The 56841-nt window shown below is 40.9% G+C and carries 64 protein-coding genes and 1 tRNA gene (2 of these 65 only partly in view); 17 read left to right on the forward strand and 48 right to left on the reverse strand.

The annotated features are described in order from the left end of the window. Positions 1 to 513 carry the 3' portion of an SDR family oxidoreductase gene (locus tag AC2SLT_RS02605; RefSeq protein WP_486545946.1) on the forward strand. 366 nt of this gene lie to the left of the window's left edge, so the window shows 513 of its 879 coding nt (coding positions 367–879); the start codon falls outside the window, past its left edge; the stop codon is at positions 511 to 513. A 348-nt stretch (positions 514 to 861) separates the two neighbouring features. On the opposite strand, the gene AC2SLT_RS02610 is transcribed toward AC2SLT_RS02605, so the two are convergent. Beyond that, positions 862 to 1998: a cell division protein ZipA C-terminal FtsZ-binding domain-containing protein gene (locus tag AC2SLT_RS02610; protein WP_486545947.1), complete on the reverse strand. Its 1137-nt coding sequence runs from the start codon at positions 1996 to 1998 to the stop codon at positions 862 to 864. Between the two features lie 531 nt (positions 1999 to 2529). Beyond that, positions 2530 to 6618 (reverse strand): AAA family ATPase, encoded by a 4089-nt coding sequence (locus AC2SLT_RS02615; protein WP_486545948.1) that lies wholly within the window; start codon positions 6616 to 6618, stop codon positions 2530 to 2532. A 265-nt stretch (positions 6619 to 6883) separates the two neighbouring features. Between AC2SLT_RS02615 and AC2SLT_RS02620 the strand changes: the two genes are divergently transcribed. Continuing rightward, the gene (locus tag AC2SLT_RS02620) at positions 6884 to 7219 is read left to right on the forward strand and encodes a DUF4298 domain-containing protein (RefSeq protein WP_486545949.1); all 336 of its coding nucleotides are present in this window, start codon (positions 6884 to 6886) and stop codon (positions 7217 to 7219) included. A 217-nt stretch (positions 7220 to 7436) separates the two neighbouring features. Next, on the forward strand, positions 7437 to 8573 hold the full coding sequence (locus tag AC2SLT_RS02625; RefSeq protein ID WP_486545951.1) for a biotin--[acetyl-CoA-carboxylase] ligase: 1137 nt from the start codon (positions 7437 to 7439) through the stop codon (positions 8571 to 8573). A gap of 46 nt (positions 8574 to 8619) precedes the next feature. Here the strand turns inward: AC2SLT_RS02625 and AC2SLT_RS02630 are convergent, their stop codons facing one another. After that, complete coding sequence (locus AC2SLT_RS02630) at positions 8620 to 9480, reverse strand: NUDIX hydrolase (protein ID WP_486545953.1); 861 nt, start codon at positions 9478 to 9480, stop codon at positions 8620 to 8622. A gap of 308 nt (positions 9481 to 9788) precedes the next feature. Between AC2SLT_RS02630 and AC2SLT_RS02635 the strand changes: the two genes are divergently transcribed. Then, positions 9789 to 10352, forward strand: coding sequence for an NUDIX hydrolase (locus AC2SLT_RS02635; protein WP_486545954.1), 564 nt, complete (start codon positions 9789 to 9791; stop codon positions 10350 to 10352). Between the two features lie 164 nt (positions 10353 to 10516). On the opposite strand, the gene AC2SLT_RS02640 is transcribed toward AC2SLT_RS02635, so the two are convergent. Further along, positions 10517 to 12202 (reverse strand): NAD(P)H-hydrate dehydratase, encoded by a 1686-nt coding sequence (locus tag AC2SLT_RS02640; protein WP_486545956.1) that lies wholly within the window; start codon positions 12200 to 12202, stop codon positions 10517 to 10519. A 216-nt stretch (positions 12203 to 12418) separates the two neighbouring features. Between AC2SLT_RS02640 and queG the strand changes: the two genes are divergently transcribed. After that, positions 12419 to 13582: a tRNA epoxyqueuosine(34) reductase QueG gene (gene queG, locus AC2SLT_RS02645; RefSeq protein WP_486545957.1), complete on the forward strand. Its 1164-nt coding sequence runs from the start codon at positions 12419 to 12421 to the stop codon at positions 13580 to 13582. Positions 13583 to 14032: 450 nt separating this feature from the next. Here the strand turns inward: queG and lysM are convergent, their stop codons facing one another. The 6 genes from lysM to AC2SLT_RS02675 all read right to left on the reverse strand — a co-directional run bounded on the left by lysM (position 14033) and on the right by AC2SLT_RS02675 (position 18288). Beyond that, positions 14033 to 14536 carry a peptidoglycan-binding protein LysM gene (gene lysM / locus AC2SLT_RS02650; protein WP_486545959.1) on the reverse strand — a complete coding sequence of 168 codons (504 nt, stop codon included), beginning with the start codon at positions 14534 to 14536 and terminating at the stop codon, positions 14033 to 14035. A 349-nt stretch (positions 14537 to 14885) separates the two neighbouring features. Further along, positions 14886 to 15128 (reverse strand): acyl carrier protein, encoded by a 243-nt coding sequence (gene acpP, locus AC2SLT_RS02655; protein WP_486545961.1) that lies wholly within the window; start codon positions 15126 to 15128, stop codon positions 14886 to 14888. Positions 15129 to 15355: 227 nt separating this feature from the next. Continuing rightward, positions 15356 to 16084 (reverse strand): 3-oxoacyl-ACP reductase FabG, encoded by a 729-nt coding sequence (fabG, locus tag AC2SLT_RS02660; protein WP_486545962.1) that lies wholly within the window; start codon positions 16082 to 16084, stop codon positions 15356 to 15358. Then, positions 16081 to 17079 (reverse strand): ACP S-malonyltransferase, encoded by a 999-nt coding sequence (gene fabD, locus AC2SLT_RS02665; protein WP_486545963.1) that lies wholly within the window; start codon positions 17077 to 17079, stop codon positions 16081 to 16083. The genes fabG and fabD overlap by 4 nt, the downstream gene beginning before the upstream one ends. Before the next feature lie 131 nt (positions 17080 to 17210). Then, positions 17211 to 17393, reverse strand: a complete 183-nt coding sequence (rpmF, locus tag AC2SLT_RS02670; RefSeq protein WP_486545964.1) for a 50S ribosomal protein L32 — start codon at positions 17391 to 17393, stop codon at positions 17211 to 17213. 280 nt (positions 17394 to 17673) lie between these two features. Further along, positions 17674 to 18288, reverse strand: a complete 615-nt coding sequence (locus AC2SLT_RS02675) for a YceD family protein (protein WP_486545965.1) — start codon at positions 18286 to 18288, stop codon at positions 17674 to 17676. 669 nt (positions 18289 to 18957) lie between these two features. Here AC2SLT_RS02675 and AC2SLT_RS02680 point away from each other — a divergent pair. Together AC2SLT_RS02680 and AC2SLT_RS02685 are read left to right on the forward strand one after the other, a co-directional pair. Continuing rightward, positions 18958 to 19761: an elongation factor P hydroxylase gene (locus AC2SLT_RS02680; RefSeq protein WP_486545967.1), complete on the forward strand. Its 804-nt coding sequence runs from the start codon at positions 18958 to 18960 to the stop codon at positions 19759 to 19761. A 120-nt stretch (positions 19762 to 19881) separates the two neighbouring features. Next, positions 19882 to 20502 (forward strand): L-threonylcarbamoyladenylate synthase, encoded by a 621-nt coding sequence (locus AC2SLT_RS02685; protein WP_486545968.1) that lies wholly within the window; start codon positions 19882 to 19884, stop codon positions 20500 to 20502. 273 nt (positions 20503 to 20775) lie between these two features. Here AC2SLT_RS02685 and rplQ read toward each other — a convergent pair whose 3' ends face one another. The 33 genes from rplQ to AC2SLT_RS02850 all read right to left on the reverse strand — a co-directional run bounded on the left by rplQ (position 20776) and on the right by AC2SLT_RS02850 (position 41156). Further along, positions 20776 to 21135, reverse strand: a complete 360-nt coding sequence (gene rplQ, locus AC2SLT_RS02690; protein ID WP_486545970.1) for a 50S ribosomal protein L17 — start codon at positions 21133 to 21135, stop codon at positions 20776 to 20778. A 20-nt stretch (positions 21136 to 21155) separates the two neighbouring features. Next, the gene (locus AC2SLT_RS02695; protein WP_486545972.1) at positions 21156 to 22163 is read right to left on the reverse strand and encodes a DNA-directed RNA polymerase subunit alpha; all 1008 of its coding nucleotides are present in this window, start codon (positions 22161 to 22163) and stop codon (positions 21156 to 21158) included. Between the two features lie 39 nt (positions 22164 to 22202). Beyond that, positions 22203 to 22844 carry a 30S ribosomal protein S4 gene (rpsD, locus tag AC2SLT_RS02700; protein ID WP_486545974.1) on the reverse strand — a complete coding sequence of 214 codons (642 nt, stop codon included), beginning with the start codon at positions 22842 to 22844 and terminating at the stop codon, positions 22203 to 22205. 118 nt (positions 22845 to 22962) lie between these two features. Continuing rightward, positions 22963 to 23352, reverse strand: coding sequence for a 30S ribosomal protein S11 (gene rpsK / locus AC2SLT_RS02705; RefSeq protein WP_486545975.1), 390 nt, complete (start codon positions 23350 to 23352; stop codon positions 22963 to 22965). 20 nt (positions 23353 to 23372) lie between these two features. Further along, on the reverse strand, positions 23373 to 23729 hold the full coding sequence (gene rpsM, locus AC2SLT_RS02710) for a 30S ribosomal protein S13 (RefSeq protein ID WP_486545976.1): 357 nt from the start codon (positions 23727 to 23729) through the stop codon (positions 23373 to 23375). Positions 23730 to 23962: 233 nt separating this feature from the next. Continuing rightward, positions 23963 to 24079: a 50S ribosomal protein L36 gene (gene rpmJ / locus AC2SLT_RS02715; protein WP_007394227.1), complete on the reverse strand. Its 117-nt coding sequence runs from the start codon at positions 24077 to 24079 to the stop codon at positions 23963 to 23965. A 49-nt stretch (positions 24080 to 24128) separates the two neighbouring features. After that, positions 24129 to 25460 (reverse strand): preprotein translocase subunit SecY, encoded by a 1332-nt coding sequence (gene secY, locus AC2SLT_RS02720; protein ID WP_486545978.1) that lies wholly within the window; start codon positions 25458 to 25460, stop codon positions 24129 to 24131. A gap of 5 nt (positions 25461 to 25465) precedes the next feature. Continuing rightward, entirely contained in the window at positions 25466 to 25915 is a 450-nt protein-coding gene (gene rplO, locus AC2SLT_RS02725) for a 50S ribosomal protein L15 (protein WP_486545979.1), read from the reverse strand. Next, positions 25915 to 26094 carry a 50S ribosomal protein L30 gene (rpmD, locus tag AC2SLT_RS02730; RefSeq protein ID WP_486531042.1) on the reverse strand — a complete coding sequence of 60 codons (180 nt, stop codon included), beginning with the start codon at positions 26092 to 26094 and terminating at the stop codon, positions 25915 to 25917. Before rpmD ends, rplO begins: the two co-directional genes overlap by 1 nt. 33 nt (positions 26095 to 26127) lie before the next feature. Continuing rightward, a complete protein-coding gene (gene rpsE, locus AC2SLT_RS02735; RefSeq protein WP_486545981.1) occupies positions 26128 to 26625 on the reverse strand; it encodes a 30S ribosomal protein S5 in 498 nt (165 codons plus the stop codon). A 2-nt stretch (positions 26626 to 26627) separates the two neighbouring features. Then, positions 26628 to 26978 (reverse strand): 50S ribosomal protein L18, encoded by a 351-nt coding sequence (gene rplR / locus AC2SLT_RS02740; RefSeq protein ID WP_486545983.1) that lies wholly within the window; start codon positions 26976 to 26978, stop codon positions 26628 to 26630. 11 nt (positions 26979 to 26989) lie between these two features. After that, positions 26990 to 27523: a 50S ribosomal protein L6 gene (gene rplF / locus AC2SLT_RS02745; protein ID WP_486545984.1), complete on the reverse strand. Its 534-nt coding sequence runs from the start codon at positions 27521 to 27523 to the stop codon at positions 26990 to 26992. 192 nt (positions 27524 to 27715) lie between these two features. Next, positions 27716 to 28114, reverse strand: coding sequence for a 30S ribosomal protein S8 (gene rpsH / locus AC2SLT_RS02750; RefSeq protein ID WP_486545985.1), 399 nt, complete (start codon positions 28112 to 28114; stop codon positions 27716 to 27718). A 12-nt stretch (positions 28115 to 28126) separates the two neighbouring features. Continuing rightward, positions 28127 to 28432, reverse strand: a complete 306-nt coding sequence (gene rpsN, locus AC2SLT_RS02755; protein ID WP_486545987.1) for a 30S ribosomal protein S14 — start codon at positions 28430 to 28432, stop codon at positions 28127 to 28129. A 12-nt stretch (positions 28433 to 28444) separates the two neighbouring features. Beyond that, positions 28445 to 28981: a 50S ribosomal protein L5 gene (gene rplE / locus AC2SLT_RS02760; RefSeq protein ID WP_486545989.1), complete on the reverse strand. Its 537-nt coding sequence runs from the start codon at positions 28979 to 28981 to the stop codon at positions 28445 to 28447. Positions 28982 to 29002: 21 nt separating this feature from the next. Beyond that, a complete protein-coding gene (gene rplX, locus AC2SLT_RS02765) occupies positions 29003 to 29320 on the reverse strand; it encodes a 50S ribosomal protein L24 (protein ID WP_486545991.1) in 318 nt (105 codons plus the stop codon). Positions 29321 to 29329: 9 nt separating this feature from the next. Beyond that, a complete protein-coding gene (gene rplN, locus AC2SLT_RS02770) occupies positions 29330 to 29698 on the reverse strand; it encodes a 50S ribosomal protein L14 (protein ID WP_007394238.1) in 369 nt (122 codons plus the stop codon). A 141-nt stretch (positions 29699 to 29839) separates the two neighbouring features. Further along, on the reverse strand, positions 29840 to 30127 hold the full coding sequence (gene rpsQ / locus AC2SLT_RS02775; protein WP_486545992.1) for a 30S ribosomal protein S17: 288 nt from the start codon (positions 30125 to 30127) through the stop codon (positions 29840 to 29842). Beyond that, a complete protein-coding gene (gene rpmC / locus AC2SLT_RS02780) occupies positions 30127 to 30321 on the reverse strand; it encodes a 50S ribosomal protein L29 (protein ID WP_486545994.1) in 195 nt (64 codons plus the stop codon). Before rpmC ends, rpsQ begins: the two co-directional genes overlap by 1 nt. After that, positions 30321 to 30734: a 50S ribosomal protein L16 gene (rplP, locus tag AC2SLT_RS02785; protein ID WP_486545995.1), complete on the reverse strand. Its 414-nt coding sequence runs from the start codon at positions 30732 to 30734 to the stop codon at positions 30321 to 30323. The genes rpmC and rplP overlap by 1 nt, the downstream gene beginning before the upstream one ends. Before the next feature lie 3 nt (positions 30735 to 30737). Continuing rightward, entirely contained in the window at positions 30738 to 31475 is a 738-nt protein-coding gene (rpsC, locus tag AC2SLT_RS02790) for a 30S ribosomal protein S3 (RefSeq protein WP_486545996.1), read from the reverse strand. Between the two features lie 3 nt (positions 31476 to 31478). Next, positions 31479 to 31808 carry a 50S ribosomal protein L22 gene (gene rplV, locus AC2SLT_RS02795; protein WP_011959717.1) on the reverse strand — a complete coding sequence of 110 codons (330 nt, stop codon included), beginning with the start codon at positions 31806 to 31808 and terminating at the stop codon, positions 31479 to 31481. A 10-nt stretch (positions 31809 to 31818) separates the two neighbouring features. Beyond that, entirely contained in the window at positions 31819 to 32094 is a 276-nt protein-coding gene (gene rpsS, locus AC2SLT_RS02800) for a 30S ribosomal protein S19 (protein WP_486545998.1), read from the reverse strand. Between the two features lie 12 nt (positions 32095 to 32106). Further along, positions 32107 to 32937, reverse strand: a complete 831-nt coding sequence (gene rplB / locus AC2SLT_RS02805) for a 50S ribosomal protein L2 (protein WP_486545999.1) — start codon at positions 32935 to 32937, stop codon at positions 32107 to 32109. Between the two features lie 11 nt (positions 32938 to 32948). Continuing rightward, entirely contained in the window at positions 32949 to 33311 is a 363-nt protein-coding gene (gene rplW, locus AC2SLT_RS02810; protein WP_486546001.1) for a 50S ribosomal protein L23, read from the reverse strand. Then, positions 33308 to 33910, reverse strand: a complete 603-nt coding sequence (gene rplD / locus AC2SLT_RS02815; protein ID WP_486546003.1) for a 50S ribosomal protein L4 — start codon at positions 33908 to 33910, stop codon at positions 33308 to 33310. Before rplD ends, rplW begins: the two co-directional genes overlap by 4 nt. A gap of 14 nt (positions 33911 to 33924) precedes the next feature. Next, positions 33925 to 34563 carry a 50S ribosomal protein L3 gene (gene rplC, locus AC2SLT_RS02820; protein WP_486546004.1) on the reverse strand — a complete coding sequence of 213 codons (639 nt, stop codon included), beginning with the start codon at positions 34561 to 34563 and terminating at the stop codon, positions 33925 to 33927. A gap of 96 nt (positions 34564 to 34659) precedes the next feature. After that, positions 34660 to 34971, reverse strand: coding sequence for a 30S ribosomal protein S10 (gene rpsJ, locus AC2SLT_RS02825; RefSeq protein ID WP_007394248.1), 312 nt, complete (start codon positions 34969 to 34971; stop codon positions 34660 to 34662). Positions 34972 to 35377: 406 nt separating this feature from the next. Beyond that, the gene (locus AC2SLT_RS02830) at positions 35378 to 37369 is read right to left on the reverse strand and encodes an Rne/Rng family ribonuclease (RefSeq protein ID WP_486546005.1); all 1992 of its coding nucleotides are present in this window, start codon (positions 37367 to 37369) and stop codon (positions 35378 to 35380) included. A gap of 275 nt (positions 37370 to 37644) precedes the next feature. After that, the gene (locus AC2SLT_RS02835; protein WP_486546006.1) at positions 37645 to 38316 is read right to left on the reverse strand and encodes a Maf family protein; all 672 of its coding nucleotides are present in this window, start codon (positions 38314 to 38316) and stop codon (positions 37645 to 37647) included. A 249-nt stretch (positions 38317 to 38565) separates the two neighbouring features. After that, a complete protein-coding gene (gene mreD, locus AC2SLT_RS02840; RefSeq protein WP_486546007.1) occupies positions 38566 to 39042 on the reverse strand; it encodes a rod shape-determining protein MreD in 477 nt (158 codons plus the stop codon). 148 nt (positions 39043 to 39190) lie between these two features. Continuing rightward, on the reverse strand, positions 39191 to 40105 hold the full coding sequence (mreC, locus tag AC2SLT_RS02845) for a rod shape-determining protein MreC (protein WP_486546008.1): 915 nt from the start codon (positions 40103 to 40105) through the stop codon (positions 39191 to 39193). Positions 40106 to 40127: 22 nt separating this feature from the next. After that, positions 40128 to 41156, reverse strand: a complete 1029-nt coding sequence (locus tag AC2SLT_RS02850; RefSeq protein ID WP_486546009.1) for a rod shape-determining protein — start codon at positions 41154 to 41156, stop codon at positions 40128 to 40130. An 829-nt stretch (positions 41157 to 41985) separates the two neighbouring features. Between AC2SLT_RS02850 and gatC the strand changes: the two genes are divergently transcribed. From gatC to AC2SLT_RS02870, 4 genes are all read left to right on the forward strand, one after another. Then, positions 41986 to 42327 carry an Asp-tRNA(Asn)/Glu-tRNA(Gln) amidotransferase subunit GatC gene (gene gatC / locus AC2SLT_RS02855; RefSeq protein ID WP_486546011.1) on the forward strand — a complete coding sequence of 114 codons (342 nt, stop codon included), beginning with the start codon at positions 41986 to 41988 and terminating at the stop codon, positions 42325 to 42327. Between the two features lie 177 nt (positions 42328 to 42504). Next, positions 42505 to 44016 (forward strand): Asp-tRNA(Asn)/Glu-tRNA(Gln) amidotransferase subunit GatA, encoded by a 1512-nt coding sequence (gene gatA / locus AC2SLT_RS02860; protein WP_486546013.1) that lies wholly within the window; start codon positions 42505 to 42507, stop codon positions 44014 to 44016. 618 nt (positions 44017 to 44634) lie between these two features. After that, entirely contained in the window at positions 44635 to 46140 is a 1506-nt protein-coding gene (gatB, locus tag AC2SLT_RS02865) for an Asp-tRNA(Asn)/Glu-tRNA(Gln) amidotransferase subunit GatB (protein ID WP_486546014.1), read from the forward strand. A gap of 67 nt (positions 46141 to 46207) precedes the next feature. Then, a tRNA-Pro gene (locus tag AC2SLT_RS02870) sits at positions 46208 to 46284 on the forward strand. Between the two features lie 211 nt (positions 46285 to 46495). Here AC2SLT_RS02870 and AC2SLT_RS02875 read toward each other — a convergent pair. From AC2SLT_RS02875 to AC2SLT_RS02885, 3 genes are all read right to left on the reverse strand, one after another. Then, positions 46496 to 47212, reverse strand: a complete 717-nt coding sequence (locus AC2SLT_RS02875; protein WP_486546016.1) for a response regulator — start codon at positions 47210 to 47212, stop codon at positions 46496 to 46498. A 24-nt stretch (positions 47213 to 47236) separates the two neighbouring features. Then, positions 47237 to 48841 carry an ATP-binding protein gene (locus AC2SLT_RS02880; RefSeq protein ID WP_486546017.1) on the reverse strand — a complete coding sequence of 535 codons (1605 nt, stop codon included), beginning with the start codon at positions 48839 to 48841 and terminating at the stop codon, positions 47237 to 47239. A 228-nt stretch (positions 48842 to 49069) separates the two neighbouring features. Then, a complete protein-coding gene (locus AC2SLT_RS02885) occupies positions 49070 to 49579 on the reverse strand; it encodes an EF-hand domain-containing protein (RefSeq protein ID WP_486546019.1) in 510 nt (169 codons plus the stop codon). Positions 49580 to 49932: 353 nt separating this feature from the next. Between AC2SLT_RS02885 and fic the strand changes: the two genes are divergently transcribed. The 6 genes from fic to AC2SLT_RS02915 all read left to right on the forward strand — a co-directional run bounded on the left by fic (position 49933) and on the right by AC2SLT_RS02915 (position 55384). Continuing rightward, entirely contained in the window at positions 49933 to 51033 is a 1101-nt protein-coding gene (fic, locus tag AC2SLT_RS02890; RefSeq protein WP_486546021.1) for a protein adenylyltransferase Fic, read from the forward strand. Positions 51034 to 51161: 128 nt separating this feature from the next. Continuing rightward, the gene (locus AC2SLT_RS02895) at positions 51162 to 51434 is read left to right on the forward strand and encodes a type ISP restriction/modification enzyme (RefSeq protein ID WP_486546023.1); all 273 of its coding nucleotides are present in this window, start codon (positions 51162 to 51164) and stop codon (positions 51432 to 51434) included. Positions 51435 to 51554: 120 nt separating this feature from the next. After that, positions 51555 to 52580 (forward strand): hypothetical protein, encoded by a 1026-nt coding sequence (locus AC2SLT_RS02900; protein ID WP_486546024.1) that lies wholly within the window; start codon positions 51555 to 51557, stop codon positions 52578 to 52580. 156 nt (positions 52581 to 52736) lie between these two features. Further along, positions 52737 to 52907 (forward strand): hypothetical protein, encoded by a 171-nt coding sequence (locus tag AC2SLT_RS02905; protein WP_486546026.1) that lies wholly within the window; start codon positions 52737 to 52739, stop codon positions 52905 to 52907. A 200-nt stretch (positions 52908 to 53107) separates the two neighbouring features. After that, positions 53108 to 54016, forward strand: coding sequence for a formyltetrahydrofolate deformylase (gene purU, locus AC2SLT_RS02910; RefSeq protein WP_486546027.1), 909 nt, complete (start codon positions 53108 to 53110; stop codon positions 54014 to 54016). A gap of 36 nt (positions 54017 to 54052) precedes the next feature. Next, positions 54053 to 55384 carry an APC family permease gene (locus AC2SLT_RS02915; protein WP_486546029.1) on the forward strand — a complete coding sequence of 444 codons (1332 nt, stop codon included), beginning with the start codon at positions 54053 to 54055 and terminating at the stop codon, positions 55382 to 55384. Positions 55385 to 55597: 213 nt separating this feature from the next. Here the strand turns inward: AC2SLT_RS02915 and AC2SLT_RS02920 are convergent, their stop codons facing one another. After that, positions 55598 to 56431: an inositol monophosphatase family protein gene (locus AC2SLT_RS02920; protein WP_486546030.1), complete on the reverse strand. Its 834-nt coding sequence runs from the start codon at positions 56429 to 56431 to the stop codon at positions 55598 to 55600. 222 nt (positions 56432 to 56653) lie between these two features. Beyond that, positions 56654 to 56841, reverse strand: partial view of a 1-deoxy-D-xylulose-5-phosphate synthase gene (locus AC2SLT_RS02925; RefSeq protein WP_486546032.1) — the 3' end only. 2116 nt of this gene lie beyond the right edge of the window; only the last 188 of its 2304 coding nucleotides appear in the window; its start codon lies off the right edge, out of view; its stop codon occupies positions 56654 to 56656.

Here is a 56841-nt window from a genome sequence, read left to right on the forward strand (position 1 = left end):
ACGATAGATCGAGTTATAGTCAATGCAGGGGTGGGTGAAGGGCGACGAGTGGGTACAGGACGCTTTCATATTAATAAGCGTACGGCAGAGATCAATTTTATCTCTGCCTTAGCTCAGTGTGAAGCTGCTATGCAGATCTTCCGTGAACAAAACTTTGGCCATCTTGTCGTAATATCGAGTATGTCTGCTATGCGTGGTATGCCAAAGCATTTAACCGTTTATGCGGCCAGTAAAGCAGCTCTCGCCCATCTTGCCGAAGGCATACGAGCCGAGATGATCGCTGACAATCTGCCTATACAAGTAACAACTATTTATCCCGGTTATATTCGTACGGAAATCAATGAAGGCGCGCCAAAGCTGCCTTTTGAGGTTGATGAAGAAACGGGAAGTAATGCGTTGGTTGCTGCTATTGAAACTGGCGTGGATGAGGCATGTGTCCCTGCCATACCTTGGTTAGCAGTCGGTAAAGCAATGAAAATATTACCTCTACACTTGGTTAATAAGTTGGGATAAGTCAACTGTGTTAATCATTGGACTGTATAGTGATAGTGTCAATAAAAAACCGTGTCATAAACCGACACGGTTATTTAATTATATCTTATTCGTTTTAAACAACTAACCTGGATTCGGGATAAACAATTCATAAAAGTTAAGGTTATAGGCACTCCTTTGTTGCAAAGCAATGCATCTCACCTTTTAAAGAAACGGTCATTCATCTCTTTTTGACTTTAGAAAATTTAGCTCCCTTCCTTTTCCAAAGGAAGGGTTGGGGATGGATTTTTTAACTCAAATAAAAACAATGGCTTACAAAAGTTCTTATCCCAGACTCAGGTTAATGATTAATCCTCTGAAACGGATAAGTTAGAAATTACTCGCCTGATACTCTTGAACTTGTGTTCGAAGTTGCTGTCGTCGTTCACGGGTTAATATCTCATTATTTTCATCATAGACATTCATATTAAGATCATTTGAAATAAGATTGACCACACTCATCATGCTATCAAACCCTTGAGTTGCTTTCGGATGAGGAAGTGATAAGAAGAAGACTAAGCCATTATAGTGTGACGTTGGTAACATATTTAAGTCAAAGGGCGTAATCCCGTCCTCAGTCACACCCATCATACTAAACCATAAGATACCTGAGCCATCTTTATTCTCATAACGATGGAACATATTCATTGCACCATATTTAAGACCATATTGTGACACCAGTGACAAAATCTTTTTACCATCAACATTGCCATATTCTTCTCTTGGTACCAACGTAATATTGATGTTTTCCTGAGCATGATTAAGCGGACTATTTTGATCTTGATCTGCCTCTGCTAGTAGATGTTGATCAAGCATTGGGCTATTGTTTATAAACTCAGGTTCTTCCGCAGTTTGAATGACTGGCATCAACTTCTCAGTGGCGGATACTAAATTTGAAAATAAGTCATCCTCAGCATCGTCTTCATGAATCGCATTTAAATGTGAGTCAGGTGAATTTGAGCCTACTGGTTTTGTTGCTGCATATCTTTGACGAGTATCTGATTGATAGTTGAGTGATTGATGGCTGTGTGATTGATCAGCAGTATCCGGCTGAGTATTTAACCCAGTATCGACAGGATGACTCTCTAAAATTTTAGTCGTGTTAGAATAGCTAGCTTCAGAAAAATCTGTTTCCTTGAAGTCGCCCCTTTCCTCAGAGACAGTCGCAGCGTTCTGATTGGCATTATCATAGGCGTTCGCATCGTCGTGCATCTCGTCATTTATGACGGGCTGCAGATGCTTACGATCTGGTGAAATAATGGTTTCACCTGACTCTAATTGCTCATCTGCATCTTCAACCAGTTTACGCTCATGACGAGGGATAATTGGGATACCGTTTTTATCACGAATAATGCCTTGAGAGTCTGCACTCTTTTTTTGTTTGACAATTCCACGAATAATCATATACAGACCTACTACCATAATGACAACTGCAATGATAATTAGAATAAATTGTACGGTGGTCATGATATTCGTGTCCCAAAGTTAAAATGATTTAAACGGTATTAGGGGCTGTGTAGAATTGATTCATGTCACTGGCGGTCGCTATTTTTTAGACAATACGTAGTGAAATTTTTGACGCTTAGTCATTCTAAGTGAGACAATTTCGCAATGTATGGGCAAAAAATAGCTCCGCCCCTTCGGGCTGAAGCTAAAAATGACCTATACCGTGTTGCAAACCTAGCTAAGGTCTAGACATTAGCATCGTTTTGCGCCTTGTCTAGGTCTATTTTAGCTATCAGCAGTCCTAATTAATCAATTCTATACAGCCCCTAGTCTAGCACGCTTTACTCACATCGTCATCAAACGGTGACCGCGTATGTCAACTTTTTATAAAGGCGTATTTAGCAGGTGTTTATTTTACTATACCTGACTTGTTTTACAGCAACATTTCTTAACGGCACCGCACTTTTTTATAGCTGAAATTTTATATCTTAAAGCTTGGGCCTAATCTAAAAAACGGGCAATGAGTCTTTTAAAGTTGGTATAAACGACGCCTTATGCACTAGTCTCTAAGTAGTGTTCAGCCTCTTCTAAACTGACACTGACCAGGGTTGAGATACCTGCCTGCGGCATAGTCACTCCCTTTAACTCATCCGCAATTTGCATTGCCAGCTTATTATGACTGATAAAGATAAATTGTACGTCATCTGCAAGCTCAGTGATTAAGTTAGTAAATCGACCGACATTGGCATCATCTAACGGCGCATCGACCTCATCGAGTACACAGAACGGAGCAGGATGTTGTTTGAATATGGCAAAAATGAGGCTCAAAGCAGTCAGTGTTTTTTCACCGCCAGACAATACAGCCAATCGGCTGTTCTTTTTACCCTTGGGCTGTGCCATCAGCTCAAGCCCCGCTCGCCACTGTTCACTTGAGTCAAGCGCTTCCTCTTTTATTAAAGTCAGGCTTGCCTGACCGCCTCCAAATACCTTGGTAAACAAGTGAGTCAACGACTCATTGACGGAATCTAAGGTCTGTAAGAATAACGTTTTAGTTTTGGCATCAATGGAGGTAATCGCATCGGTTAAGGTATCCATACTAGCAGTAATATCGATAATTTGTTGTTCTAAAGGTAATAGGCGCTCATCAACGTCAGCAAGCTCAGCTGCGGCCGCTAAATTAACTGGCCCCATACTCTCAAGCTTAGCGGTTACTTGACTTTCTTGCTGTTGCAAACTCTGCAGCTTATCCTCTGACATACGACGTCCATGCGCAATAAAATCCGTCAATAAACGGCTGGTATTTATCTGGCTATTTAACCGCTGTAAAGAGTGACTGGCCTCATTAATACGCTCATTAGCAAGGGCTACTTGCGTGGTGGTCTGCGCCAGTTGCTGTTGCGACTGCTTTAGCTGTTGCTCCGTTTGATCTCGCTGCTGTTGCAATTGACGGCTCTCAGCTTGCAACGTGCCAATGATACCATTACGCTCCTCCAAGTCTATTTTTAGTGCATGGTACTGGGTATTGGCAACCTGCAATTGGCCGTCAATATTAGGAAACTGTAGACTGGCTTTTTCGATCTCAATGCCTAATTGGTCTTGAGTGCATTTTAGAGAGTCAAGCTCCGACTGTCGCTTATTAAGTGCCTCTTTATGGTGTTCTGCCGCTATTTTAGCTTGGTTTAATTCTAGTTGCAGTTGCCGAAGTTGTTCGCTCTCTTCACGCTCTTGCTGACTAATGACTAGCCTTTGTTGTTCAATCTGTTGCTGTGATTGTCTTGCCGTGTCTAATTCAGGAGTCAGTGCGTTAAGAGAAACTTCTGCTGAACTAATACTGTTCTCAAGCTCATCACGCTCAACAAGCAGTCCCTGTTTTTCTGTATCAAGCTCGTCACGCAGCTGTTGCAATCGCTGTTGTTCGTGCTGCTGTCTGTCTCGCTTAGATTTTAATTCAACATAAGACTGTTTAATCTCAGTGATTTGATGACTTAGAAAGGTAAGTTGTGCAGACAGCTCTTGCGTATAGATGGATGCCTGATCATACTGGGTCTTGTCTGCCTTAATCGACTGAGACAGCGTATCAATCTCATCTTCTAGTGTATCTAGCGCCTCTTCTAATTCCGCTAAGCGTGCCTGTTGCTGTACACGCTGTGTTAAAAATTGCGCATTATTAGCAGTACCTGTCAGCTTACTAATGTGCAGTGCCCCCACACGACTAATGAGCCATCCTGCTTGAGTCAGAATAAGGCTTCCTTGCGGTAGCTCATTTATCAATGTGGCGATCTTTTCAACTTTTGCTATTTCACTATTTTGAGCATCTTGAAGGTCGGGTTTGACATCTTTATCGTTATCTACATTGTCGTTATCATCATTGTCAGTATTATCAATATACAGATAACATTGTTGCCATACTTTTAAATGTGGTGCAGCGATTAAGCGACTTAATGGCTCAAGTTGACTATCTATACTGTCCCATAATTGCGTTACGCCTTCGTCAATAGATGACTCAGAGCTGCTTTCAATCGTTAACAAAACACTATTGGCGCTAGACGTTGTCTTAGCATTAAGTTTAGTCTTAACGTCACCCTTATTAGCATTAGGCTTCTGCTTTGCGTCATCCGATAGACCCACAGTGGTATCAGTAACTGTTAATAGTTCTGCTAATAACCCCTGCCATGATGACATATTAGTGTTAGGTTCATTATCCGATTCATACTGGACGTCATAGATTCGGGCATCCAGCCAAAACCCAAGCCACATATCTAGCGACTCTGCATATTGCTCGCCTGCCTTCGTCAGTTTGATGTGTCGATGCAGCTCTGGTAATAAATTTAAAAGCTGTACGGGTCGTTGCTTTTGCTTCTTAGCTTTATTTACCGACGCATTTGACTGAGAAGTTGCTGTTGCCTTGACAGACCCATTACTCATCAGAGACGACTGGTCTTGTGAATTTTGGGTATGTAACGCTTTTGGCGGATGAACGATAGCATGCAACGTATCATACTCAGCAATGAGACTGGCATGGTGTTTTTCAAGCTTAACCCGTTTAGTCTGCTTGTCCTCTAACGCTTGATGTAAATTACTTAATACCGGCTTTTCAATATCCAGTCTATCAGAGAGAGTCTCTTGTTGATTGGTTAAGCTTTTAAGATTGGCTTCGTTTTGCTTTAGCGCCTCTTCAAGCTCAGTTAGACTGCTAAAACGAGCGCTCTGATTGAGTGTATCCTGCTCATTCTGTTCATCAAACAGACTCTGGCCAATCTGGCTTTGTCGATGACTATCGCTTGGCTGCTCTTTATGAGTTGAAATATCGTCATGAGAAGTCTCAATCTCAGGGAGTAATATACCCCACTTAAGCGCTTCGTCATGCCAGTTTTTATTTTTAGTTTGCCACTTTGCAAGATCATTTTGCAGTCGGGTATGGGCTTGCTGATTAAGCGCAAGTGCCTGTTCAAGTTGGGACTTCTCTGATTCAAGCTTGGCTACGTGATCGCGACTTTGCTCCCACTGAGTTTGTAAGGGGGCAAATTTAGCCTGAGTGTGTTGCGTCTGCTTCTCAAGATCCGACACCTTAGGGGCTAAGCTCTCTAAAGTCGCTTTATGAGATTGGCTTTGCTGTTTAGCGTCTTGAATACTGTCTTTGACTTGCTGCTGTCGATCTAAGTTACCTTGAAGACGCCGCTCTAGCTGATCGAGTGATGATTGAAGAGTGTCACGCTTATGGGTAAGGTGTTGCTTTTCGATATCTTGTGTGTGAAGCTTGTCTCGTGCCTCATCTTTTAACCATTGCTCCTCAGCCAAACGCTCACTGACCTTCGCTAACTTCTTTTTTAATTGTTCATGGCTAGCCTGTAGCTCAGTGACCGCTTTATTCAAAGATTGTTGCTCGGACTTATACTGCATTTGTGCCGCTTTGGCCCGATATAACTGTTCAATAGCCAACTGCTCTTTCACTTGGCTTAATTGCTCTTTTAAAGCTTGGTATTGATTGGCACTTTCTGCCTGCTTAACCAGCTTTTTTTTCTGGCGGGTCAGTTCAGCTTCGATGTCTGTCAGGCGCTCAAGGTTTTCACGAGTCTTTAGCAGTTTTTTCTGAGTTTCCTCACGCCTTGCTTGGTAACGAGAGACCCCCGCCGCCTCTTCAATATACTCTCGCAATTGCAACGGACTTGAGTCAACAATGCGCCCTATCATGCCTTGCTGAATGACTGAATAACTGCGTGGACCAAGCCCCGTACCTAAGAATACATCCACCACATCACGGCGTCGGCACCGGGTACCATTTATAAAATAATCCGATTTGCCTTCTACATTTACCTGACGGCGTACGGAGAGCTCATGGTATAGGTTTAACTCGTGGCGAATACCCGTCTGCTCATCTTGAGTATGCTCAAATGTTAGCTCTACACTGGCAAGGCTTTTAGCCGCTTTATTTTGAGTACCGGCAAAAATAACATCACTCATCGCACCGCCACGTAATTGCTTGGCTGACGACTCACCTAGTACCCAGCGTATGGCATCGATCACATTCGATTTGCCACAGCCATTCGGCCCAACAATGGCAGTAATACCATGACGAAAAGTGAAGGTAGTGGGATTGGCAAAGGATTTAAAGCCTGCCAGTTTGAGTGACTTTAGACGCATGGATCTCGCAAGTATAGGTTAATAAACGGTAACAATATGACGTAAAAGAGGCTCATTTTACCTGAAATCTAACTATTTTTCAGGCTTTAGAATCGGCGACAATTTTTACTGGCAATTTAAGGCGACATTGCCATTTTTAACTCAAGTAGGGTTCTGTTTTATTAGCAGAATGTGCCCTAGTCAGATTGACTTAATTAGTCAGATTGACTTTAACCCTGATACTGCCTAATATTTGAAGGAACTTCCCGAGTTAATTGAGACTCTCATGACACAACAAAGCTTTGAAAACAGCCCACAACCTATCTCTCAATATAGCCCTCAACAGCTGCAACAGAAATTCGAACGCTGGCAAGAAATACACCGCGAGCAAGTTCAGGCGCAACAACGCTGGGTTGAAGCCGAAGCCTTGTTTGCAGAACTCACCGAGTATTATCAAAGTCCACAGTGGGTAGAGGATCGCGAAGCGGATAGTGAGCTTGAGTATTCTGGCACTGCTCATTCTATCTTTAGTGAAGATGGGCTGTGGAATATGATTAGTGATCGAAACGATCTGGCAATACAGTGGATGCGTTTGGGTTTAGATGCGTTAGATCAGAAGTAAAACCACTATCTAAGAGTAACCTATTATTTGAAGCTATGGTCATTTCAAGGTTGGTATCAGTGTCAGTGAGCCTATTAGCTGTAGCGATTGCACTCGCCTTGCTCCATAGTTTAATGTCTAGATTTGGTATAAGCTATTAGTAAATCAAAAGCCCATCTTTAAACTATCGGTAATACAATAATCTAGTGCTCATCTAAGTCCAAAAATAGGCGAATGTATGCCCAGTTATTCAAATTCCAATTCCAAGCAACTGCTGTTACACCATCATGTACCCGTCAGCCCATCGACGAATAGTGAACTTCTACAGGCACTAGAATCCGGTACAGTGGATAAAAGCCAACCCTACCTGTTAACGGCCGGTATGCAAACGGAGGGACGCGGTCAACGCAGTCGCAGTTGGCACTCTCCGATTGGCAATATTTATTTGTCGCTTTACCACCCTTTAATAACCCCTTTATCAGGACTACTGTCTTTAGTGATTGGCTATCATCTGACCCAGCTACCGATTATTCAAAAGCTAAATCGTCAACGCATAGCTTATGGTGCGCCTATCATTGGGGTTAAATGGGCCAATGATATTGGGTATTACCATACCCCACCACATGCCCCATTAGCTCAGTCTGATAAGTTGCATTTTAAAAAACTGGCGGGCATTCTCATTGAGCCGGTATTAACAGACAATCAAATTACCGGCGTGGTTGTAGGAGTGGGGATGAATATTCATGCTGCGCCTGAATTGACTACTGAGACCCAAGAGAAAATGGCGTATCAAGCAGTGAGTTTAAGCCAGATTATTCAACAAACTCAAGGGGATGTGAGGGCCCATAAAGCAGGGAACTGGCAAGAAGGAAACAGGCAAGAAGACAATCATAACGGCAACAAACGCAATTCAGCGCGATATAATAACCAGCACTGCCCTCAACAATCAACGATAGACACCGCTTCCAATGCCACTTCAAACAATGTTTTAAAGGATGCTTTATATGACGCTTCGAATGATTCGTCAAGCTTGCCACGTGCGGAAGACCTTTACTTCTCTGTAAGTGCTACTATTCTTCGTGCGATTGAACAATACACTAGCTTTCATCACTCCGCTTACGCAGTGACTAGGTTTTTAAATGATTATAATAACGTGAATATACTGGTAGGACGTCATGTTCATATTCAACAACAGCTCATTGATCATCCAGTAGAATCCAAGGAAGGGACACAACAGTCACAACAAACTTATCTAGACGGCGTGGTCGTCGGTATCAATCCCGACGGTAGCTTAAAAATACGTCATGAGAATGAAAATAGCACACAAACCACTGATGTCTATACGGGAACGATTCGTATTAGTGATAATGGCTAATACGTTGTTAGGGCTTTGTTTCATTTACCCTCTTATCAAAACGAGCTTAAGGCGAATCAACTGACTCATAATACCAGTCAACGTCTCGGTCAAAGGCAATTTTTAGAAGGCTTGCAAGTATCCGCCCTGTCAGCCCCCATACTACCTCACCATCCACCTGCCAGCTCGGTGTCTTAATCATCATCGACTCATCTCCCATGCGCAAAGGTATAATATGATCCGTAGTAGGCTGGGTCATTAAACTTTCAAAATCAGCCCAAAAAATACGGGCAATCTCACCCAGCTCTGGTACGTAAGTGACAGGGGGCTCAACTAAAGCAACGATAGGACGGACTATCAACCCTTTTTTAGAGACTTGTGTCGGTAATTGACCGATAATTTGTGCTTTACTGGGCGGTAATGCGGTTTCCTCACAGGCTTCTCGCAAAGCTGTCACCACATTATTACCATCACCATGATCATGCTTACCACCTGCAAATGACACCTCACCTGCATGGCTATTTAAGTGAGCAGCACGGCGGGTCAACATGAGCTTAGGATGGGCTTCATTTGTAATGAGCACCAATACCGCCGCGTTTGCATTGGGTGTATCCACTAGTTTGCGTAATATATTTCTGGCTTTTCCGATATCTCCAGACATAGATTGTGATGCGTGTTGACTGTTCGAATCGAACTCATCATTTTTATAGATGCTAAGGTTATTGGTTTCATCCTTATCCTGGCGATCGCTATCTTGTGGCCGTACCTCCTCCTCAAACATGGCTTGCTGAACTCTCTGAGCCAATTGCTTTAATGAGGGCTGTTCAATGTGTTCAGGCAGCACAATTGCCAACTCGTCGAAGCGTACCGAGTGTTGGTTATGCTTAGAGTTTCCAAAGACAACATTTGATTCAGTTTTAGGTTTCATAAGTCACAATAAACCGTTAACAATAAGTGAGGTATTGTTGTTAGACTAACGCATAATGAGTAACTATGCTATCTTGATGACTGGGTCGTTTTAGTCAATATTTAGTTCATTTACGGTACACTATTTGATTAAATAAATGAAAATAAAACAGCTTAAAACGATCAATTTCTTAAAATAATTAAGTGCTCAAGATTCACCCTTTAAATTTTAAAGACGTTAATTTTGAAGGACATAAATAGCCAGTTTAATATAAGCTTTACCGATAATAAATAAAATTATCAGCATATTTTAAAGAGAAGGACACCTGTATGGCGTACTGTTTACAATGCGGACATCAAGCAGAATACAAAATTCCAGAAGGCGATCATAATGAACGTTTGGTTTGTCCAAATTGTCATTATATTCACTACGTAAACCCAAAGGTTATATGCGGGGCTATCGTTATTCATGATGACAAAGTGCTGCTGTGTCGCCGTGCGATCGAACCCAGATATGGGTATTGGACGCTACCTGCCGGATTTATGGAAATTGGTGAAACCATGGCTGAGGGTGCTGCTCGAGAGACAGTTGAAGAAGCGGATGCTGTCGCCATCAATCCTCATCTATATTGTCTGTATGACATTCCTGATATTGGTCAAATTTATGTAATGTATTTGTCCGACTTAAAGGAAGGTCGATATGATGTTGGGCCAGAGAGTCTTGAATGTGCGTTGTTCGAAGAAAAAGATATTCCTTGGGATGAGATTGCCTTTGAGGCAGTAAGACGTACGTTGAATCATTATTTTAAAGATCGTCAATCGTTTGATAGTCATAACACCTTCCCTATCCATCAAGAAATCATTTCAAAAGATAAAAGCATTAAGCGCTATTAAGTTCTATTTGCTATTAAGTTCTCTCTTGAGTTTAGCGAAAAAGCGAATAGCGCCTTATTATAGGCAACGGGAAGTTATTTATATCACCTCTGCAACTACCGCAAAGCCGACGCTAATAAATGACTCCCAGTTGCTCACTATTGTAGTTTTACGCCAATCGTTACTTATAACATAACGGTCAATTGTTGCATAACTTTGCCTACAGCGCTTGGCATATCACTAGCCTGTAGTGCCCAAACGCCGACTTCTTTTTCTAACCTATCACCTGCCATAGCATGGATAAACACCGCTTGCTGCAAACTGCGACATTTTGGCTGTAGAGCTGTTTGCGCAAGTAACCCAGCTGCTAAGCCAGATAATACATCCCCCATACCTGCTGTTGCCATACCTGGATTGCCCGCTGCACATACGTAGGCCTGTGGTTGTGATTGTGATTGCCCGTGTTCATTCTCCAGACTTTGATCAATAACGATAGAGCCTGCCCCTTTAAGCAACCAACTGCCATGAAACTTATCAGCCAAACGGTTTATTGATGCCAGTCGATCTGACTCTATATGATTTGGATCCGTATTCAATAGTCTCGCTGCCTCACCACTATGTGGCGTATACCACACTTGATTCTCAAGCGAATATTTTTTCAGTTGCTCAATCAAGGTTTGGCTTTTCTCACTGAGCGTATGAAGATGATACAGCCCATCTGCATCAATCACCATATCCACCCCCTCCTCCATGGCAGTGCGTAAATAGGTTTCGAATAACGACAAGCTTCTTTTATCGCGTCCCAGACCCATACCAATTGCCATGACATTACATTCCCCAATCAAGGCTTTAACTCCTGTTTTGTCATGTAAATCCACTGTCATTGCATTGGGCACACTTGCAATCAGACTGCTATGAAAGGTGTTATGACAAGCAACGGTCAGTTTACCTAGTCCTACAGACATGGCTGTACTTGCGGACAATATGGCAGCGCCTCCCATCCCCTGTGAGCCATCTACCTGATTGCCCCCTACTATCAAGGCATGACCAAAGCTTCCCTTATGGGTATTATTTTTTCGGCGCCGAATGGGTAACGCATTATATTGTAATTGTGCAATAGGACGCTGTGTCAGCACACTCGGTATCAAAGGTATATCAACAATATCCCCCGTATAGTCCGCAGCATCTTTAAGATGTAACCCAATCTTTCGTGCTACCAGACATAACGTAATATCAGCATTAATAGCGCAGCTTTCAAAGACTTGACCGGTACTCGATACTAACCCACTTGGCACATCAATACTGATAACCTGAAGTCCCGCACTACCAGCTTCACGCCTTGCAGTATTGATATAATCGATGGCTTTTGCAGTATCATCTTGAGGCGCACGATCCAAACCGATACCAAACAGCGCATCGATAATAATATCCGCGTTTAATGGGTACTGGTGATCTAACACTTGATGAAAATCGATGACCTCAACACCTTGCTCGATGGCAGTGTTCTTAGCCGCCGTGGCGTCACTCGTAGTTGCTTTAGCCACTTCTACGACCGATACCTGAGCGCCCATTTGGCTCAAATAATATGCCACACACCAGCCATCACCACCGTTATTTCCGCTACCTACCCAGACACTCACATTAAAAGTGCGCTTTACTAGATCCTCTTTTACTACGTCATTGGTCAAATAGGACTGATAAATCCATTGTGAGATTTGCCAAGCGGCTTGTTGCATAAGACCATAGCTTTGATTACCTGCGTCAAACCAATTTTTTTCAATATCATAAACTTGATCAGGGGTGAACAAAGGTAGACTTAAACTTGAGTATTTTAGTTTAGGTTTAATATGTAAACGTGCTGAATTTGACATCTTAGGGCGTCTCCTATTTATTTAATGTAGGCATTTTTTATTCTGGCATATTCATTTATGACATAATGTGACGTGCTATTTTGTATTGAGTTGACTGACAGTTTTAATGCTCGTTTGGAATTTGACATAAATTTTATATTTTCCTATTAATAGCTTATCATACCAACATCATTGTACACGTTGCCTTTATTGTTCTCCCTTGAGTCCTAACTTAATATGTCTAACTCTGTAAGCACACAACCGGCTGCTGATAATGAGCTGACCATTAATCCTTTTAACGATGCCCATGACGTTAAAACTTGGATTCATGATCAGGCGTTGGCGCTTGGGTTTGCAGATTGCGGCTTTGTCAGTGTTGACAACCCCGTTTTCGAAGCACAAATGCAGGGACTTCGTGACTGGTTGGCACAGGGTCATCATGGCCAACTCCAATTTATGGAGAACAATCATGACAAGCGCGCCAATCCTGCCTTACTAGTAGAAGGCGCACGCACTATTATCTCAGTGCGCATGGACTATCTTGAAATTCCACCAAAGCCGCGTCAAGTTGAGGACAACCTGCGTCCTAATCATGCCATCATTGCCCGCTATGCTCGTGGGCGTGACTATCATAAAACCATGCGCTCTCGCCTAAAGCAACTGGCGCAACAGATTGAGACCATGCTGCCTCAGTGGCACCATCTGGCGGTGGGAGCAGACTTACCTTTTGTTTTTAGACCCTTTAGCGATTCTGCGCCTATCTTTGAGCGGCCTTTAGCCGATCAAGCGGGCTTAGGCTGGACAGGTAAGCACACGTTACTGATCAATAGGCAATCTGGTTCGTTTTTTGTATTAGGCGAGCTTTTTCTAAGCTTAACTTTACCTGAAGATACGCCTGTATCAGCGCATTGTGGCAGCTGTAGTGCCTGTATAGATATTTGTCCGACCCAAGCTATCGTTGCACCCTATCAGCTCAACGCCAGTGCTTGCATCTCTTATTTAACGATAGAACATGATGGGATTATTGAAGAGAAGTACCGCCGGGCAATAGGTAACCGAATATTTGGATGTGATGACTGTCAGCTGATATGCCCATGGAATCGATATGCTAAAGTTAGTCCTATTGATGACTTTCATGCCCGACATGGTCTTGATAACCGTTTATTAACTGAGCTATGGCAGTGGACGGAAGCTGAGTTTTTAGAGCGAACACAGGGCAGTCCCATACGTCGCACCGGCTATCTAAATTTCTTAAGGAATATAGCCATCGCTATCGGTAATGCTCCCTATGACCCTGAACATAATAGGCTATTATCCTCTCGGCTAGGTCTGCACAGTGACATACTCGATGAGCATATTCATTGGGCGATTAATGAACAAAAATTAAAGAGCAATAATTGAAAAACAATAATTAGATCCCCGTTCTAAACTTACTAAAATTCACCAGGCTGTTACTTTTAGCCAAGCACACTAAGACCTTTAATCAAAAATGTTGGGCTAAAGCTACAGCTTAATCTAAGCACTGTGAATGAGGTATTAGATAACATTGACTCACAATCTTGACTCACAGGCTCGATTTTAAATTTTGGAGTAATTGTTTTGAGCCATTTTTTAGAGCAGTTTTTTAGAGCAATTGTGCATAATGAATAAAGCTTTATGATTAATTATTAAAATAATCCATCAAATACCGATCGACTTATACTAAACGACTTTTGCAAACATCTAAATCATCATAAACAGAACTAAAAAGACGCTTACTCTTAGAGTAAACGTCTTTATTTTTATGTCATTTAATTTTTATGTCATTTAAATAGTAAAAATCTAATTAACTATCAAGCTATTGCTTTTAAATTAAGGCTTTGGAATACGTAAAACTTGACCAGGATAAATTTTATCAGGGCTGGTAAGCATAGGCTTGTTGGCTTCGAAAATCTTGTTGTATTCATTTGCAGAGCCATATACTTCTTGAGCAATCTTAGACAGTGAATCACCAGACTTCACGGTGTACATGGTTGACTCAGGTGCATCTTGCTCAATATCAATGTTATCGATAACTTTAGCAACGTTTTGTACATTACCAATAGCGATAATCGCTTTTTCACGGTCTGCTTGCGTTTTGGCTTTACCACTGATTTCAGCAGTATCTGATGAACCATTATATTTAACTTTAAGATCGCTAATCTCTAAATTTTGTTGCTGAATACGCTTTAATAAAAGATTAGCAACTGACTGAGCTGAGGGCTCAGTAGAAGCTGCAGGTTTAGAGGCATCCGCATTTGACGCTTGTTCCTTGTCCGCATCTTCACGATTAAAAATCTTATCACCGATGTCTTTTGCAAAACTAAAAATTCCCATTGTTTTCTCCTTAAAATTACTGTTTATGATATAGATTATAAATTATTATTAATAAATAACGTTATTATAATATCTTATTATTTATCTGATTACCATTTATGTCAAAATTATGATTAAAGAGTTTAAACATAACCTGTCAGATAACCTAAAAAATAATCTATATTGATAGAATGTCACCCTTAAAGTATACCTATAACTTAATTAACAGTTTACTAAGCGAATGTAGTTAATTGTTAAATTTTATTATGCTAATAATTGATTAAATAGGTTCAGAAATAAAAAAGACCACAAGTTATTGTGGTCTTTTCATGATACTAAGCTAATGTTACTAAGCTATTTATTGCCTAGATTAAGAATCTAACTTTGACTTAATATAATCTACCGCTTTTTGTACCGTTGTTAATTCATTTGAATCATCATCAGGTATGGTAATGTCAAAATCATTTTCAAAAGTCATTACAAGCTCAACTAAGTCTAATGAGTCAGCACCAAGATCATTAATAAATGATGAATCATTTTTAATGTCTTCAACATTCACATCTAACTGTTCAGCAACCGCTGATTTTACTTTTAATTCAATTTCTTCGCTCATTGGAATCTCCATCCTATTATTGTTAAATATTATCTAAATTAAGGTTTAAATATTTAAGGTCTAAAGGGTAATATTGACTCAATCTATCTCAACCCTTCAAAGACTATCTGTTTCCAGTATATAAGAAATTATAAGAAGAAAGCATTACCTTAATAATAACACGACTCACTGCTTATAATAAACACAGACACTTTACAATTCTAAATTATTACATTTCAACAATGATATTACATATACATCCCGCCATTGACCGGTATAACGGCGCCAGTAATATAGCTCGCCTCATCACTTGCTAAAAAAGACACGGTCGCTGCCACGTCTTCGGGTTGTCCTAGACGCCCTACTGGCACAGCATCTAACATTGAGTTAAGTAGACGCTCATCTAGCTCATCCGTCATATCTGTTTCAATAAGACCAGGCGCCACGCAATTGACAGTGACCTGACGTGACCCTATCTCACGTGCCAATGTACGGCTAAAACCTTCTAGACCTGCTTTAGTAGCAGCATAGTTGGCTTGTCCGGCATTTCCCATTTGTGCCACGACAGATGAGATATTAATAATGCGTCCTTTACGGGCTTTCATCATACCGCGAATAGCTCGTTTACTCATACGATAAATGGCGGTTAAGTTTGTATCGATGACCGTATCCCAGTCATCATCTTTCATGCGTATGAGCAAACCATCTTGAGAGATACCTGCATTGTTGACTAATACTTGCACACTACCGTACACACTTTCGATCTCTTCAAACAGCTTGTCGATTTGAAGTTGGTCAGTAACATTTAATACACGGCCAATCCCTCCCGCATCATGTAAATAGTCATCGATGGCTTGAGCCCCTTCCGTAGAGGTCGCTGTCCCAATCACAAAATGGCCTTCTTTAGCAAAGCGTTTTGCAATGGCTTTCCCAATACCACGACTGGCACCTGTAACTAATATAATAGTACGGCTCATGATGACTCCTCATTCAACTTATCAAATAACTTCATGAGACGCTCAGGCTTATCAGTTGGATATGCCATTATCGGGGTCTCTTGTCTCTTAGCTAAGTTGCTCAACACAGTACCTGCACCACATTCTATAATTAAGTTAATATGTTTATCCGCCAACTTTTGCATCGTTTGGGTCCAAAGTACCGGGTGACTCAGCTGTTCTATCAGTGCTTTTTTGATACCGGCAACTGTTTTTTCTTCATTGGCATGTCTATTTTGCAAAACAGGACTCACTGGCAATTCAAACTCAACCTGACTCAGCTTTTCTGAGAGCGCTTCACTGGCATGTTGCATCAGCTCAGTATGTGATGGAACGCTTACCTTTAGTGGCACCATCTTTTTACCCATGCACTGAATATGTTGACTTAATAAGTCCATACCTAGCTCATTTCCTGCGACTACAACTTGCCCTGGACTGTTAAAGTTAGCTGGACTCACTATAGCATTGTCCTGACTACTTTGAGCTTGTTCGCAAATGCTAATTACTTGACTATTATCTAAGCCAAGTACCGCAGCCATTTTAGTCTCTATTCCTGCAACTGCCTGTTGCATAAATTGACCACGTGCATGCACCAGTTTTACCGCATCCGCCAGACTTAACACACCTGACGCACATAATGCGCTATACTCACCTAATGAGTGGCCTGCTAAAAACAGAGGCTCAAAATGAGTGTTATCTTTTAGAATTCGCCATATGGCTATACTAGCGGCTAACAAGGCTGATTGTGTGTTTTCAGTTTTAGCCAATGCAACATCATCTTGACAGACTGCCCATAAATCAAATCCTAAGGCATCACTGGCCTCACTAAATGTCTGCTTTACGATAGGATATAGCTCACTAAGCTCGTTGAGCATCCCGACAGTTTGAGACCCTTGTCCAGGAAAGACAACAGCAATACGGCGAGGTATATCAGGTTGACTATGTTTTTTTACGGATAGAGACTGTTTTAATGACATTGTAAGCCTTCTTATGACAATAGGTATCTAAATAGATACATATAAAAAAGAGCTAAGCACCGCCAATAATATTGGATTATTGGTAGGGCTTAGCTCTTATACTACACCACAATCATGATAATTGAAGGTAACTAGTCTTCTTGACTCACTTTGAACAACTGACGGCCACGATAAAAACCATCTTTCGTCATATGGTGACGACGATGTTTTTCACCAGTAGTGGCATCGATGCTTAGCTCAGCAACTTCCATATGATGGTGTGAACGACGCATATCACGGCGTGAGCGGCTTTTACGACTTTTTTGAACAGCCATGGGTCTTGCTCCTATTCTAAAAATATACTGCTAAGATACGTATTATATCGTTAATCAATTAATCAGATAAAATATAATAGCACTTTGCAAAATGAGTTCTCTATTGACCTCAATAAGAGCAACTCTTATTAAAAATCAAATAGGTTATGAATCTGGGAATAATAAACGAGAGATTATACCCGCTTTATTGTATAAAATAAAGGGTTAATCTCTACTTCACCTTTAAGCATGCTAATGGCTCTAAACTCTCTAAATAGTAAGCCTTAAATTGAGTAACGGTTTATAACTTACCCTTAAGAACTTCTAAAGCTGCAAAAGGGCTCTCAGCTTCTTCTTCAACTATTTCACCAACTTGTTCGACCGCCATTTCACAATCATCATGTTTCGCTGATAAAGGTACATCGAGTAGCAACTCATCTTCCACTAATTTCTTAAGTGGCAGTAGTCGGTCACCTTTTTTATTTTCCGGTTGATCTGCCAACAGCTCTTCAAGTAGCAGATAGTCATCTGACTCATCTATCAAACTTTCTTGATCTGCATGCTGTAATAAAACTAACTGTGCTTCGTGTGTGATATCGATAGACATAGGTGCCAAACAACGTTGGCAAATCACCCAAACCTCACCCGTGAACTGCATCATTAAAGTCAATAACTGACCCTGCTTTTTAAGCTCACATTTTAGTTCAATAGGCTTATCTCGATAATCTTCAGGTACAATATCGTCCAAACGTTTTAATAAGCTCGGTGTGATAGTCCCTGACCATATATACCCGCTATCTTCCCATTTTTCCAAATTCACATGGTTAGGTAACTGCTGAGCGCTTTTTTCTGTATTATTACTCAAGGTAGCATCCATTAAGTTAGTGGATTTATTATCTGGACTATATTTTGTCATATTTCTCTCTGGTTTAAAACTTAATTCGACAGTTTGCTGTGGATAATTCTCGATACTTTAACCCTTACATACCTCCATTCCTATTAGGGCGTGTGGAAAATTCGCAAATTAGCACTGCTGATAGCTAAAATCGTTCCAGACTAGGCGCAAACTGACGCTAATGTCTAGACCTTAGCTAGGTTTGTAACAACGTCTGGGGCGATTTTAGTATCAGCCGAAAGGGGCGGGACTCTTTTTTGCCAATATATGGCGGCTTTTAAAAATTTAGGGTTCTAACTTAGAATGACTAAGCGTCAAAAATTTCACTGCAAATTAACTAAAAAATAGTCTCCGCCAGTGCCATGGTCGAATGTTCCACACGCCCTATTATCATGACTCTTTTTGATAATGATATGGCTTATAGGTATCGCTCTTTTACATAGCAACCGACAGAATCATATTTAAAATAGTTATAGGGTGTTAAAAATGAGTGGTTAAAATACCCACAATTTTTTGCACCGTCTTTGATACAATCTTCTATGCCATACTCTTTTGCAATCAACCTGTATTCAGTTCTGTTTATCACGCGTTTTGAATATTTTCAATTTAACGTTTTAAATTTTGATGTAATTTGCCCACTTTATAGTTAAATTACTCAATTTCAATCACATCATATTAAAAGCCTGTTGTATGACGTCTTATTATTTTAATAACCTACCCATTGACCTGCTAATCAAAGCGCTTATCGTCTCAAATAAAGATCCTTTAGGATTCGCTGACCATAAAATAAGGCCTACTCTTGATAGACTCCATTCAAGTGATCAACGCTTCCAATACAGCACGTTGAATGACGTTAGCGACGTCGATAATTTACTGCCGAAATTAAAACAAGACTGGCTTTCAATTCAGCAACAGCAAAGTAAGCAACATAAATATAAGCAACATCCAGGTACAGCTTATTTAGAGGTCGATGATGACTATATTGAAACTCTTGAAGTAAACTGGTTAATTACCTTATTTAATGCCTTATTTGCTTCTAAAAACGTTCAATTAGTACGGGGTGGTCATGAGCCTGAGTATTTCCCTTCATGTCATGGCGAGCCTGCACGAATCGAATTTGCGCATGGTTATTTCCAAAGTGCTCTACATGAAATCAGTCACTGGAGTATTGCCGGCCGTCATCGGCGAACCTTGGCGGACTTTGGATATTGGTATGCCCCTGATGGTCGCACTGAAGCACAGCAAAAAGCCTTCGAAAAGGTTGAAGTTAAACCACAAGCCATTGAGTGCTTGTTTACTTTAGCTTGTGGCAAAACATTTAGCGTATCTCAGGATAATTTGCACGCAAACTTTGATACCACTGACAGTACGTTTGCAAAAGATGTCTATGCTAAAGCCAATCTATTTATTAACCAACCTAACTTACTACCTCAGGATGCGAAAATACTGTTAACAGCGCTTGCCTATTTGTGTCATGATATAGATACTGCGTGAATATCAATATTAAATAGACAACACATAAACCATATTCCCCTGCTTAAATAGACTTTTTCGTTTAGCTTTTCACTGAGCTATCACTTAATAATCAAAAGAAGAAGTTATGAGAGACTCCTTATGCAAACGTTATATATTCATCCAGAAAACCCTCAACCAAGGCTTATCGCTCAAGCGGTCGAAGCACTCCGTAACGATCAACTGATCGTTTATCCTACCGATACAAGCTATGCCTTTGGCTGCAAAATTGGCTCTAAAAAGGCTATCGAAACCCTTAGATTTATTCGACAACTTGATGATAAGCATCAATTCACTTTATTGTGCAAAGATTTAAGCGAAATAGCCACCTATGCCACAGTCGACAATCAACAGTTTAAACTGCTAAAAGCGAATACACCTGCGGCAATTACCTATATCTTGGAGGCGACAAAAGATGTGCCTAAAAAGCTGTCACACCCAAAAAAGAAAACGATCGGTATCCGCGTACCAGAAAATACAATCTCGCAAATGCTTTTAGAGTCGATGGGAGAACCAATCCTCACAAGTTCTTTAATTTTACCTGAGATGGAGCTCGCATTAGATGATCCATTTGATATCGAAGAGAAGCTCGCTAATCACATCGATTTGATGATTAATGCGGGTGTTTTGACCACCAAACTTACCACTGTTATTGACATGACGTCATTCCCACCGGAATTGATACGTCAAGGCGCTGCAGACGTCTCACACATTTTTGAGTAATCTATTAGTTTTATTCCAGTTTACGGTATTTTTTTATACTGCATTACTTTTTATTCCGTAGCTGCTTTGTGACTTTAAATAACATGTAAAAATAAAAAACCTCAATAGCTAGAATAAACAATGTTTTAAACATTATTTTCCAAGCTATCGAGGTTTTTAGTATTAACAGCAGACGGTTAATCAAACTCGATGTTGCTATCTATTTTAAAAATCTATGTTTTTAAAATCAATGTTTCTAAAACATTATCCTTAAAAACATTGGATTTTAAAATATTAGTCACGATCAACAAGTTCAACATATGCCATCGGTGCATTATCACCATCACGATTGCCACATTTGATGATACGGATGTATCCACCTGGGCGCTCTTGATAACGAGGTGCTAATGTACTAAATAACTTACCAACCATTGCTTTATCACGCATACGGCTGAATGCTAAACGACGGTTAGCTACTGAATCTTCTTTTGCCAAGGTAATAAGAGGCTCAGCCACACGGCGAAGCTCTTTTGCTTTTGGTAATGTTGTTTTAATCAGTTCATGTTCAAACAATGAGTTTGTCATGTTCTGGAACATTGCCTTACGATGGCTGCCGGTGCGACCCAGCTTAACTCCACTCTTACGATGTCGCATGGTCAAATATCCTTTATAGTTTAACGGCTACGATAAGAAAAGCGGTCATCAACACGTAGATCTGCTGGTGGCCAATTCTCTAAGCGCATATCCAGTTCAAGACCTTTAGACGCTAATACGTCTTTGATTTCGGTTAATGACTTCTTACCTAAGTTTGGTGTCTTAAGCAATTCAGTTTCTGAACGCTGTACCAAATCGCCGATATAGTAAATGTTTTCAGCTTTTAAACAGTTTGCTGAGCGAACCGTTAGTTCAAGATCATCCACTGGGCGTAATAGCACAGGGTCAACCTCTTCTTTTTCTTTCACAGGCTCTGGCGCTTCTTCTGCTTCTAAATCTACAAAAATTGAGATTTGTTGCTGCAAAATTGTTGCTGCTTTGCGAATTGCTTCTTCTGGATCAATCGTACCATTGGTTTCTAATTCAATGATTAATCGATCAAGATCCGTACGCTGTTCAACACGAGCATTTTCAACTTGATAAGCCACACGTGAAACTGGGCTAAAGCTAGCATCCAATTTCAAACGGCCGATTGCTTTAGTGTCACCATCTTCACGGCGTAAATTAGCAGGCTCATAACCACGGCCCATAACCACACGTAAGCGCATTTTTAGATGACCACGATCACCTAATGTACCTAGAACTAATTCAGGGTTTACAATATCAACATTGTGAGGCAAATCAATATCTGCCGCAGTGATGGTACCAGGACCTTTCTTATCTAGAGTTAAAAATACTTCATTTTGATCATGCATAGTAATTGCAAGACCTTTGAGATTTAAAAGCAAATCTAAAACATCTTCTTGCAGACCTTCAAGGGTAGAGTATTCGTGATCCACACCTTCAATTTCTGCTTCAATTACAGCTGCACCAGGTAATGAAGATAAAAGAATACGACGAAGGGCATTACCTAAGGTATGCCCAAAGCCGCGTTCTAACGGCTCGAGCGTGACTTTTGCATTTGTTTCGTCCACCGCATCCACATTAATGGCATTAGGGGTCAGAAACTCGGTAGCATTTAGCATCATATTGTCACCTCGATGTGTTAATCAAATTATTGTTAGCGATTATTTAGAATACAATTCAACGATTAAGCTTTCGGTGATTTCTGCAGGTAGATCAATACGATCTGGCGCTTGCTTAAATGTACCTTGCATTTTGCTATGATCAACATCTAACCATTCAGGGATACCACGTTGAGTAGCAAGTTCGATAGCATTCTTAATACGTAACTGTTCTTTCGCTTTTTCGTGAATGGCAATAACATCACCATCTTGAACTTGAATTGATGGAATGTTCACACGAACAAATTCATCACGTCCAGCTCGTTTTAGCATAATGGCACGGTGACTTACCAACTGACGTGCTTCAGCACGAGTTGAGCCAAAACCCATACGATATACAACATTATCTAAACGACGTTCTAACATCTGCAATAGATGTTCGCCAGTTGCACCACGTGCACGTGCAGATTCTTTATAATAGTTAGCGAACTGACGCTCTAATACGCCATACATACGCTTAACTTTTTGCTTCTCACGAAGCTGTAATGAATATTCAGAAGCTTTATTGCGCGTATTGCCATGTTGACCAGGCACGCGACCTGCTTTCTTAGTCTTTACATCATAAGGCTTAATACCTGATTTTAATTGTAAATCAGTACCTTCACGACGCGACAACTTTAATTTTGGACCTATATAACGGGCCATGCTTGTGTCTCCTTGAGTTACGTCTTAATAGTAACTTGTAACGGTAATTTCGTCTTAATTCACACACCTTACATTTGCTACTCTCTATCGACATAGCAAAATATAGGGTAATAATAGTTTAAACGCGACGCTTTTTAGGCGCACGGCAACCGTTGTGTGGGATTGGGGTAACATCAGATATGCTGTTAATTTTATAACCTAATGCACCTAAAGCTCTTACCGCAGACTCACGACCCGGTCCTGGACCTTTAACCAGAACATCGACATTTTTCACACCATATTCTTGAGCAGCTTTACCAGCTACTTCAGCGGCAACCTGAGCTGCAAATGGTGTTGATTTACGTGAACCACGGAAGCCTTGTCCACCTGAGGTGGCCCAAGCCAATGCATTACCTTGACGATCAGTAATCGTTACAATGGTGTTATTAAAAGACGCATGAATGTGGGCTACGCCCTCTGATACCGAACGACGAGCCGTTTTTTTACGACCACGGGTGTCTTTTGCCATCTTTTAGCTTCCTAAGTTAATTATCTTTTAATTGAACGAATCGGACCCTTACGAGTACGAGCGTTATTTTTCGTGTTTTGACCTCTTACAGGTAAATTACGACGATGGCGAATACCACGGTAACAACCTAAATCGACCAAACGCTTAATATTCATTGAAACTTCACGACGTAGGTCACCCTCAGTCATGTAGTTACCAACTTGAGCACGGATAGCATCAAGCTGCGTGTCATCTAACTGACTAATTTTTGTCGTAGGCTCTATACCAACCGCATCTAAAATCTGCTGAGCGGTAGTACGACCAATACCAAAAATATAAGTCAATGAAATCACTGCATGCTTGTTATCCGGAATGTTGACGCCGGCAATACGAGCCATTGATTTCTCTCCAGTTATGAAAAATGAGTCTTGGCTAAAAGAATAGCCTTATGACTTATGTTTCAGATTGTGCCATTTGACTAGTTATTACTTTATATTCAGTCACTACCAAATATAATATCAAAAACTATGCAAACGACGGCAAGTGGCGGATGATAACTCATCCGCCATAAATATTCAAGTATAAACTCTATTCTTTGTATTCTGAATACTGATTAAATACAAATTAAGGATTAACCTTGACGTTGCTTATGACGTGGTTCTGCTTTACAAATAACATGTACTTTACCTTTACGGCGTACTACTTTGCAGCTACCACAAATCTTTTTTACAGATGCTTGAACTTTCATACTTATCTCCTATAGAACAAACGCTTTGCTTCAAAATCTCTTTGAAACACTATTTAATAAGCGTCTGATCATGATACTGATGTGTCATTAAGTGAGCCTGTAATTGTGAAATAAAGTCCATCACAACAACAACCATAATTAATAATGAGGTACCACCTAAATGGAATGGTATACCAAATGAGGACTGTAATAACATTGGCATTAAACAAATCACAGTCATATAAATCGCACCAATAAAGGTAAGTCGATTTAGTACGTGATCTAGATAACGCTGGGTTTGCATGCCAGGTCGAATACCAGGTATATATGCCCCGCTACGTTTTAAATTTTCTGCAACATCATGAGGACTAAAAACCAATGCGGTATAGAAATAACAGAAAAAGATAATCATCGCACCAAATAGGACTAGGTAAAGAGGCTGACCCGGAGCTAAAACTAATGACATCGTTTGCAAAAACTGCTGCCACATACTAGGATCAGCTGAGTTACCTACCCATTGACCCAAACTTGCTGGAAACATCAACAGAGCACTAGCAAAAATTGCGGGAATAACACCCGCCATATTAATCTTTAGTGGTAAATGAGACTGTTGATTTGCGTAAACTTTACGACCTAATTGCTGTTTTTGCGCATAGTTAACCGGAATTCGACGTTGGGCTCTTTCTATATAAACAATACCAGCAGTCACTGCAATACCCAAAACAGCAAATACGAGTAAAATGATGAGACTTTGAGGGTCGTTCTTAACCATATCAAAAGATTGACCTAGCATACTAGGAACACTTGATACTATACTGGCAAAAATAAGCATGGATATGCCATTGCCGACACCGCGCTCTGTTATTTGCTCACCGAGCCACATCAAAAACATGGCACCTGCAACAAGTGAACTGACAGCAGGGATATAAAACGTCAATCCAGAGGATAAGGTCAGATTTTGACTAATCAGTCCAGTACACATGAAAATGGCTTGAATTGATGCCAAAAAGAGAGTGCCCTGCCGTGTATACTTATTCAGTTTACGTCGACCAGCCTCTCCCTCTTTTTTTAAAGCCTCAAGTGATGGCAATACCGCTGACATCATTTGCACAATAATAGAGGCAGAAATATAAGGCATAATTCCTAAAGCCATAATTGACATTCTCTCTAACGCACCCCCTGAAAACATGTTAAACATGCTCAAGATGGTGTTTTCGTTTCTAGAGAAAAGTTCAGCTAGGCTATTTGGATTTATTCCAGGTACTGGGATATGTGAACCCAAACGGTAAACAACCAACGCCCCCATTAAGAACAACAAGCGATTCCAAAGCTCATCATACTTACGAATAAACGCAAGTGGATTCATAGGAATAGCAGAGGTAGGCCCAGATTGCTTAGCCATTTAAATTACTCCTCAGTTTCCTCAACTGTGCCACCAGCAGCTTCAATAGCCGCTTTAGCACCTTTGGTCACTTTAACACCTTTAAATGTATAAGCTTTAGTAATCTCGCCAGACAAGATGATACGCGCGCGTTTCATATCATGACGGATAATGTTTGATGCTTTAAGGGTTTCAACGCTCACTACGTCACCATCAATCTTGTTAAGCTCTGATAGACGTACTTCTGCCGTTGTCATTGCCATCTGGCTAGTAAAGCCAAATTTAGGTACTCGGCGGAATAAAGGCATTTGACCACCTTCAAATCCGCGACGAACGCCTGACCCTGAACGTGACTTCTGACCTTTAACACCACGTCCACCTGTTTTGCCAAGACCAGAACCGATACCACGACCTTTACGGTGGGCTGTTTTCTTAGCACCAACACCTGGTGATAATTCGTTTAATTTAAGTCCCATTACGCTTCCTCCACTTTAACCATGTAATTGATGCGATTCACCATTCCACGGGTTGAAGGGGTGTCTTCAACTTCGACTGTTTGTCCGATACGGCGTAAACCTAGCCCCATAAGACAAGCTTTATGGCTTTTAAGGCGATGGGCACCAGATTTAATTTGAGTAACTTTCATTGTTTTCATCGTAACTCACCTACTATATATATTTAAAAATGGTTAGCCCAAGATCTCTTCAACAGATTTACCACGTTTGGCAGCCGCCTTTTCAGGAGAAGACATATCGCGTAAACCATTAAAAGTCGCACGAACTACGTTGGTTGGGTTCGTTGAACCATAGCACTTAGTCAATACGTTTTCCACACCAGCAGATTCAAGCACTGCACGAACAGCACCACCGGCAATAACACCAGTACCTTCATTAGCAGGCTGCATATAAACTTTACTAGCCCCATGACGGGCTACGATAGGATGCTGTAACGTAACACCATCAAGATCTACTGTGATCATGTTACGTTTTGCAGCTTCAAGTGCCTTTTGGATGGCTGCTGGCACTTCGCGAGCTTTACCACGTCCAAATCCAACACGACCATTACCATCACCTACTACTGTTAATGCAGTAAATGAAAAGATACGACCACCTTTAACTACTTTCGATACACGGTCAACAGAAACTAATTTTTCTACTAATCCGTCGTTTTGTTCTACTTTAGCCATGATTAAAACTCCAATCCATTTTCACGAGCGGCTTCTGCCAATGCTTTAACACGACCATGGTATTTAAAACCACTGCGGTCAAAGGCGACTTTAGTGATACCAGCAGACTTACCACGTTCAGCAATAAGTTTACCCACAGCTGTCGCTGCTTCAACGTTACCAGTAGCACCAGAACGCAATGTTTCATCAAGCGTCGACGCTTGAGCTAAAACTTCTCCGCCGGTTGGAGAAATGATCTGAGCATAGATATGGCGTGGAGTACGGTTAACTACTAACCGATGCACACCCAAATAGCGGATGTGGGCACGTGTTTTTTTAGCTCGACGTAAGCGAGCAGCTTTCTTATCAAACATGTCATTTCACCTTATTTTTTCTTAGCTTCTTTACGAACCACATGCTCGTCACTGTAACGAATACCTTTACCTTTATATGGTTCAGGTGGACGATATCCACGGATTTTCGCAGCAGCTTGACCCAAAGCTTGTTTGTCGTTTGATTTTAAAACGATTTCAGTTTGGCTTGGCGTTTCAGCAGTAACACCTTCTGGCAGTGTATATTCGACTGGGTGTGAGTAACCAACGTTCAATGTTACTTTATTACCAGCAACTTGAGCACGGTAACCAACACCAATCAACTGAAGTTTTCTTTCAAAACCATCAGAAACACCGATAATATAGTTGTTTAACGTAGAACGCATTGTACCAGTGTGCATCCACGCATCTTTTGAGTCAGAAACAGGTGATAAGATCAGTTGATCATCTTCTTGTTTTAGCTCGACCAAATCATGCAGGTGTAAAGACATTGTACCTTTGCTGCCTTTAACTTCAACCTGCTGACCGTTCAAAGTAACACTTACGCCTTTAGGCAGTGTTACTGGGGCTTTAGCCACACGAGACATAGGAATATCCTTTAATAACAGATAAATAACGAATGATTACGAAAAAATTAACAGGCACTAGGCCTGTTAATTTAAATAATCAGCTCTATATTACTCAAGCTTTTACTATTAGAGTTAATAGAGGCCTAAATAAAGGCGCCTATTATAACTGATTAACAGTGTTTTAAAAAGCTAAATAATACAAATTAAAATTTAGGCGACAAATGCGATGATCTCGCCACCAATACCAGCAGCGCGCGCAGCACGATCACTCATGATGCCCTGGCTGGTAGATACGATAGCCACACCTAAACCTTGCTGTACCGACGGGATTGAATCCTTACCACGGTATTGACGAAGTCCTGGACGACTAAAGCGTTTGATTACTTCAATAACAGGCTTGCCTTCATAGTATTTTAATTCAATACTTAATGTTGCTTTGCCATTACCTTCATCAGTTACTTCAGCAGATGCTATGTAACCTTCTGAAACTAGTAAATCAGCAATTGACTTACGTAGTTTTGAGCTTGGCATAGCGACTGAAACTTTACGTGCCATTTGTGCGTTACGAATACGGGTTAGCATATCTGCAACGGTATCTTGCATACTCATAGTATTACTCCCTTACCAACTTGCTTTACGAACGCCTGGTACATCACCTTGCATTACGCGCTCGCGTAAAATGTTACGGGATAAACCAAACTTACGGAAGTAACCATGAGGACGACCAGTAACACCACAACGGTTACGTAATCTTACTGGAGACGAGTTACGCGGTAGTGATTGAAGTTCAAGAATGGCTTCCATTCGCTCTTCATCACTTGCGTTCATGTCACTTATGATTGCCTTAAGCTTCGCACGCTTCTCAGCATACTTAGCAACCATTTTCTCGCGCTTTAATTCGCGATTAATCATGCTCTTTTTTGCCATAATGCTTTATTCCTATTTGAATGGGAAGCCGAATGCTTTAAGCAGTGCGCGACCCTGCTCGTCGGTCTGAGCAGATGTCGTGATAGTGATATCAAGCCCACGAAGGCGATCAATTTTATCATAGTCAACTTCTGGGAAAACGATTTGCTCTTTGATACCTAACGAGTAGTTACCGCGTCCGTCAAATGCTTTTGGAGAAAAACCACGGAAGTCACGGATACGTGGGATTGCGATAGCAATGAGACGATCTAAAAACTCATACATTTGCTCGCCACGAAGTGTCACTTTACAACCAATTGGCCATTCTTCACGAATTTTAAAGCCTGCGACAGATTTACGTGCTTTAGTGACGACTGGTTTCTGACCGGCAATTGCCGTCATATCAGCCACGGCACCTTCCAAAATCTTTTTATCTTGAGAAGCACCGCCAACACCCATATTAAGAGTAATTTTGGTGATCTTTGGTACTTGCATGACATTTTTTAAGCCCAAATCATCTTGAATCTGTTGCTTTAATTTGTCATTGTATAATGATTTTAATCTAGCCATTGCTATTACACCCTTAGTGTTTTACGCAGTCGCCACTACTTCACCATTTGAACGATAGACACGTTGCTTATTGCCATTTTCGTCAAACTGGTAAGTAATACGATCAGCTTTTTGGGTTTGCGCATTAAAAATTGCGACGTTAGAGATATGTAAAAATGCTTCTTGCTTAAGAATGCCACCTTCAACACCAGTTGCCGCATTAGGCTTTTGATGTTTAGTGACAATGTTAATGCCTTCTACTTTAATACGGTCATTTTTTACCGCTAGCACAACGCCTTGTTTGCCTTTGTCTTTCCCAGCAATAACAATAACATTGTCGCCTTTACGTAATTTAGCCATGGGTTACCTCTACAGTACTTCTGGTGCTAGTGATACAATCTTCATGAATTGATCACCACGTAGTTCACGAGTTACCGGCCCAAAGATACGAGTGGCAATCGGGGCTTTATTCTGGTTAAGCAACACAGCAGCATTATCGTCAAAGCGAAGGACTGAACCATCTGGACGACGTACACCTTTTTTGGTACGTACAACCACAGCATTCATAACATCGCCTTTTTTAACACGACCACGCGGTATTGCTTCTTTCACAGATACTTTAATGATGTCGCCGACAGAGGCATAACGGCGATGTGAACCGCCTAAAACCTTGATACATTGAACGCGTCGTGCACCACTATTATCTGCAACTTCCAGAATTGTTTCAGTCTGAATCATTGCGTTACTCCAATCATATGCGAAAAGGCGTTAACTACTGTGTAAAATAACTTTATATAATTAACACTTAAATAAAGCGCTCACTTAGTGTTACCACAAGGGGGCGTATTTTACCAGTAATTAAAGCCAATTGCAATTTGCTTATATTTTTTTAGCTGTTTCAACAACGTCTAGTAACTTCCAAGCTTTAGTCTTAGAGATTGGGCGGGTTTCAACGATGCGAACCACGTCCCCTTCATTACAGACATTGTCTTCGTCATGGGCTTTAATCTTTGTAGAACGACGGATCTGCTTACCATACAGAGGATGGCGAACTTTACGTTCAACCAATACTGTAATAGACTTTTCCATCTTGTTACTGACAACCTTACCAGTAACAATACCTACATCTGTGCCCGATTGTTCGGTTTGTTGAATATCGTCACTCATTAGGCGCCTCTTTGTTTTTCATTAATCAAAGTCTTGATTTTAGCAATCGCACGGCGATTTGCTCTGACTTCGTGGGTGCTACCTAGTTGACCGGTGGCTTTGGCCATACGAAGACGAAAGGCATCAAGCTGCTTCTCATCTAGTAATCCAGTCAGCTCTTCTACTGATTTTTCACGTAATTCACTGATCTTCATTACATTATCGTCCGCTTAACAATGGTAGTTTTGAAGGGAAGCTTAGCCGCAGCAAGCGTAAACGCTTCACGTGCTAACTCTTCTGAAACCCCTTCGATCTCATAAAGCATTTTACCTGGTTTGATTTCGCATACCCAGTACTCAACAGGACCTTTACCTTTACCCATACGAACTTCTAATGGCTTTTCAGTAATTGGCTTATCAGGGAATACACGGATCCAGATCTTACCACCGCGCTTAACCTTACGAGTAATAGTACGACGAGCCGCTTCAATTTGACGAGCGGTCATACGACCGCGACCAACTGATTTAAGGCCAAATTGACCAAATGCAACGGTGCTTCCACGATGTGCTAAACCCGTGTTACGCCCTTTATGCATTTTACGAAATTTGGTACGTTTTGGTTGTAACATAGCTTAACCTCTATCTGTGTTTGCTCTGTCTGAACGACGGTTTCCACGTCCGCGGCGCTTAGGGGCACGAGGCTTATCTTCTTTCTTTGGAGGATTGTAAACACTATCCATACCATCAAGAATTTCACCACGGAAAATCCATACTTTAACACCGATAGTTCCGTAGGTAGTCTCAGCACGAACCGATGCATAGTCAATATCTGCACGAAGCGTATGTAAAGGTACACGACCTTCACGATACCACTCAGTACGAGCAATCTCTGCACCGCCTAAACGACCAGACAATTCAACTTTAATACCTTGAGCACCAGAACGCATACTGTTTTGAACCGCACGTTTCATAGCACGACGGAACATAACACGGCGTTCTAATTGACTTGCAATACCTTCAGCAACTAGTCGAGCATCTAAGTCAGGAGAAGTAATTTCTTCGATATTAACCTGAGCAGGAACACCCATCATGTTGGTCAACTCTTTCTGTAACTTCTCAATATCTTCACCTTTTTTTCCGATAACAATACCAGGACGCGCCGTTGAAATCGTGATTTTAGCGGCACCCGTAGGGCGCTCAATCATGATATGGCTTATCATAGCGTTATCTAGCTTTTTGCGAAGATAATCACGTACTTGAATGTCATTTAAAAGATATTCAGAGTATTGCTTAGGGTCTGCATACCAGTTAGCGTTGTGCTTTTTGACAACACCAAGACGAATTCCGATTGGATGTACTTTTTGTCCCATGAATTATTCTCCTACCTTAACTGTGATGTGACAGGTACGCTTACTGATACGATCAGCACGACCTTTTGCACGTGGTAGGATACGCTTTAGCGTGATGCCTTCATCCACATAGATAGTTGATACTTTTAGGGTATCAATATCTAGACCGTGGTTGTGCTCAGCATTGGCGATTGCAGATTCAAGACATTTCTTGACAAATACTGCGCCTTTTTTGTTGCTGAACGCAAGGATATCCAAAGCACGCTCGATAGACTTACCACGAACTTCATCTGCGACAAGTCGAACTTTCTGTGCCGAAATGGCGGCACCGCGTAATTTTGCAGTTACTTCCATAGTGAGCACCTTATTTTTTTGCTTTCTTGTCAATGCCGTGACCGCGGTATGTGCGAGTCGGGGCAAATTCACCTAGTTTATGGCCAACCATTTGCTCACTAATAATAACCGGTACGTGAGTACGGCCATTATGAACAGAAATAGTTAGACCAACCATTTGTGGTAAAATCATCGAGCGACGTGACCAAGTTTTAATTGGCTTGCGAGAGTTAGACTCGATAGCAGTTTCTACTTTGGCAAACAGATGCGCATCAATGAATGGACCTTTTTTCAATGAACGAGGCATGAAATTTTTCCTTTATTTCTTCTTGGCGCGACGGCGACGGATGATCATACTGTCAGTACGCTTGTTAGAACGCGTTTTAAGACCTTTGGTCTTCTGACCCCATGGCGTTGTTGGATGTTTACCCATTGTACGACCTTCACCACCACCATGTGGGTGATCGACTGGGTTCATCGCTGTACCGCGAACCGTTGGGCGAACACCACGCCAACGTGATGCACCTGCTTTACCAAGTGATTTTAGGTTATTTTCAGTATTAGAAACTTCACCAATGACTGCACGGCAATTAATGTGTACACGGCGAGTTTCACCAGAACGTAAACGTAAAATAGCATAAATGCCATCTTTGCCGAGTAACTGAACTGAAGCACCGGCTGAACGCGCAAGTTGAGCGCCTTTACCAATTTTAAGTTCGATATTACTGATCGTCGTACCTACTGGGATATTCTTAAGGGGTAGACAGTTACCTGGACGAATTGGAGAAGTCTCGCCAGACATCACTGAATCACCAACTTGTAATTTCTTAGGTGCAATAATATAACGACGCTCACCATCAGCGTACTTAAGTAATGCAATATGAGCAGTACGGTTAGGATCGTATTCAATACGCTCTACTGTCGCTGGGATATTGTCTTTAGTACGTTTAAAGTCGATAATACGATAGTGTTGCTTGTGCCCACCACCGATATGACGTGAGGTTATACGACCATTATTATTACGACCACCTGATTTGCCTTGTGCTTCAACAAGTGGAGCATGCGGACGACCTTTATAAAGGTGTGGATGCACCACTTTCTCAACAAAACGGCGACCTGGTGATGTTGGCTTTGCTTTTACGATAGGCATAATTTGTATCCTTATTCGTTGTTCGCTGTTTCGCTAGTCGATGCTGCAGTATCTGCAACCTCTTCACCAGCATCAGCCATTTGACCATTTTGAACAGCTGCTTGACCAGCTTTTAAGGTAACATAGGCCTTTTTATAGTCATTACGACGGCCGATATTTTTACCAAAACGCTTCGTCTTACCTTTAACATTTAATGTGTTTACTTTAGTTACTTCAACACCATCAAACATTAACTCGACTGCTTTTTTGATTTCACGCTTAGTGGCATTCTTATCTACTTTAAATACTTGTACACCTAGCGAGTCACCTAGCAGCTGAGATTTTTCTGAGAACACAGGCCCTTTTAAGACCTGATAAAGTCTTGCGTTATTCATGCTAGTGCTTCCTCAAATTGTTTCGCTGCGTCAACAGACATGATGACTTTATCAAACGCAATCAAGCTAACAGGATCCACTTCATTAGTGCCTAGTACATTCACATGTGGAATGTTACGAGCTGCTAAATAAAGGTTTTCATCAACTTCATTGGTCACGATTAATGCTTTAGGTGCATTAAGTTCTGCCAATTTGCTTATCAGCTCTTTTGTCTTTGGAGCTGAAACAGTTATTTCATCCACTAAAATAAGACGATCTTGGCGAACTAATTCAGCTAAAATACACTGCATAGCACCACGATACATTTTACGGTTCACTTTTTGTGACCAATCTTGTGGTTTGGCAGCAAATGCTCGACCACCACTACGCCAGATAGGGCTACGAATAGAGCCTGCGCGAGCACGACCTGTACCTTTCTGACGCCATGGCTTGATACCACCGCCAGAAACTTCAGCACGAGTCTTTTGTGCGCGGGTACCTTGACGTGCGCCTGCTAAATAAGCAGTGACGACCTGGTGAACGAGGGCTTCGTTGAATTCACGACCAAATGCCGTGTCAGACAGCTCAACCGCTGCGCCTGTAACAGTTTTTAAATTCACGTTAATCCCCTTGCTTAGGCTTTGATTGACGGACGTACGATGACATCGCCACCATTGGCACCAGGTACGGCACCTTTAATGACGAGAAGACCTTTTTCAGCGTCTACTGACACGACTTCAAGTCCTTGAACGGTAACTTGTTTGTTACCCATTTGCCCTGGCATTTTCTTACCTTTGAAAACTTTACCTGGGCTTTGGTTCTGACCTGTTGACCCTAGTACACGATGCGAAATAGAGTTACCATGAGTCGCATCTTGCATACTAAAATTATGACGCTTTACGCCACCTTGGAAGCCTTTACCTTTACTTTGACCTGTAACATCAACAAGTTGCCCTGCTTCAAATAGGTCAGCAGCAATTTCACCGCCAGCTTCACGTCCTTCTAGCTCTTCTTCTGTAACACGAAATTCCCATACACCACGTCCTGCTTTTACGCCGGCTTTGGCAAAGTGACCTTTTTGTGCTGCTGTTACGCGGCTGTCACGACGCTCACCTGTGGTGACTTGGATGGCTTGATAGCCGTCAGTGTCATTCGTTTTGATTTGAGTAATGCGGTTTGCATCGACCTCAACGACTGTTACAGGAATAGAAGCGCCTGTTTCAGTGAAGACACGGGTCATGCCGCATTTCTTACCGACTAAACCGATCGCCATGTTAAACCTCTTTAATATCTTCAATTAATAGTTTGGGGTAATATCTAAAAGTCGCGCTATATTAATCATTACGCTTAATTATTGACGCGCCTTTGATTAACCCAATGCGATTTGAACGTCTACACCAGCAGCCAAGTCCAACTTCATCAATGCATCTACGGTTTTATCAGTAGGTTGCACGATGTCAAGCATACGCTTGTGAGTACGAATCTCGTACTGATCTCGCGCGTCTTTATTGACGTGTGGCGAGGTTAGGACGTTGAAACGCTCAATGCGAGTAGGCAACGGTACAGGACCACAAACTTGCGCACCAGTGCGCTTTGCGGTATCGACAATCTCTTGTGCCGACTGATCGATTAATCTATGATCAAAAGATTTTAGTCGGATACGGATTCTCTGGTTAGCCATGCCAGCAAGCTCCTAATAAGTGGTTTTATCATTATTAATAGCCTTCAATAGGTTTTTAATGATAAATAGCCGTTATATAAATGATTTATTTTTTGGTTAAATCGTGATGCTAATCACACTCAACATTTTCAAAAAACAAAATAAATTTAATCCTTGCCCACCATTTCCAAAATCGGAAGGTAGCAAAGAAGAATGAAATTAGTGCCAAAAACGATGCTTCGGCTGTATTAACGTCAAGATTTTTATGTGTTAATTGCTAAATATGCTGCCATATTTGCATGACACTGACTTGAAACGCTCATATAAATTCAGTGGAATGTATTATACAGAGCTTGCAATAAATTGCAAGACCAATATAAAAAATTAATGAGAGGTTGACTCTTTTAAAGATATCAAACGCTTGAACTTAGTCGAGTACAATATCATATTGCTCTTGCGTATATAGATTTTCGACTTCAAAGGTAATCACGCGTCCTAGTAAATACTCAAGATCTGCCACAGTGTCTGCCTCTGAAGACAATAATAAATCAATAACAGACGCATGCGCTACCACCGTGAACTTCTTCGGAGAATTATACGTACGAGCACAGCGCATAATCTCTCGAAATATTTCAAAACAAACCGTTTCTGCTGTTTTGATAAATCCTTTACCACCGCAAGTTTTACAAGGCTCACACAGCTGTTGTTCTAATGATTCGCGGGTTCTCTTGCGAGTCATCTCAACCAACCCCAACTCGCTTACCTGAGTGATTTTAGTTTTGGCATAATCTTGTGACAGCTGGTGTTGCAAATTTTCTAACACATCGTCTTTATGTTCTTGCTCAAGCATATCAATGAAATCAAGAATGATAATCCCACCTAAATTGCGTAATCGTAGCTGTCTTGCAATCGCATGTGTTGCTTCAAGATTAGTCTTATAGACGGTATCCTCAAGTGAGCGCCCACCCACAAACGAGCCTGTATTGACATCGATGGTTGTCATTGCTTCTGTCTGATCAATAATCAAGTAGCCACCTGATTTTAAATCGACTCTTCGTTTGAGGGCATCTCTTAAATCCTCCTCAACGCGGTGGACATCAAATAAAGGCTGCTCACCCGAATATGGAATAATACGCGGATAAATAAAGGGTACAAACTCCTTAGCAAACTGCCGCACCTCATTGTACATCCCTTCATGATCAACTATGACCTTTTCAGTATCGGGATGCACCAGATCGCGGATCGAGCGAAGCGGTAATGATAACTCTTGATAAATGAGTACTGCAGGCTGACTGCTGATCGCTGAGGCATCTTTACGCGCTTGGATGGTGCGCCATAGCTGGACCAGATAATAAATATCTTCTTCAAGTTTGGCAACTGGCACGCGCTCAGCTGCTGTCCTTGCGATAAGGCCACCCGTTAAGTTGACCGTCTGCATCAGTGACGCAAGCTCCGTTTTTAAACGGTGGCGCTCCTCTTCATTATCAATACGTTGTGAAATACCTATGTGCTCGCTTGAGGGCAGATAGACTAAGTAGCGAGACGGCAGAGATATATTTGTGGTTAACCTTGCCCCTTTTGTTCCTAACTGATCCTTAGTCACTTGCACTAAGATTTTTTGACCTTCTTGCAGACGATACTGAATCAGCTCATGTCTAGGGGGCTCAATAACCTTACGCTCTTTAACTGGTGCAGACTTGACATCTGCTTTAGTAATGGCATTTCCAACGATATCTGGGGAATCGTCGTCACTTGTTGCGTCCCTAGTTGCGCCGCTTGTTACCTCGCTAGTTGCTTCGTCATATAAGCTATTATCTAATAAGTCATTTTGCAGATTATCCAATTCATCTGCCATTGCTGACTGCTTTTCACTAAGACCATTGCTTTCAGGCTGTATTTTGCTAGTGATAGTGGCAGCGTTGTTATCATCAAGACTTAAAGAAGAATCCTGATCTGCATAATGTAATGCCGCTGATGCCTCTGTGGTTGAGGTAATATTTGGGGATGTGGTGGAAGGTGATGATTCAGAATTTGAAGCCTTATCGGCACACTCACTATCTTCAATATCGGTATTATTTTCGGCAATATGCTCATAGCGATCGACTGGCATACTTGCCAAGATACTAGGTTCATGCTTCGTCTTGTGCCGTGCTACAGATGGAGATGCCGTCTTCTGAGGAGAAGCACGTGCAACACGCCGCATATCATTAACGTGTAAAAAAGCGGTACGTGATTGTCCAATTTCAACGAATGCCGCCTGCATTCCAGGTAAGACACGAACCACTGTACCCAGATAAATATTTCCTACCAGTCCAAGCTTATTATGCCGTTCAATATAAACCTCGCTGACCACGCCGTTGTCTAAGACTGCGACCCGAGATTCCATTGGACTGACATTGATGAGTAGCTCTTCTGACATAGCAGACCTTTTATTTTTTATTGAGATGATTGTATTTTGATGTTAAGCGTAACGAGGATACTTATTACCAATTATTTTAGATGCTAATATTTTAGATGCTAACGGTTGACTATAAGGTGTAACGCGGGCTGTTTCACAACCTATATCATGATCATGGTTTGTTCTAATCGTTTGTTCTAATCTTTGAAGATTGACAGTGTACCATTGAGTTTGGCAAATTGTTATATAGGGGTTGTGTATATCTGTGTGGAAACTAAGCTTAACCCTTCAATGCCTTATAATGAATTTAAATTATTCTGTTGTTGAGTGATTTGCTCAATCGCTTGTAAGGTTTGGGCCAATGGCAACCCTACAACATTGGTATAACTCCCATTAATCCGCTCTACCCAACATGCTCCCTTGCCTTGAATAGCATACCCTCCAGCTTTGTCTACAGGCTCTCCTGTCTGCCAATAATTTTCCATAGCTTTTTCGTCTAAGGGTATAAACTTGACCTCAGTTTTCTCTAAAATAGTATCATGAAAGCTAACATTACCCTGCTCATTAACAAATGTTAATTTTACAGCTGTCCACACCGCATGTTGTACGCCTGACATGCTACGCCACATAGCGAACGCATCTGTCTTATCCCTCGGCTTAATCAAAATAGACTTACCATCTGGCAACACGCCTATGGTATCAGCGGTGATAATTAATTTAGAGCTATGAGGATTGTTCACATCTGTCTTATTTATGTTTGATGGATTATTTTCTTTTGCCGTATCAAACAGTTGCTTGCAAGCTTGTTGCGCTTTAGCTTCTACCATTCTCACGATATAATCTTGGGGCAATTCATTGGGTCTAACAGTCTCATCCACATCTACTGAAAATGTGACAAACTTCATACCTGATAAACCTAACAGTTGTTGTCTTCGTGGCGAGGTGGATGCCAAAATAATTTCAATCATAAAATTGCCATATCTAGAGTCTGTTGAACATTCAAATATTTTTTTCTTTTAGGTAAGCTCATTTAATCTAAAAATAGTAAGACGCCAAAATGTGACAGCGCCTCATAGAGTTACGAGTCACTAAACTAGGGCATATCCCCCATTCATAAAATGACATTTAAAAGGCTGATTATTTTAAACACTACTGGATTTTAAATAACTGGCCTAAATAAAGAGACGTAGATGTTGTGTTTATATAACTCTCGACGTCTATCTAATAAAGCGAATGAGTGCCAGAAATACTACAGGCCAAGCGGCAATACTGATTAGTAGGCTGAATATTGCAGGAGTGAAAAAAATATTTTGAGTCAAATATTGTACTGTCCAAAGGCTTAATTGAAATACTATTAAACCAGCCGAAGCTAGTATCCAAGCTAGCGACAGATTTAGTTGCCTAATATAGCGCACCATTAGTCGAATTGAGAAAGCCATTAAAGTAGCAGAAAACGCCTGTTGACCTAGACGGGTATCTAACAGTAAGTCTGCAATAATACCTATCGCAAATGCCGTGCCGACTCCCACATAGCGAGGCTTAAAAATCAGCCAAAATGCAAGCACCATAATAAGCGCCATTGGACGCAATATCGAAGATTGTAAACTAAGGGGATAAATATTAACAACAGAGGCAATGACAAAACTTACGATAACGATCAGTACAGTCTGTATAGGACTTAAACGAGTTTTCATTATGATACCGGTAGCGCTTATTAATGAACCGCCATCAGCTAATATCAGCTATTAATAACGCTCATTATAAAGTGGCAGGCAGTTCGGTAATAGACTGTCACAAAACAATCGCCACTAATAAGGTGTATACATTAAAGTGTTGTGTAAGTTATGGTTCAGTAGATCGATTAACTGGTACATAAGGCATATCAGTTAACTCTAAAGATCCTGTAAAACTATCATTTGTAAAATTAGGTGCATTTTCACTATCTTGCATAATCAACACATAGGAGCTGTTAACAAAATCAGCAGCAGGCGCCACTTCTATATTCATAAAGTTGTCGTTCTGTTGCGGATTGATATACTCAATACGCCCTACTCTATAGCCTGCAGGAAAACGTCCTCCTAAGCCTGATGAAATTAGCTCATCTCCCACTCGAATATCAGACGTCTTAAATATATAGTCCAATTTTAGTGAACTTGGGGAACCTGTACCAGTGACAATCGCCCTTTGGCCCGTGCGCCTTACGGTAACTGAAACAGACTGCAACTCATCAGTAATGAGCAGTAAGCGGCTAGTATCTGGATAAACATTAATGATTTGACCCAAAATACCATTTTCATCGATAGCAGTTTGACCTACTTCGACACCATCTTTACTGCCTTTGTTAATAACAACTATCTGTTTAAGAGGGTTTGTATCGGTACCAATAACTTGAGCAAGATTTAACTCATACTGATCAGGCTTGGTTGTAGACAAAATACCTTGTAAACGTGCATTCTGAGCTAAAATATAGTCTTGCTGTTGTAGTTTGGCTTGAGCATGAAGCAATTGTGCATGCAATTGGATATTTTCACGACGCAATGCCTCTTTACTCTTCAAGGTCCCATCAGCCCAATGATTGACAAAGCTAGGTAATACAGACATTTGATAAAGGGGCTGCATTGCGGCATGACTAGCTCCCCGTAAAGGTGTAAACCAATCAGGGCTTTTGCTGTCTAGCAACATTAAAATCATAGCAACTAATAGTACCGCTGCTGTTTTACGAAGCGAGAGACTTTGATGAGCAAATATGCTTGCCATATTAAATATACTAACTTATCGACTATACAAAAATCATATTAAGACTTTTATTATTAATAAAAGCCAAGGCTGCACCACCACCACGACTCACACAGGTTAATGGATCTTCAGCCACTGTAACTGGCAAACCCGTTTCTTTAGAGATTAGTTTGTCGATATTACGTAGTAAGGCACCACCACCCGTTAACACTATGCCTCTCTCAGCAATATCAGAGGACAGCTCAGGCGGCGTTTGTTCTAAGGCAGTCTTAACAGCACTGACAATACCTGTCAATGAGTCACTGAGTGCCTTTTGTACTTCTTCTGAGGTGACAGTCAGAGTTTTTGGTACCCCTTCTGCCATACTACGGCCACGTACTTCAACTTCAAGTTTAGCATCTTCATCTATGGCAGAGCCAACACTGTGCTTAATACGCTCAGCGGTAGTTTCACCAATCACACAGCCATGATTACGACGTACATGAGTGATGATCGCTTCATCAAATATATCACCGCCAATGCGAATAGAATCCGCATAAACACAGCCTGACAGGGAAATAACGGCAATCTCAGTGGTACCACCGCCGATATCCACTACCATTGAGCCACTGGCTTCATGGACAGGCAAATCCGCCCCTATAGCAGCAGCCATTGGCTCTTCTAAAAGAAATACTTTGTTCGCACCAGCTGATGAAACAGCCTCTCGAATAGCCCGTCGCTCTACTAAAGTCGATTTGCAAGGCACACATACGACGACGTTTGGTTGAGCTAAAAAGCGTCTAGCTTTAACCTTATTGATGAAATGTTTTAGCATCTTTTGAGTGACTTCAAAATCTGCGATAACGCCATCTTTTAAAGGACGAATTGCGGTAATATTATCTGGGGTACGGCCCAACATTTGTTTTGCATCAATACCGACAGCGGCCACCGTTGGATTTTGAGTACGGTTACTACGTAGTGCAACAACCGTAGGCTCATCAAGAACCACTCCTTTTCCAGGTGTAAAAATCAAAGTGTTGGCAGTACCAAGATCAATGGCGATGTTGTTAGATAGAAATCCAAACGGGTTCATGTATCGTGTTCCAGCGTATTGCGAGTTAAAGAGAGCCGCTAATCAAAATAAACGATAAGCATTGCAATAAACGGCTCTCATAAGTGAGTTAATAATATAAAGTTACTAAAATATATTCTGAAGTATCGCCTAGCATAAACAAGCGCACACTCTAACCGAAGTTAAGTATGACGACAAGCTAAACTCAAAAAGTCTAATGTATAAATTAATCTATAAATACAGTGGCACAAATTATAGCGTTTAATTGATGATAAATCATGCCATTCTCTTAATTTTCACACTATTATTGTAAACTAATTGGTTTCTAACCATGTTAAAAGATTTTACAGCGTCTATCTAGGTTTTATATACGCTTCATAACTTAGCGATTGTTTCAGTAACATAGTACCTCTATGTGACCATTAATTTGCAAGTGATATAATAGATTAAATCATCATTACCTTGAGAATTAACTGACAAATTAATGTACTATTGATTGCTCAGTTTGTTTGACCACAATAGTTGTCGGCAAACTAAAGAGCAACAGTGTTACCCCCATCTATCTTCCTAGAGTAAGCTATTAAATAAGCAAGCCCTGAAAATAAGCTTCAGTTACTTTATAATAGCGTCACATATTTTTAGACATTATGCGTGTTAAAGCTCTAAAAAAAAAGTTATATTTTAACATAACTTAAAAGCTTATATAATTTAACATCTTTATACCTTCTATTAAAACCTATTAAAACGTTTAACTTAAGCCAAATCTTTAAAACTTTAATTTTAAAGCTCAATACCATTGTTTACAATATAAATGGTTTACGATAAAAATGCTAAGAAGGATATTTAATTCATGAGTACCGATAAATCAGACACTAACCAAAGCTCGATAAGCGATATTCGAGAAGATCAAATTTGCACAGCAGATATCCTACAAGTCGCCAAACTGTCCCGTCTCGCTATAGATGAGGACACCGCGCAACACTTTGCAGATGATATTGATAAGATCTTAAAGATGATGCAAACCATCGCACAGGTCGATACTGATAATTTAACACCCCTCTCCAACGTGCATGAAGCTGCTCAGGAGTTGCGCGCTGATATTCCTAATGCCGATATTGATCGTGAGCTTAATCAATCGATTGCGCCTGCCGTTGAGCAGGGACTGTATCTGGTACCTCAAGTTATTGACTAGGCCCTGTCTTTATTGACCTGTCTACATTAATAGCAACTCAATAAATAATAACTTAATAAATAGTAAATAATCGACAGTAACGTGCACGTTATCAAACTATCTATTTTCAATATTTGCCAATATCAATATTTGTAATATCAATAAAATTCATTTTAAATCGACTAAATGGACGCCTTTATGTCTGACCTACATCATTTATCTATTGCCCAGCTTGCCGATGGCTTACAAAGTCACCAATTCAGTAGTATTGATCTCACGGAACATTTTTTAAATCGTATTGAAAAGCTTGATTCTAAAATTAATAGTTTTATTACCGTGGATGCCGAAGGCGCTCGACAAGCGGCTAAAGCAGCCGATGAAAAACGTGCCGCAAATACAGAAGCGGCTAAGAATACACCCTTGCTCGGTATCCCTATGGCGCACAAAGATTTATTCTGTACCAAAGGTTTGTTAACTACCAGCGGCTCAAAGATGCTACATAACTTTGTCTCGCCTTATGATGCGACCATCGTTGCTAATATCCGTGAAGCAGGGGCAGTGTGTCTAGGTAAATTAAACATGGATGAGTTCGCCATGGGCTCAGATAATGAAAGCTCCTATTATGGTGCTGTCCATAACCCATGGAATACTGATCGTGTGCCAGGTGGCTCCTCAGGGGGCTCAGCGGCAGCCGTCGCAGCAGGGTTTGTGCCTTTTGCGACGGGTAGTGATACGGGTGGCTCTATTCGTCAACCTGCCTCATTCTGTGGCTTAACGGGTATCAAGCCAACTTATGGCCGTGTGTCTCGCTTTGGGATGATTGCTTATGCGTCGAGTTTAGATCAGGCTGGCACTTTTGGGCGTAGTGCTGAGGACTGTGCTTATCTATTGCATCCGATGGCAGGTCATGACCCTCGTGACGCCACCTCAATTAATCGCCCTGTACCAAACTATATCAGCGATATGAAATCAGCTGTAGAGCAAGCCGATGCTGACAAGCCTTTTGCTGGATTACGCATTGGTGTGGCTAAGGAATACTTCGGTGACGGATTGGATGCTGAGGTTGAATCTAAAGTTCGAGCAGCACTGAAACAATATGAAGACTTAGGGGCGACTATCGTAGAAGTACATATTACAGACCCCAAAATTACCCTAGCAACCTACTATATGTTAGCGCCTGCTGAAGCCTCGTCCAACCTCTCTCGCTTTGATGGGGTACGCTTTGGCTATCGCTGCGAGAATCCAAAAGACTTAGCAGACTTGTATACTCGCTCTCGCTCTGAAGGCTTTGGTGATGAGGTTCAGCGCCGTATTTTAATGGGTACTTATGCCCTATCCGCTGGTTATTTTGATGCTTACTATACCAAAGCGCAAAAGGTGCGCCGTGTAATATTGGACGACTTCGACAAAGCATTTGCCAGTTGTGATTTCATTGCCAGTCCGACAGCACCGACTGCCGCTTATAAGCTGGGTGAAGCTCTTGACCCTGTCGCGATGTATTTAGGTGACGTCTATACCATTGGTGTCAACTTAGCCGGTCTGCCTGCTATTAGTATGCCTGCGGGATTCACTGAATCTGGTTTACCCGTTGGACTACAATTGATCGGTAATCATTGGGATGATAGTAAATTATTATCAACGGCTCATTTGTTCCAACAATATACTGATTATCATACGAAGTTGTCGCCTGTTGCGCAGTCTGGGGCTTAGAGCGTAGCGTGGATGATAACCCACGACTTATTCTGTTAATACGTGGGTTTCACTGCGTTGCACCCACGCTACGCAACAATATTAGGTGTGGAAATTTCGTATATAGGTAGCTTTGGAGTGAGGTGCAGTTTAGTGCAGTAGCGTGGGTGATAACCCACGGCATATTCTGTTAATCCGTGGGTTTCACTGCGTTGCACCCACGCTACGCAACTCACCTACCCTATATGGGTTAAGAACCGCAAATGTGAATTTCAAGTGCGTTTTAGCCCTGACAGTAGCGGTATACTGCCAGTTTGGGCGGGTTGCGGGGTCTAGGTTTTGAGGGGGTGTCGAGGCAACAGCAACCACTCAAACCGTGTCCCCGCCCCGCCTAGACTGGGAGATATAGCGGATGGCAGGATTGGCTCCAGATAATAATTTTTATAAATAAGACTTATGCAAATGTCACGATTTAAATCATTAATAGCGACTGGGGATTATTTATTGCGACTCTGGCATTACTGTACAGCTAGCGCAAATAAAGGATTACCAGTCGCTACCAATCTAAATTTGCGTCAGTCTAAATATATATTTTACAGTAACATTTTAAATTTAATACATTGAGTGATGGGAAAAGGTATGAACGAATTTCGAGAGATAGAAACGCGGAAAGAGTTGTTGGTCGATGGCTATGAAGTGGTCATCGGTATTGAGATTCATTGCCAGTTGAATACGGACAGTAAAATCTTTTCCAGCTCGCCAACGAAGTTTGGTAATGAGCCAAATACGCAAGCGAATATTGTTGATTTGGGCTTGCCTGGTGTGTTGCCAGTATTGAATGAAGGGCTTATTGAGCGTACTTTGAAATTCGGTATTGGGGTGAATGCGGAGCTTGGGTTACTCAATACGTTTGACCGTAAAAATTACTTTTACCCTGATCTGCCAAAAGGCTATCAAATCACGCAAATGGCAAACCCAATCGTGGGTAAAGGCTACATTGATGTCATCGTTAATGAGGGCGAGAAAGACGAATATAAAAAACGTATCGGCATCACCCGTGGGCATTTGGAAGAAGATGCGGGCAAGTCAGTGCATGATGCGGTTGCGGGCATGACCGGTGTGGATTTGAACCGTGCTGGGACGCCACTTATTGAGATTGTGTCTGAGCCTGATATGCGCTCCTCAAAAGAAGCGGTGGCTTATATTAAGGCGATTCATCAACTGGTCACGTGGCTTGATATCTCCGATGCGATTATGGCGGAAGGCTCGTTCCGCTGTGATTGTAATGTGTCTGTACGTCAACCGGGGGATGCGTTTGGGACTCGTACTGAGCTGAAAAACTTAAACTCGTTCCGTAATATTGAAAATGCGATAAACCGTGAGATTGATCGTCAGATTGATATTATTGAAGACGGTGGTTCAATCATTCAAGCGACGATGTTGTACGATCCAGAAATGGATGAAACGCGTATTATGCGGACTAAGGAAGATGCGGATGATTATCGCTATTTCCCTGATCCTGATCTGTTGCCTGTGCGTATTGAGCAAGCAACCGTCGATGCAATACGTGCAAAAATGCCTGAATTGCCTGTGGTGCGCCGTGAGCGCTTTGAGAAAGAGCTGGGTTTATCAGAATATGATGCCCGTGTGTTAACAGATAGCCGAGAGCTTGCGGATTATTTTGAAACGGTGCTTGAATCTGTCGGTACTCAGCATGCCAAACTAACTGCTAACTGGATGATGGGTGAGCTGTTAGGGGCGTTGAATAAAGATGATAAAACCATCACTGACTCCCCTATTAGTGAGGGTCAGTTAGCGGGATTGTTGAAGCGTTTAAACGACAATACTTTGTCTGGTAAACTGGCTAAGCAGGTGTTTACTGCCATGTATGAAGGCGAAGGTGGTGACGGTGATGATGCGGCGGATAAAATTATTGAAGCTAAAGGCCTGAAGCAGGAGACCGATACTGGTGCAATAAAGGCGATGGTTGAGGAAGTGATTGCCAATAATCAAGCAATGGTCGATGAGTATAGAGGTGGTAAGGAGAAGGCCTTTAATGGTCTAGTCGGTCAGGTGATGAAAGCCAGCCGTGGTAAGGCGAATCCTAAACAGGTCAATGAGATTTTGAAAGAGCTTTTGGGGTAGATTTTAGATGCTATATTGGCATTAGGACTTGCAATATTCCTAATAATCCGTAAAATAGTCAATCCATCGGGGCGTAGCGCAGTCTGGTAGCGCACTACACTGGGGGTGTAGTGGTCGCAGGTTCAAATCCTGCCGTTCCGACCAAATATTGCACGTTATAAAAGATTGCACGTTATAAAAGATTGCACGTTATAGGAAGGGCAGACCGTCATTGACCGTCTGCCCTTTTTTGCCTGCCTTTTAGCTAACCGAACCTCTTAACAGTTACCTTGTTATCCGATTTAATCCGTGGAAATCCGCTTAAATGGTGGATGTCGAGCAATACCAATATTGATAAGTGAGACTAGGTCTTTGGTTAATGCGCTAAACCATCTATTTTCACATCAAACATATAGCCTGCTCCATAGACTGAATGAATAAACTGGATATCTGGCCAGACACCCGCCAGCTTAGAACGAATCTTTTTGATATGACTGTCAATCGTACGATCATTGACAATATGGAAATCATCATACATATTGTCCATAAGCTGATCACGGCTATAGACCCTCTTTGGGTTGTCTATCATCGGTATTAATAATGAAACCTCGACCTTTGACAAGGCGATGCTTTTGTCCTGATATTTAAACTCTAGTAAATCATCGTCTAAGGTTGGGGAGTCAAAATGAACACTCGCTTGTGAATAGTGTTGTTGTCGACGTATCAAGGCATTGACCCTAGCTACTACCTCTTTAGGGCTATAAGGCTTACGCAAATAATCATCAGCACCTATCTCTAACCCAGTAATTAGATCATTTTCAGCAACTCTTGCGGTGGTAATCAAGATAGGCATATTATAATTTTGCGAACGGGCTTGTTTGCAAATATCATTGCCATCTACTGAGGGCAAGCTTAAATCTAAAATAATCAAATCTGGTTGGTAGCTGTCTATCGCTTCTTCTGCCTTGGCACCATCATGTACCAGTCGACAATCATAATCACTCGCACGTAGATAGTCTTGCAACACTATGGCAAGCTTCACCTCATCTTCTATGATTAAAACTTTATGTTTTGACACCTTCTTTTTTGACATATGGTTTTCTCGACTGCATTTAAATTATTTCGCTATGGACAAAATGATAACCACCTTTAATCCGCCCAAACTAGAGTGTTTAAAGTCAACACGACCACCGGCACCGGTTACAATATCATTGACAATTGACAGTCCCAAACCGCTACCGGCAAACTGCCGATTACGGCTTTTTTCTACTCGAAACAACGGCTCTGATAACCTAGGTAAGAGCTCTGTCGGCACGCTAGGCGCACTATCTTCCCAGGTCAGTATCAGCCTATCGTTTTTAACAGTAGTCTCTATTGTTATGCTGCCTTTTTGCTTTGGCGTACTGTCGGTATAACGTAATGAGTTTTGCAGTAAATTTTGCCAAATCTTAGTCAACGCCAATTGTGACAACAATACGTCTACCTCTTTATTGTGCCACTTAGTAGACAAACTCAAACCGACATTGGTAATGGCCTGTTCACTACGTTTAGCCAGTTGTATTAGTGATGGTTTAGGGTTTAAACGTTGAGAAGGTTTATTATTCATTCGACCTTGCACATTATTGGTATTTGGCTCATCAGTACTTAATAACGAGTTTGTAACGTCACTATCTAAGTCATTTTGAGCTAAATCTTTTAGAGGATTTCTGATATCACTCATTGCTGCGTGATGAAAGTCATCAAGCATCGTCGTTAAGCTGTTAATTTCCTGCTGCAACGACTCAAGTGACTCGTTATCAAGTTGCTTAATGCCATCTAGCATTGACTCAACCTCTGCTTTTAGTACGGCAACAGGTGTGCGTAAATCATGCGATATACTGCCCATCCATAGCCTTTTTTGTTCATCAAAAGTTGCCAGCTTATGCGCCATTTGATTAAATGATTGGCTAAGCTGCCCAAGCTCATCGTGACTAACAACAGGAATGCGGGTTTGGAAATCTCTATTTTTAAGTGCTTGAGTGGCCTGATTTAAATTTTTTATTGGCTGGGTAAATGTGTTTGCTAAATACTTTGCTAACAAGAAACTAAATACGATGCCAAGCGCCAATATAATCCATAATGTACGTTTAAAAGAGGCCAAATAAGCTTGCTGCTGTAGGCTACTAAATTCACTATTTTTTGGTAAAGCAAACGTGGCGATAACTTCACCAGAGCTGTCTGTTACGGGGCTTAGAAAATGTGTATCACTACTACCGATACTACGGCCGAATATTAAATTGTTCTCATTATCTACCAGCGATACGGGTATAATCGGCGGTTTATTAGGGCGACGTTGTGGCGCTTGGTCTGGGAGGGGTGACGGAGGTAAAAAGTCTGGTTGATTAGCCAAATTATTCGGCTCGCCTCTAACCTCTAAACGTTCTGGTGTACGCTTTTCGCCCCTATCTAGGGATGGCCTACCTAATTGTGGAGGTAAAGGTCTGTTTGGTTCATTGATAAAATCTTGCCTTGTAAAATGGGCAAAGGCATCGTTTATTGCTGTTATATATAGATCAGGCTGACTGATAAACTCTTGCCACTTAACAGGGTCGGTTGCATAATTTTGCTGCACGTTTTCAGCTAACGTATCCAAACTTTGACGTTTTTCAGCATTAAGATAGGTTGTAAAATCAGATTGAACTCGGTAATTGACTAATGCTGTTGTAGTCAACAGTAAAAACATGGCAAAGCATACAAAGTATAATTGCAATCGCCTCTGGATAGATAATGACGCAGAAAAGTCAGTAAGTTTTTTTAGCTTTTTGACCATGTTAATACCAAGTTAGGTTTCATTATCTTATTATAAAGTTTGCTGAATGATGTATTAACCCAAAAACTCAGACTAAAGTATTAGTCTGAGTTTTATTGTAACAAGATAAGATTGCTATTGTCGTAATATCAACTATGCAACCTAGCCGCGTCTTTGACGTTCAGGTTTTGGTGCATTTTCCAATTCTGCTTGGGTAATATAACCTTCGTTATTACTGTCTACTTGTGCAAAATGTCTGCTTAAAGGACCTTTGACTTCACTTTGAGATAGTTTGTTGTCCTTATTGGCATCCATCTTAGCAAATATTTCAGTTGCTGATGGCGGTTGACCATGTCGTTGTCCGCCACGCTTCATGTGTCCGCTAGGTTTATTGGCCTCTAATTCAGCTTGGGTAATATAACCGTCGTTATTGCTATCTACTTGCGTAAAATGTCGGCTTAAAGGGCCTTTAACTTCACTTTGTGATAGTTTGCTGTCCTTATTGGCATCCAATTTAGCAAATATCTCAGTAGCTGAAGGCGGTTGTCCACGCTCTTGGTCGTTATGGTCGTGCGCCTGGCTTGAAGCTGCATTAACGCCTGTTGCTGCCAATACTAAGCCTAATGTTAAAATTGTCGATTTTACCTTTGACTTCATTATTGTGTTTTTCATTTCAATACCTTTTAATAGTTTAGTTAAAACGTTTGGTTTAAAGTTAAAGATTACGTTTTATCCTTTAACTTGATAACCATCTTAGGTCTAAAATGTGCAACGAATAAGGACGCTATGTAAGCCTATGTTAGGTTAGCTTTCCACATTTATTTAATTTAATAGTTTAATATGCTTACGTTTTAAAGTTTTATCGACATGAGTTAAATGTCATGCTTATGCAATCGACATGTTAGTGATGTCATGTTTACGTTTTGCGATTTTATCGACATGAGCTAAATGTCATGTTTATGCAATCGACATATAAGTGGTATCATGTTTAAAATTTCTTCTTTTATAAACATGAGAGATAGACCATGCAAGTTAATACAAACTGGCAGGCTGAAGAACCTTATAATGACTTACCCTACCTACCTCCTAATCATGAACTTGAAACCAAACTCGTTCTAAAACTCTGCATCGAAGCACGTACTGCACTGGCAGGTCTAAAACAGGCAGGTAAATTGATACCCAACCAAGCGATGCTTATTAATATTATTCCAATACTAGAAGCTCAAAGTAGTAGTGAGATTGAGAACATAGTAACGACCAAAGATAAGCTGTTCCAATATGCTTATGATGACAACGTTGCTGATCATGCAACTAAAGAGGCCTTACGTTATCGGACTGCTTTATACGACGGTATAAATGCTATTAGGAACCGGCCTCTTACCAGCCTAACTGCCCTTCAAGTTTGCCAAACTATTAAGGGAACAAACCTTAATATTCGCAACAATAAAGGAACTGTTTTACAAAATAGCTTTGGCGAAGTTATTTATACGCCACCAGACAACCCTAAATCCATCCAAGATTTATTAGATAACTGGGAAAATTTTTTACATAGCGATGATGATTTAGACCCTTTGGTAAAAATGGCCGTCGCTCATTATCAATTTGAGGCGATACACCCCTTTTTCGATGGTAACGGCCGTACAGGTAGAGTAATAAATATTTTATATTTAATCGAAAAACAATTACTCGATTTACCGATATTATATTTGAGCCGATATATCATCAATAACAAAGCAGGTTACTATAATGGGTTAAAGGGTGTCACAGAACGTCAGGACTGGGAGACATGGCTTATTTATATGCTAAACGCAGTCCGAGAAACAAGCGAATGGACGACAGATAAAATATTAGCCATTAAAGAGTTACATGCTAATACCAGTCTGCTAATAAAAGAAAAAGCCAACAATATTTATAGCCATGAATTGGTCAATATAATCTTTGAGATGCCCTATTGCCGAATTAGCAATCTTGTCGATAGAGATATTGCTAAGCGTCAAACTGCTAGTAGTTATCTAAAAACACTAGTGGATATTGGAATATTAACAGATAAAAAGGTCGGTAAAGAGAAGCTCTTTATTAATCAAAACCTAATGAACTTATTACATAGTGATGAGTTAATTCGTTAACTCCTTGTATAAATGAGTAAGGCTCGCCTGCTACAATATAAATTATAAAGTTGTGGCTAGTAGTGGTTTCCTAATATTGCTACTATCAAGCAATTACTCAATCACTACCTAACTATAATACTCGTAGGATGACCAAGACCAATATTGGTTTTGAGCCGCTAAAAGATAATGTCAGTATCGGCAAGGTATGGATTAAGGATAAGCAGTATTTTGACAATGTACCGTTAATCGCTTGGGAGTTTTATATCGGTGGCTACCAGCCCGCTAAAAAATGGCTTAAAGACCATCAAGAGCGCACACTAGCGATGGATGATATTAAGCATTATATGAATATCATTGCTACACTAACCTTAAGGCATGTGCTAATGCAAAAAATCGATAAAATTGAAGGGTTGGTTTAGACCGTTGTACCGTTTTGCAAGGCTAGGATTAATTACTCGAACGACTGTCATTTTCACACCTTTAAGCAGTCACCGCCTTGCATCTTTTTTAATGGTTTAAGGGTGTGTAAAGGTGTGATTGTGGGAACTTTATTAGATGAATTGAAAGAGCGTGAAAAGGACTTTATTTTAGTGGACGATTTTCTGAGAGTTTTATCAGAAATAAGTAAGAGTCCAGTTGATGAAGTAATAGCGTACTTGATGGCTCATGGTTTCGATGAGTTAGTTAGTGTTTTCTATAGAGATAGTTACTATAACTTTTCATCAGCAGAAGAAGTATTACCCAACGGAGGAGCACTTGCTACCTATAACGTTCTTCATAGTGATAAGAGAGATTTTACTTATTTCCTGAAATCTGATTTAGCAAAGTTTGAGCCCATAAAAAAATTCAACCTTTCTATATTAGAGGATTATAAACACAAGCCAATTCAATCGTCAGCCCCTCCACCCCCAAACCACTTAAGTGGAATTAGCTATAATCCTAAAAATCAAAAAACTATAAGTCATTCTACTAAGATAAATGATATAAAGAATTTAGATATCGATAACGAGCGACAAAAAAAACGTATAGCTGAGCTTGAAGCAGAACTTGCGAAAGCTAAAAAAAATAGAACTCAGGTTGTTAACATTCCCTTTGGTAAACGAATTGATATGACTGACAAAAGTTTACCTCATGAAGAACGATTAAAGCAATCTTACGAGATATTTAGCCATGACATAGCATTTTATGAAGATACACACCCAGTCAATACGCCTGATGAAATGATTAAACGCATTCAAGGTTTGATTAAGACATTAAGAAAGAAAGATTTGAAAGTTAAAGAGTTAGAAAGAGAGCTTGAAATAGCGACTAATCCTGAAATATCCACTATAAATGATAGAACCGAAAAAAGCTTTTTAATCACTATAGGTATATTGCTAGAACTTCTTAAAACATCGAAAGGCTTTGATGCTAAGGGCAAACCAAATAAACCTCTCTATCAAAGCCAAGCCGCAATAATTGGAGATATTTTGGAGAAAAGAATCTATGGACAAGGTGAAACTACCTTAGAAACTCGTTTTGGCTTAGCTAATGATGCTCTTGATAATGCTAAAAAGAAACGTTGAATATTAATAGCTATTACCCCAAATAAAATACACACCTCATTTAGGGTATAACCTTACCCCAGTTGGGGTGTCTAAGTCACTGCTTTCTCCTAAACTCTGTCATGTAACTGTCGCACACCGCCACGGTAGTTAACTATCCTATAAGGAGTTAGAAACATGACAAAGTCTAAACAAATCACCAAACCCACTCAAGACAACCAAAACCACCGCAAACCGCCAAAATGGCAACTTAGCTTATTAAAGATGCTACTAACTACGTTGCTCCCCCTACTCCTACATACCCCTGATATCACGCTGCATATTTACCATATCCATATTTTTCTGTAGCTTTTGATGAGAGAGCTAAGATTAATTTTTGGTTGTAGGTATAATAGCTAATGCAATACATCAATTAAGTAGATGTTTTAACTATGTGGATATAAGATTTGATATAAAATAAGTGCATAATTATGGTAACTAAAACTTTTAAAATTTCTAGTTACCATAAAACCCTTTGATATCATGCTCATTTAAATAACAAGGTCATCATGTCAGATAAACCACAGCTAAACTCAACGCATTCTCACAGCGCAAAAAATTCTGCCATCGACACCGCTACCCTACTCATTAAATGCCGAGATAAAGCGGGTATAGTGCAAGCTGTATCAGAATTTATACATCGCTATGGGGCAAATATCATTACTCTAGATCAATACTCTACGGCTCATGAAGGCGGTCAATACTTTATGCGTCTGGAGTTTGCATTATCAGGACTGAGTGAAATAATCGACAACTTTGAGGCAAGCTTTGCCCATACGGTTGCTAAACGTTATGATATGGACTGGCGATTGCATGACAATGCTATCAAAACCAAAGTCGGTATTTTGGTGTCTAAGTTTGACCATGCATTGCTAGATCTATTGTGGCGTCATCAACGTGGATTGTTAGACTGTGATATTACTTGCGTAGTGAGTAATCACAATGACTTACGTCAAGCGGTTGAGAACTTTGGTATTGAGTTTTATCACGTTCCAGTAACCAAAGACAATAAAGCAGAGGCTGAAGCAGACATTCATGAAATCATGGCGGGCAATGATTTGTTGGTGCTAGCCCGCTATATGCAGATTTTGTCAGAAGACTTTGTCAATCGCTGGCCGATGAAGATTATCAATATTCATCACTCTTTCTTACCCGCGTTCGTTGGTGCTGACCCCTATCGTCAGGCGTTTGATAAGGGGGTAAAACTGATTGGAGCCACGGCTCATTATGTGACCGCTGACTTAGACCAAGGCCCTATTATCGAGCAAGATGTACACCGAGTCACCCACCGTCAAGGGGTCACTGAACTGCGTGCCATTGGCCGTGATGTCGAGCGCAATGTATTAGCACGGGCGGTGAATTGGCATGTACAAAACCGAGTGATTGTCTCTGGTAATAAAACAGTAGTGTTTAGTTAAGATAAATTCTAATCGTTGCCAATAAGGGAAAAGTATATGAGTTATATGGGTAAAAAGGAAATTTTTACTATTGCATTAGGTTCAGTGATCGGTTGGGGTGCGTTTATTCTTCCCGGCAATGTATTCCTCCCCAACTATGGGGTGCTTAATACCTTAATTGGTTTTATGATTGCCATCATCATGCTGGTATTTATCGAAAACAGCTATTCAAAAGTGATGACCAAAGTACCTGAGTCTGGCGGTGAATATAGTTTTGCCACCACATTACTGGGTAAAAAATCAGGGTTTATTACTGGTTGGGGATTATTGCTTGCATACCTTTCGATTATCCCACTTAACGCTACTGCTGTACCCATGGTATTGGATGCAGTCTTTCCCTTTTACAATAAAGGCCAATTTCTCTATTCCGTCTCCGGCTACCCCGTCTATTTAAATGACATTCTAGTATCTATCAGCATTATTGTTTTATTTACTTTTATTAATATTAAGGGAATTAAAGGGGCGCTTAAAACCCAAAACCTGCTGGTATTCGCATTAATTGGCTCGCTATTATTAATCGGTTTCATTGCGATGTTCAATATCGGAAGCACTCAGATGCAAAGCTTAGACTCTAATTGGGGGGAGCTAAATACCTCATCAATTGTACGGATTATCGCCTTTGCACCTTGGGCATTTATCGGCTTTGATGCGGTTGCACAGATGTCTGGTGACCATAATTTATCTTCAAAATCCGTCTCTAGAATTACCATGCTAGCGATAGTTATTGGTGCAGTGATTTACAATGTGTTAAATGTAGTAACCGCGCTAGGCATCCCCAGTGATGCGCTTACTGACTCTGCATGGGCAACTGGCGAAGCGGTTAAAAATTTAGTAGGCAAAGGTATTTTCTATTTCTTGGCAATTGCTATGTTTGGCGCTGTGGTTTCCGGGCTAAATGGTTTTTTTATTAGTTCAAGCCGACTGGTAGATACCATGAGTGATGATTACAGTGTGGGTAAACGTGAGGGTGCTTTAAAGACAGGTAATGGCACTATTCCAAGATGGGTCATCTACTTTATCGGGGCGTGCGCTATCATTGTGCCCTTCTTTGGTCGTACTGCCCTACTTTGGTTTGTTGACTTGTCGTCGATCGGTGCCTCTGTCGCATACTTTATGACGTGTTTGTGTGCTTATAAGATTGCAGAGGGTCGTAAGGACGTTATCATAAGTTGCCTTGGTATGCTGGTATCGGCAGCATTCTTAGTGTTTCTACTAACCCCTATATTTGATTCAAACATCTCCTTACCATCCTACTTTAGTTTAGCATTTTGGATTGCTTTAGGGTTTGTGGTGTTTATGTACATTAGAAATAGGAAGCAGTTGATTTAAGCTATCGTTAAAGCGTGAATAAGTGCTTTTATATAATAAGCTATCGTCGTAATAACATTGACGAACTCGGTGTCAAACTTGTCAACCCTTCTATCTGTTGCGTTGGCACCCGTCCTTCTCGATAGGTTAATGTCTTAATTTGGCATAAAAAAGTCAGCCTAAATGGCTGACTTTTTTTATTTGATACAGATATCGTGCCGCTAAAGCTAACCTTTAACCGCGAACAGCGTTACCCCACGTTGGAACGACCATCTTCATTAATGGTTTTAATAGCTTGACGTTACAAGCAAAAATAGAGCCTGTTTCCATGGCTTTAGGGGCACCATTATGATCAACAACTACTCCACGCGCCTCATTAACGATAAGCTCGCCCGCCGCAATATCCCATGGCTTAAGCTTCATCTCAAAGTAACCATCAAATCGACCAGCTGCCACATATGCCAAGTCTAGGGCAGCAGAGCCGAGACGACGCACTTGGCCACCTTCTTCTGCAATCTTCTGTAACGTAGCAAAGTGCTCTTTAGCATAAGACACCACTTTATCGCCTTCTTGACGTTCCAAAGGATGACCCGTTGTAAACAAGCCTCCCTCAATAGTTTTACGTTGACTAACTTGCAAGCGGCGTTGGTTTAAACGCGCCCCTTTACCACGACTGGCTGAAAACATCTCGTCACGAACTGGGTCATAGATAACTCCGTGTTCAGTCACACCATTGTGCTGTACAGCGATTGAAATACAAAAGTGAGGCACACCATGCACAAAATTATGAGTACCATCTAGAGGATCAATGATCCAGCACCATTCACTGTCGCTACCTTGACCTTCTTGCATACCAAACTCTTCGCCCAAAAAGGAGTGGTTTGGATAATTGTACTTTAATGTCTCAATGGTCAACTCTTCACTAAAGCGGTCAACCTTAGTTACTAGACCTTCTAAACCCTTTGATTCGATATCAAGCTCAATTTTATGACGATTTTGATGCGCTTTAAGAAGTTCAGCGCCGACTTTCTCAGCAGCACGTGCTGCAATGACAACCATTGGTTCCATAATGTTCCTATTGTTAGGCAGTTAATTTTAAAGCGTTTATTTTTAAAGAATTTAATTTTAGCAGGTTAGTTTTTAGCCCGTTAGTAACAAGGCTTAATTAAAAGGCTATAAGTTTTCAACTTTAGATTGAAAATTTGTATAACGTGCTTTTATCTTTTTAGTGTTATCAATTTATCAATCAGGATAAATAGTGGCACATCATAAACGAGCTAGAAAGTTGATTTATGAGTCAGTTATCACTAATTGCTCTAACTGGGTAATCAGACCAGCCACATCTAGGCCACAGTCCTCTAACTGCTCTTCATGGCTACCATGAGCTATGAATTCATCCGCTATACCGATATTTTTAACCGATACCCCATGAGCCAGACACGCCGTCTTATTTAATAGATATTCATTGACCGCACTAC

Source organism: Psychrobacter sp. CX18 (assembly GCF_057396215.1).

What these genes read in the sequence shown, in the direction of transcription:
- AC2SLT_RS02610 (WP_486545947.1), bottom strand. Translation starts at nt 1,998, where the DNA reads ATGACCACCGTACAATTTATTCTAATTATCATTGCAGTTGTCATTATG.
- AC2SLT_RS02615 (WP_486545948.1), bottom strand. Translation starts at nt 6,618, where the DNA reads ATGCGTCTAAAGTCACTCAAACTGGCAGGCTTTAAATCCTTTGCCAAT.
- AC2SLT_RS02620 (WP_486545949.1), top strand. Translation starts at nt 6,884, where the DNA reads ATGACACAACAAAGCTTTGAAAACAGCCCACAACCTATCTCTCAATAT.
- AC2SLT_RS02625 (WP_486545951.1), top strand. Translation starts at nt 7,437, where the DNA reads ATGCCCAGTTATTCAAATTCCAATTCCAAGCAACTGCTGTTACACCAT.
- AC2SLT_RS02630 (WP_486545953.1), bottom strand. Translation starts at nt 9,480, where the DNA reads ATGAAACCTAAAACTGAATCAAATGTTGTCTTTGGAAACTCTAAGCAT.
- AC2SLT_RS02635 (WP_486545954.1), top strand. Translation starts at nt 9,789, where the DNA reads ATGGCGTACTGTTTACAATGCGGACATCAAGCAGAATACAAAATTCCA.
- AC2SLT_RS02640 (WP_486545956.1), bottom strand. Translation starts at nt 12,202, where the DNA reads ATGTCAAATTCAGCACGTTTACATATTAAACCTAAACTAAAATACTCA.
- queG (WP_486545957.1), top strand. Translation starts at nt 12,419, where the DNA reads ATGTCTAACTCTGTAAGCACACAACCGGCTGCTGATAATGAGCTGACC.
- lysM (WP_486545959.1), bottom strand. Translation starts at nt 14,536, where the DNA reads ATGGGAATTTTTAGTTTTGCAAAAGACATCGGTGATAAGATTTTTAAT.
- acpP (WP_486545961.1), bottom strand. Translation starts at nt 15,128, where the DNA reads ATGAGCGAAGAAATTGAATTAAAAGTAAAATCAGCGGTTGCTGAACAG.
- fabG (WP_486545962.1), bottom strand. Translation starts at nt 16,084, where the DNA reads ATGAGCCGTACTATTATATTAGTTACAGGTGCCAGTCGTGGTATTGGG.
- fabD (WP_486545963.1), bottom strand. Translation starts at nt 17,079, where the DNA reads ATGTCATTAAAACAGTCTCTATCCGTAAAAAAACATAGTCAACCTGAT.
- rpmF (WP_486545964.1), bottom strand. Translation starts at nt 17,393, where the DNA reads ATGGCTGTTCAAAAAAGTCGTAAAAGCCGCTCACGCCGTGATATGCGT.
- AC2SLT_RS02675 (WP_486545965.1), bottom strand. Translation starts at nt 18,288, where the DNA reads ATGACAAAATATAGTCCAGATAATAAATCCACTAACTTAATGGATGCT.
- AC2SLT_RS02680 (WP_486545967.1), top strand. Translation starts at nt 18,958, where the DNA reads ATGACGTCTTATTATTTTAATAACCTACCCATTGACCTGCTAATCAAA.
- AC2SLT_RS02685 (WP_486545968.1), top strand. Translation starts at nt 19,882, where the DNA reads ATGCAAACGTTATATATTCATCCAGAAAACCCTCAACCAAGGCTTATC.
- rplQ (WP_486545970.1), bottom strand. Translation starts at nt 21,135, where the DNA reads ATGCGACATCGTAAGAGTGGAGTTAAGCTGGGTCGCACCGGCAGCCAT.
- AC2SLT_RS02695 (WP_486545972.1), bottom strand. Translation starts at nt 22,163, where the DNA reads ATGATGCTAAATGCTACCGAGTTTCTGACCCCTAATGCCATTAATGTG.
- rpsD (WP_486545974.1), bottom strand. Translation starts at nt 22,844, where the DNA reads ATGGCCCGTTATATAGGTCCAAAATTAAAGTTGTCGCGTCGTGAAGGT.
- rpsK (WP_486545975.1), bottom strand. Translation starts at nt 23,352, where the DNA reads ATGGCAAAAGACACCCGTGGTCGTAAAAAAACGGCTCGTCGTTCGGTA.
- rpsM (WP_486545976.1), bottom strand. Translation starts at nt 23,729, where the DNA reads ATGGCTCGTATTGCCGGCGTCAACATTCCGGATAACAAGCATGCAGTG.
- rpmJ (WP_007394227.1), bottom strand. Translation starts at nt 24,079, where the DNA reads ATGAAAGTTCAAGCATCTGTAAAAAAGATTTGTGGTAGCTGCAAAGTA.
- secY (WP_486545978.1), bottom strand. Translation starts at nt 25,460, where the DNA reads ATGGCTAAGCAATCTGGGCCTACCTCTGCTATTCCTATGAATCCACTT.
- rplO (WP_486545979.1), bottom strand. Translation starts at nt 25,915, where the DNA reads ATGGGACTTAAATTAAACGAATTATCACCAGGTGTTGGTGCTAAGAAA.
- rpmD (WP_486531042.1), bottom strand. Translation starts at nt 26,094, where the DNA reads ATGAAAACAATGAAAGTTACTCAAATTAAATCTGGTGCCCATCGCCTT.
- rpsE (WP_486545981.1), bottom strand. Translation starts at nt 26,625, where the DNA reads ATGGCTAAAGTAGAACAAAACGACGGATTAGTAGAAAAATTAGTTTCT.
- rplR (WP_486545983.1), bottom strand. Translation starts at nt 26,978, where the DNA reads ATGTTTGATAAGAAAGCTGCTCGCTTACGTCGAGCTAAAAAAACACGT.
- rplF (WP_486545984.1), bottom strand. Translation starts at nt 27,523, where the DNA reads ATGTCTCGTGTGGCTAAAGCCCCAGTAACACTGCCTAAAGGCGTAAGT.
- rpsH (WP_486545985.1), bottom strand. Translation starts at nt 28,114, where the DNA reads ATGAGTATGCAAGATACCGTTGCAGATATGCTAACCCGTATTCGTAAC.
- rpsN (WP_486545987.1), bottom strand. Translation starts at nt 28,432, where the DNA reads ATGGCAAAAAAGAGCATGATTAATCGCGAATTAAAGCGCGAGAAAATG.
- rplE (WP_486545989.1), bottom strand. Translation starts at nt 28,981, where the DNA reads ATGGCTAGATTAAAATCATTATACAATGACAAATTAAAGCAACAGATT.
- rplX (WP_486545991.1), bottom strand. Translation starts at nt 29,320, where the DNA reads ATGGCTAAATTACGTAAAGGCGACAATGTTATTGTTATTGCTGGGAAA.
- rplN (WP_007394238.1), bottom strand. Translation starts at nt 29,698, where the DNA reads ATGATTCAGACTGAAACAATTCTGGAAGTTGCAGATAATAGTGGTGCA.
- rpsQ (WP_486545992.1), bottom strand. Translation starts at nt 30,127, where the DNA reads ATGAGTGACGATATTCAACAAACCGAACAATCGGGCACAGATGTAGGT.
- rpmC (WP_486545994.1), bottom strand. Translation starts at nt 30,321, where the DNA reads ATGAAGATCAGTGAATTACGTGAAAAATCAGTAGAAGAGCTGACTGGA.
- rplP (WP_486545995.1), bottom strand. Translation starts at nt 30,734, where the DNA reads ATGTTACAACCAAAACGTACCAAATTTCGTAAAATGCATAAAGGGCGT.
- rpsC (WP_486545996.1), bottom strand. Translation starts at nt 31,475, where the DNA reads ATGGGACAAAAAGTACATCCAATCGGAATTCGTCTTGGTGTTGTCAAA.
- rplV (WP_011959717.1), bottom strand. Translation starts at nt 31,808, where the DNA reads ATGGAAGTAACTGCAAAATTACGCGGTGCCGCCATTTCGGCACAGAAA.
- rpsS (WP_486545998.1), bottom strand. Translation starts at nt 32,094, where the DNA reads ATGCCTCGTTCATTGAAAAAAGGTCCATTCATTGATGCGCATCTGTTT.
- rplB (WP_486545999.1), bottom strand. Translation starts at nt 32,937, where the DNA reads ATGCCTATCGTAAAAGCAAAGCCAACATCACCAGGTCGCCGTTTTGTT.
- rplW (WP_486546001.1), bottom strand. Translation starts at nt 33,311, where the DNA reads ATGAATAACGCAAGACTTTATCAGGTCTTAAAAGGGCCTGTGTTCTCA.
- rplC (WP_486546004.1), bottom strand. Translation starts at nt 34,563, where the DNA reads ATGGCGATCGGTTTAGTCGGTAAGAAATGCGGCATGACCCGTGTCTTC.
- rpsJ (WP_007394248.1), bottom strand. Translation starts at nt 34,971, where the DNA reads ATGGCTAACCAGAGAATCCGTATCCGACTAAAATCTTTTGATCATAGA.
- AC2SLT_RS02830 (WP_486546005.1), bottom strand. Translation starts at nt 37,369, where the DNA reads ATGTCAGAAGAGCTACTCATCAATGTCAGTCCAATGGAATCTCGGGTC.
- AC2SLT_RS02835 (WP_486546006.1), bottom strand. Translation starts at nt 38,316, where the DNA reads ATGATTGAAATTATTTTGGCATCCACCTCGCCACGAAGACAACAACTG.
- mreD (WP_486546007.1), bottom strand. Translation starts at nt 39,042, where the DNA reads ATGAAAACTCGTTTAAGTCCTATACAGACTGTACTGATCGTTATCGTA.
- mreC (WP_486546008.1), bottom strand. Translation starts at nt 40,105, where the DNA reads ATGGCAAGCATATTTGCTCATCAAAGTCTCTCGCTTCGTAAAACAGCA.
- AC2SLT_RS02850 (WP_486546009.1), bottom strand. Translation starts at nt 41,156, where the DNA reads ATGAACCCGTTTGGATTTCTATCTAACAACATCGCCATTGATCTTGGT.
- gatC (WP_486546011.1), top strand. Translation starts at nt 41,986, where the DNA reads ATGAGTACCGATAAATCAGACACTAACCAAAGCTCGATAAGCGATATT.
- gatA (WP_486546013.1), top strand. Translation starts at nt 42,505, where the DNA reads ATGTCTGACCTACATCATTTATCTATTGCCCAGCTTGCCGATGGCTTA.
- gatB (WP_486546014.1), top strand. Translation starts at nt 44,635, where the DNA reads ATGAACGAATTTCGAGAGATAGAAACGCGGAAAGAGTTGTTGGTCGAT.
- AC2SLT_RS02875 (WP_486546016.1), bottom strand. Translation starts at nt 47,212, where the DNA reads ATGTCAAAAAAGAAGGTGTCAAAACATAAAGTTTTAATCATAGAAGAT.
- AC2SLT_RS02880 (WP_486546017.1), bottom strand. Translation starts at nt 48,841, where the DNA reads ATGTTTTTACTGTTGACTACAACAGCATTAGTCAATTACCGAGTTCAA.
- AC2SLT_RS02885 (WP_486546019.1), bottom strand. Translation starts at nt 49,579, where the DNA reads ATGAAAAACACAATAATGAAGTCAAAGGTAAAATCGACAATTTTAACA.
- fic (WP_486546021.1), top strand. Translation starts at nt 49,933, where the DNA reads ATGCAAGTTAATACAAACTGGCAGGCTGAAGAACCTTATAATGACTTA.
- AC2SLT_RS02895 (WP_486546023.1), top strand. Translation starts at nt 51,162, where the DNA reads ATGACCAAGACCAATATTGGTTTTGAGCCGCTAAAAGATAATGTCAGT.
- AC2SLT_RS02905 (WP_486546026.1), top strand. Translation starts at nt 52,737, where the DNA reads ATGACAAAGTCTAAACAAATCACCAAACCCACTCAAGACAACCAAAAC.
- purU (WP_486546027.1), top strand. Translation starts at nt 53,108, where the DNA reads ATGTCAGATAAACCACAGCTAAACTCAACGCATTCTCACAGCGCAAAA.
- AC2SLT_RS02915 (WP_486546029.1), top strand. Translation starts at nt 54,053, where the DNA reads ATGAGTTATATGGGTAAAAAGGAAATTTTTACTATTGCATTAGGTTCA.
- AC2SLT_RS02920 (WP_486546030.1), bottom strand. Translation starts at nt 56,431, where the DNA reads ATGGAACCAATGGTTGTCATTGCAGCACGTGCTGCTGAGAAAGTCGGC.